This window comes from Enterobacter sp. C6 (assembly GCF_008122455.1).
Classification (GTDB): Bacteria; Pseudomonadota; Gammaproteobacteria; order Enterobacterales; family Enterobacteriaceae; genus Enterobacter; species Enterobacter pseudoroggenkampii.
Genome location: NZ_QPFW01000236.1, coordinates 1 through 57,033, shown reverse-complemented (window position 1 = coordinate 57,033; position 57,033 = coordinate 1). Strand labels below are relative to the sequence as shown.

Below are 57,033 nucleotides of genomic sequence, written 5' to 3'. Positions count from 1 at the left end.
AATTGCGTCTACGTCATTACTGACATTCGCCAGTAACAAACGTCGAACCATATATTCGTACAAGGAGGCAAGGTTACCGGACAACTCGCTCTCAACCTCCATGTTCAGTCCTGCTTTTAAACCGTTGTCGATGATGTTGATGGCTTTGGATAAGGCTTCGCCTTTTTCGCGAATTTGTCCGGCTTCCATGAACAAACGCGCGCGAACAAGGGCGCTATGCGCCCCGTCGAACAACATGACAATCAGCTGGTGTGGACTGGCATTCATGACTGCGCTTTCGACTCCTATCTGCTGATAGGATTGAACACCAGAGGTCTTATACATATCCACTCCTGAAGGCTACGACTACTTTTGTGAGAACTGTTGGGTCAGGTAGTTGGCTGTACTGGTCATTTTGGTGACTAATACGTCCAGACTGGTGAACTGGGTTTTGTAACGTGCCATGGTGGCTTCAATTTGAGCATCCATGGCATCGTAACGTTCGCCCAGCGTTTTCAGCGTTTTGTTGATCCCGTCTTTCGCGTTCTGGATCACCCCGGCGCTGCCGGTACTGGTGCTGAGCATGGTGGTCAGCGTGTTGTTCATCTGGGTCGCCATGCCGGTTTTCTTTCCGTCACCGACAAAATACTGCTGTACGGCGTTCGGGTTGTCGGTCAGCGCTTTTTTCAGCTTATCGGTGTCGACTTTCAGGTTACCGACGGTACCGTCCGCGCCTTTCACCGGATCCTGGGTAATCCCCAACTGGGCCATGATCTGAATGGAGCCGGTCTGCACTTCGGTCAGCAGGCCGCGCAGCTGAGACTGAACCCCACGCACGTTCGCATCACCGACCAGCGCGCCGTTGCTGGTAGACTGGCTGCCGGAGCCTGCATCGACCGGAACATACTTCGTCAGGCTGTTAATGGTAGACTGCAGCGAGTTATACGCTGTGACCCAGTCCGTGATCGCCTTCTGGTTCGCATCCGTTGCGCGTGAAACCTCAAGGGTTTCGTCTGCCGTGCTTTGCGCTTTCACGCTGAAGGTGACCCCAGGCAGCGCATCGGTAATGGTATTTGACTGGCGCTCGATCGAGATGTTGTTCACCACCACAATCGCGTTCTGTGCGGCGGTATTCACCGTCAGCGCGCCCGTTTTGGTGGTTGAATCGTAGCCAATGGCGCTTTGCAGCTTGGCGTCGCCGGTAACGCTTACCGTCATCGCACCATCGGTACCGGTGGTTTTTGACGACAGCATCAGGCGGTAATCACCGTCTTTCGCTTTAATGACGCTGGCGGTGACGTTGCCGTTCGCTTTATTAATGGCGCTCGCGATCCCGGCCAGAGACGTATCGCCATCTGCCAGGGTGACCTCTAAAGGCGTTGTGGTACCCGGCTGGGTGATGGTGATTTTACGCGTTGTACCTGTCGTATCGCCCAGCAGATCCGTGTTGTTAGCATAGGAGCCGGTAGTGAGTGCCTGTGCTTTCGCAACCTGGTTGACGTTGACAACAAAGGAACCCACGGACGCGTCAGCCGTTGTGGTGGCAGTAAAGGCCGTGTTGGTGCTGCTAACGGACGTTGAGTTCCAGGTGGTTGCTTTACCCAGTGCAGCGGTCGCAGTCTGCAGCGATGTCATGGCGCTCTGCAGCTTGCCGTAAGCACTTAGCTGTGCGTTATACGTTGATTGCTGGGAAGTAATCGTCGTCAGCTTGGTTTTCTCTGCCGCTTCCAACTGATTATATAAATCCCCGAGTCCTGCAGAACCTATCCCGAGGTTACTGATAGTAGCCATGCATATTTTCCTTAAAATACGAAAGTAGTTCAGGACTCTTATCGGCCTCTCAAGGTAAAAGTTTACGATGGCGAGAAAAAAATAATCCAAAGAATAGACGCGTCCTGGCGGGGTAAATGAAAGGATTGCACTTTAGGGTCATTATCACTGCATTGAAAACACGAATAAGTGTGTGCCTTTTTTGTCATCTCTTTGTGCATTTAAAAAGCGTAAATAATAAGCCTCTGGCGGACCTTAATTGATTTTTTAAAAATAAAATCATTAATAATCATTGAGTTGTAATTTTTTCAAAATTGATTCTAAAGTCTTTTGGGGACCCGTCGATAACCTTGTTGACGGTGAGAGACGCTGTGAGTGTTAGGCACCGGACCTAAAACCCAATTTTTGAAGGAAACAAAATTATGGCAGTTATCAATACTAACCTGTTGTCCCTGACCACTCAGAACAACCTGAACAAATCTCAGTCTTCTCTGGGCACTGCTATCGAGCGTCTGTCTTCCGGTCTGCGTATTAACAGCGCGAAAGACGATGCTGCTGGCCAGGCGATTGCAAACCGCATGACCGCTCAGATCAAAGGGATGACCCAGGCTGCACGTAACGCCAACGACGGTATCTCCATGGCGCAGACTGCTGAAGGTTCTCTGAACGAAATCAACAACAACTTGCAGCGTGTTCGTGAACTGGCTGTTCAGGCAAGCAACGGCACCAACAGCGCATCTGACCTGGCTTCTCTGCAGGATGAAGTTACCGCTCGTCTGGCTGAAATCGACCGTGTTGCGGGCAAAACTGACTTCAACGGCATCAAACTGCTGGACGGCACTGCAGGTACTGCTGGTGTGGTTAAAATTCAGGTTGGCGTTAACGACGGCGACACCATCAACCTGGATCTGAGCGGCGCTAAAGCTGACTCTACTACTCTGGGCGTGAACGCTATCGACCTGAAAGCAATGACCGCTACTGACCTGAACACCATCGACAAAGCTATCGCTACCGTTGATAAAGCACGTTCTGGTCTGGGTGCTGTGCAGAACCGCTTCACTTCTGCAATCAACAACCTGAACAACACCTCTAACAACCTGTCTGCTGCTCAGTCCCGTATCCAGGACGCTGACTACGCAACTGAAGTTTCCAACATGTCCCGCGCGCAGATCCTGCAGCAGGCTGGTACTTCTGTTCTGTCTCAGGCAAACCAGGTTCCACAGACCGTTCTGTCTCTGCTGCGTTAATATTACGCGTGAAACCCCGCTTCGGCGGGGTTTTTTTATCTCTGCTATTTGAGAATCCGCCTGTGAAACAAATCAGTGTCACTCAACCAAAGCTGGTCGCAGATTTTTCATGTGTCGGTGGGGAATGCCGTGAACATTGTTGTCAGGGCTGGACCATCGCGTTTGATAAATCCTCCGTTAACCGTTACCTGAACAGCAAAAATGCCGCCATTCGTCATACGGCGAAAACGGCGATAAAAGTTACCAAAAAACAGTATGGCAACTGGGGCGAAGTGATTTTCCATACGGAAAGTAAAAACTGCCCGTTTATGGATACTGAAAAACTCTGTTCTATTCATAGCGCCATGGGCGCGCAGGCGTTAAGCCCAACCTGTTCGTCGTTTCCACGAACAAACCGGGTCTATAAAAATGAAATCGAAAAATCGCTGAACCTCTCGTGTCCGGAAGTGACCCGACTTCTGTTGAACGATCGGGAGTCTATGTCGATGATGGAATCTGTCATTGTCCAGCAGGACGTCAATACTGCGCCAATGATTGATTTAAAAGCAAAGGTCATCAATCTCTTCTGCCAGAACCTTTTCAGCGTTGAAGCGGTCTGCGTTGAAGAGCAGGTTTACGCCGTGGTGAAATTCCTCATGGTGGCTGAAAAGCTCGAGAATCTCGAAGAGAATATCGGCACGCTTGAAACGGTTTATTTCTCGCTGGTTAACGAACTGGTGAGCGGTAAAATCAAAACGGAACTGGGCGGGTTTAATCAGAACTACAGCCTGAAATTCGCGTTAATTTCGCTTATTCAGAGCTACTTTACGAAGAAAGCGACCGCTCGCGGCGGCGCGGTATTAAACCGCTATTTTACTCAGCTTTATCAACAGTTCGAATCTGTCGGTGATGCCGTACCGGCAGAGAAGGTCATGGAGAACATCGAGTCCGTCTGGCGCGATGTGGCGGGCAGTTACCTGGCGACCAATGACCATTTATTTAAGAACTTTTTTAAATACAAACTCTGGGAGCAGGGCTTCCCACAGAACAATGGCCGCAGCATGTTGAATAATCTTTATTTAATCGTTGCGGAGTTCTATTTCCTGAAAACGTTACTTGCCGGTCAGGCTCTCGTGGCGGGAAAAATTGAACAAGATAATATTATTGATGTTATTTACAGCTTCCACTCCCTTAGCCAGCATAATCAGGAAGCGGGAAAGCTCTTTCATCAACATATAGATAGCGTCAAACTGGGCGACGATCTTTCATTGTTACAACTGTTAATTTAGGCAGAAAAGTTGCCCCTGTTGTGGGCAACCTCAGAATAACCTCATTTTATCCCCCTTTTTCATCCAATTGAACGCCCTGCAGAATCGGATAATCATGCCGATAACTCAACTAACGCAGGGCTGTTTATCGTGAATTCACTCTATACCGCTGAAGGTGTAATGGATAAACACTCGCTGTGGCAGCGTTATGTCCCGCTGGTGCGTCACGAAGCATTGCGCCTCCAGGTGCGCTTGCCGGCGAGCGTGGAACTCGACGATCTGCTACAGGCGGGCGGTATCGGGTTATTGAATGCAGTTGACCGATACGACGCTCTGCAAGGAACGGCATTTACGACTTACGCAGTTCAGCGTATTCGTGGTGCGATGCTGGACGAGCTGCGCAGCCGCGACTGGGTGCCGCGCAGTGTTCGCCGCAACGCGCGCGAAGTGGCGCATGCGATGGGGCAGCTGGAACAGGAACTGGGACGTAACGCAACGGAAACCGAAGTGGCGGAACGTCTTGGCATTGCTGTTGAAGAGTATCGTCAGATGTTGCTCGATACCAATAATAGCCAACTCTTCTCTTATGACGAGTGGCGCGAAGAGCATGGCGATAGCATCGAGCTGGTGACGGATGAGCACCAGCAAGAAAACCCGTTACACCATTTAATGGAAGGGAATTTACGCCAGCGCGTCATGGAGGCTATTGAAGCTCTGCCTGAACGCGAACAGCTGGTATTGACCCTTTATTACCAGGAAGAGCTTAACCTCAAAGAGATTGGCGCTGTTCTGGAGGTGGGAGAGTCGCGGGTGAGCCAGCTGCACAGCCAGGCCATTAAACGCTTACGAACCAAGCTGGGTAAGTTATAGGTGATTGATTCACCTGAAAAATGCCGCACAACGTATTGACAACCAGGAGTTATCATGACGGTGCAGCAATCTAAAAGACGGCCTTTAAGCCGCTACCTGAAAGACTTTAAACACAGCCAGACGCATTGCGCCCACTGTAACAAGTTACTCGATCGTATCACGCTGGTTCGCCGGGGCGAAATCGTCAATAAGATTGCGATTTCGCGTCTCGACACGTTGATGGACGAAGCAGCATGGCTCGAAGAGCAAAAAGAGTGGGTGGCGCTTTGCCGTTTCTGTGGGGATCTCCACTGCAAAGAGCAAAGCGACTTCTTCGACATCATCGGCTTCAAGCAATTCCTGTTTGAACAAACGGAGATGAGCCACGGCACCGTTCGCGAATATGTGGTTCGCCTGCGTCGCCTTGGGCAACATCTGACCGTAAACAATATTTCTCGCGATCTGCTGAAAACCGGTTATCTGGATGAAAATCTGGAGCCGTGGCTGCCTGCGACCAGCACCAATAACTACCGAATTGCGCTGCGCAAGTATGCGCAATACAAGGTACAAATGCCGGGTGCCATAAAGCAGAAAGCCCACGCCGGAACAACTTCTGATATATATTAAAAAAGAATAAGATGTAGCGCAGTCGCCTTTGACGTTACAGGCGATTTCTCTACACTACGTAAAAATTCCACTATATCGGGGTATTTATGAAATTTGCACTTCTGGGTCGTCAGGCGCTGATGGGTGTTATGGCCGTTGCGCTGGTTGCAGGCATGAGCGTGAAAACGTTCGCCGCAGAAAACCTGCTGAATAAAGTAAAAGAGCGCGGTACGCTGCTGGTCGGGCTGGAAGGAACCTATCCTCCGTTCAGCTTCCAGGGCGATGACGGTAAGCTGACCGGTTTCGAAGTGGAGTTTGCTGAAGAGCTGGCGAAGCACCTCGGCGTAAAAGCGTCACTGAAACCGACCAAATGGGACGGTATGCTGGCGTCGCTGGATTCCAAACGTATTGATGTGGTGATTAATCAGGTGACCATTTCTGACGAGCGTAAGAAGAAGTATGACTTCTCTACGCCGTACACCATTTCCGGTATTCAGGCGCTGGTGAAGAAAGGCAACGAAGGCGGGATTAAAACTGCCGCAGACCTGAAAGGGAAGAAAGTCGGTGTTGGTCTGGGGACTAACTACGAAGAGTGGCTGCGCCAGAACGTGCAGGGCGTGGATATCCGCACCTATGATGATGACCCGACGAAATACCAGGATCTGCGCGTGGGCCGTATCGACGCTATTTTGGTTGACCGCCTGGCAGCGCTGGATCTGGTGAAGAAAACCAACAACACCCTGGCGGTAGCGGGTGATGCGTTCTCTCGTCAGGAATCAGGTGTGGCCGTGCGTAAAGGTAACGAAGACCTGGTCAAAGCGATTGATTCCGCGATTGCTGACATGCAAAAAGACGGAAGCCTGAAAGCGCTCTCCGAGAAGTGGTTCGGTGCAGACGTCACGAAATAAGTTTCTGACGTAAAAAAAGGCGCTTTTAAAAGCGCCTTTTTTATTTCTTTCGCGTCTGCGTGCATAATGAAAAATATCACATTTTGTCAGAGTTACCGGAGAACCCATGTCACTACAGAATTTAACGCGCTTTCCTCGCCTGGAGTTTATCGGCGCGCCGACGCCGCTGGAGTACCTGCCGCGATTTTCTGATTATTTAGGGCGCGATATTTTTATTAAGCGTGATGACGTGACGCCCATGGCGATGGGGGGCAATAAGCTGCGTAAGCTGGAGTTTCTGGCGGCGGACGCCCTGCGCGAGGGCGCGGATACGCTCATCACTGCCGGGGCTATCCAGTCCAACCACGTTCGTCAGACGGCAGCAGTGGCGGCAAAGCTCGGACTCCATTGCGTGGCATTGCTGGAAAACCCGATTGGCACGCGGGCAGAAAACTATCTCACCAACGGTAACCGTCTGCTGCTGGACCTGTTTAATGTACAGGTCGAAATGGTGGAGGCGTTGACCGACCCGACCGCCCAGCTTGATGAGCTGGCGACGCGTCTGGAAGCGCAGGGTTTCCGCCCCTACGTTATCCCTGTTGGCGGTTCGAATGCGCTTGGCGCGCTGGGGTATGTGGAAAGTGCGCTGGAAATTGCCCAACAGTGCGAGGGTGCGGTGGGCCTCTCCTCCGTGGTTGTCGCGTCCGGCAGTGCAGGCACGCATGCCGGGCTGGCGGTAGGGCTAGAGCAACTGCTGCCGGACGTCGAGCTGATTGGCGTGACGGTGTCCCGCAGCGTCGCGGATCAGAAGCCGAAAGTGGTGACTTTACAGCAGGCGGTCGCCGCGCAGCTGGAGCTGAAGGCAAAGGCCGATATTCTGCTCTGGGATGACTATTTTGCGCCGGGTTACGGCACGCCGAACGAAGAGGGCATGGAAGCGGTGAAACTGCTGGCCCGCCTCGAGGGGATACTGCTCGATCCGGTGTATACCGGCAAAGCGATGGCCGGACTGATTGATGGCATTGCGCAGAAACGCTTTAAGGATGAAGGGCCGATTTTATTTGTCCATACAGGCGGGGCGCCTGCGCTGTTTGCCTACCATCCTCATGTCTAAAAGTCAGGTCGAAAAATAATAATGCAAGAAAGTATTCAACTGGTTATTGATTCTCTGCCGTATCTGCTGAAAGGTGCGGTATTTACGTTACAGCTCAGTATCGGCGGGATGTTCTTCGGGCTGGTACTGGGATTTGTGCTGGCCTTAATGCGCATGTCACCCATCCTGCCGGTGCGCTGGCTGGCGCGTTTTTATATCTCCGTCTTTCGCGGTACGCCACTTATCGCCCAGCTCTTTATGATCTACTACGGCTTACCGCAGTTTGGTATCGAGCTAGATCCGATTCCCGCAGCGATGATTGGTCTGTCGCTCAATACTGCGGCGTATACTTCTGAAACCCTGCGTGCGGCCATCTCCTCCATTGACAAAGGGCAGTGGGAAGCGGCGGCCAGTATCGGGATGACGCCATGGCAGACGCTTCGCCGGGCCATTCTGCCGCAGGCGGCGCGCGTGGCGCTTCCACCGCTGAGCAACAGCTTCATCAGCCTGGTGAAAGATACTTCCCTGGCGGCAACGATTCAGGTACCGGAGCTGTTCCGTCAGGCACAGCTCATCACCTCCCGTACGCTTGAAGTTTTTACCATGTATCTGGCTGCCTCGCTGATTTACTGGGTGATGGCGACGGTGCTGTCTGCCCTACAAAACTATTTCGAAAACCAGCTTAACCGCCAGGAGCGTGATCCAAAATGAGTGCTATCGACGTCAAAAACCTGGTGAAAAAATTCCACGGTCAAACGGTGCTCCACGGGATCGATCTGGAAGTCGAGCAGGGCGAAGTGGTGGCAATCATTGGGCCGAGCGGCTCAGGGAAAACCACGCTGCTGCGCAGCATTAACCTGCTTGAACAGCCGGAAGGCGGTACCATTCGGGTCGGGGAGATAACGATTGATACCGGGAAATCTATCAGCCAGCAGAAAGGGTTGATTCGCCGTCTGCGCCAGCATGTCGGCTTCGTTTTCCAGAACTTCAACCTCTTCCCGCACCGTACGGTGCTGGAGAACATTATTGAAGGGCCGGTTATCGTTAAAGGTGAGCCTAAAGAGGAAGCGACGGCGCGCGCTCGCGAGCTGCTGGCCAAAGTCGGGCTGGCGGGGAAAGAGACCAGCTATCCGCGGCGTCTGTCGGGAGGGCAACAGCAGCGCGTGGCGATAGCGCGCGCGCTGGCGATGCGCCCGGACGTGATCCTGTTTGATGAACCGACTTCAGCGCTCGATCCGGAACTGGTGGGTGAGGTGCTGAACACCATTCGCCAGCTGGCGCAGGAAAAACGGACGATGGTGATCGTGACGCATGAGATGAGCTTCGCCCGCGATGTTGCTGACAGAGCCATCTTCATGGATCAGGGGCGGATTGTGGAGCAGGGGCCGGCGAAAAGCTTATTCGCCAACCCTCAACAGCCGCGAACCCGTCAGTTCCTTGAAAAATTCCTTATGCAGTAGCATTTTTGCACGCATTTGCTCCAGAAAATTACCCTGGAGCAAATTATTCTCCCTCTTTCTGAAGGCCTCTGTTTTTTTATTCCATCCAGCTCGGGTAAACCTTATCGATAGTAAAGTTAATTGTGCTATTGCCGATATTTTGTGGTTAGAAAAAAGTTTTCTGTGTTAGCTTATATTCACCATAATAATGATTATCTGTTCAGAGGCTTCATTTAGTAAGTATGAAGGATTTAGACTTTTTCACCTGGCGACGGGATTGCTCCCTCCGGTTTCAGGAGTTGACCTGTGCCGCCGAGGTATATCAGGAGCTGGAGCGACAAACTCAGGCGCTGGAATTCGATTATTACGCGCTCTGTGTGCGCCATCCCGTGCCATTTACCCGCCCTAAGATCTCCCTGCAAACCACTTACCCCAAGCTGTGGATGGCGCAATATCAATCCGCGAACTATTTCGCGATCGATCCGGTTTTAAAAGCGGAGAATTTCATTCAGGGGCATCTCCCCTGGACAGACGCATTATTCGCTGAGGCGCAGGAATTATGGCATAGCGCCCAGGACCACGGTTTACGCGCGGGAATAACGCAGTGCCTGATGCTGCCGAATCATGCGCTCGGCTTCCTCTCTGTTTCTCGTACACGTGTACAGGAAGGGCCATTATCCCATGAGGAAATAGAACTGCGGTTGCAAATGCTGGTGCAAATGGCCTTAACCTCTCTGATGCGTTTTGACCATGAGATGGTCATGCCACCCGAAATGAAATTCAGCAAGCGCGAACGTGAAATTCTGAAATGGACTGCGGAAGGGAAGACGTCAGCGGAAATAGCGATCATTCTCTCGATCTCAGAGAATACCGTTAACTTCCATCAGAAGAATATGCAGAAGAAATTTAACGCGCCCAATAAGACCCAGATAGCATGCTATGCGGCGGCAACGGGACTGATCTGACTCCGTAAAACGTTCTGCGTGACAGACGAGCGAACGGCTGAATGCACTGCATCCAGCCGTTTTTTGTTACTGGCGGTACGCTTGCTTGATTTGCTTAACGGTGTTAGCAAATACCGCTGATTCAGCCTGGTCTTCCATCTCCGCGATTTGTTTTTCCATTTTAATGATCACACGACCGGCATCAGCCTGGCCCATCGCCTGCAGCATCAGCGTCAGCAGTGCTTTCAGGCAGTTTACTTCCTGTGCCAGTTCCTGGTTATTCTCCGCAGTGGCAAATTCAGGTGTGCTCATTTATTTTCCTCATTATTAAACGGCGCTAAAGCGCGACGACGAAAGTCAAGGCGGCGGAGTATACCACAAGCTGAAGCAAAAAATGCAGCGGTTGTTTTTCGTACTTTTACGTGGATGTTTAATTGCGTAAACAGAACGTACCGGTAAACTGAAGCGCTGTTACAGGCTATTAATTGCTTATGCCCGGTTCGCTTGCCGTTAATTATTGTTACAAAAATTTGAGAACTGTTTTTTTTGCAGGGAAAGCCTGCAAGTTTTTTGTAACTTTTTGAATACAGATGATTAAAAAAAGCCGCAAGAGCCCTAAAAACACGGCCTCTCTTTCCACCGCCTGTACAGGCTAATTTCCAAAAACGAGAGCAAAATCGAATAGCCGGTTTTTTAACGTTTTAATCTTGTCAGGAAAACCGTTAATATAAACCAAATTATCACTCAGTAGCGTTATCCCTATTCTGGAGACATTTCCTTTGATCAACGTCCTTCTTGTTGATGACCACGAACTGGTGCGCGCAGGGATACGACGCATTCTTGAAGATATTAAAGGTATTAAAGTTGCCGGTGAGGCATGCTGTGGTGAAGATGCGGTAAAATGGTGCCGTACTAACTCCGCCGATGTGGTGCTGATGGATATGAACATGCCCGGTATCGGTGGTCTTGAGGCAACACGCAAAATCGCGCGTACCTTTGTAGACACCAAAGTCATCATGCTGACCGTGCATACCGAAAATCCACTGCCCGCGAAAGTGATGCAGGCGGGGGCCGCGGGTTACCTGAGTAAAGGTGCTGCACCGCAGGAAGTCGTCAATGCTATCCGTTCCGTGTTTGCCGGACAGCGTTATATTGCGTCCGACATCGCTCAGCAGATGGCGCTGAGTCAGATTGAGCCCGAGAAAACCGAATCACCGTTTGCCAGTTTGTCCGAGCGTGAATTGCAGATTATGCTGATGATCACCAAAGGTCAGAAGGTGAATGAGATCTCGGAACAGCTGAATCTCAGCCCGAAAACGGTAAACAGCTATCGTTATCGGATGTTCAGTAAACTGAACATTCATGGTGACGTCGAACTGACGCATCTGGCCATCCGACATGGTTTGTGTAATGCGGAGACGTTGTTAAGTCAGTGAGTGATGTGTTCGATTCAAAAGCATTTCTGAAAACCGTAACCAGCCAGCCTGGCGTCTATCGCATGTATGACGCTGGCGGTACGGTTATCTATGTGGGGAAGGCTAAAGATCTTAAAAAACGTCTCTCCAGCTATTTTCGCAGCAATCTGGCCTCCCGTAAGACCGAAGCGCTGGTCTCACTCATTCAGAATATTGATGTTACCGTCACGCATACAGAGACAGAAGCGCTGCTGCTTGAGCACAACTATATTAAGCTCTACCAGCCGCGCTATAACGTCCTGTTGCGGGATGATAAATCCTACCCGTTTATCTTTCTGAGCGGCGACACCCATCCGCGCCTCGCCATGCATCGCGGGGCAAAACATGCGAAGGGTGAATATTTCGGGCCGTTCCCTAACGGTTATGCCGTACGTGAAACGCTGGCGCTGCTGCAAAAAATCTTCCCGATCCGCCAGTGTGAAAACAGCGTTTACCGTAACCGCTCGCGCCCGTGCCTGCAGTACCAGATTGGCCGCTGCCTGGGACCGTGCGTGGCCGGACTGGTGAGTGAAGAAGAGTATGCGCAGCAGGTGGATTATGTGCGCCTGTTCTTAGCCGGAAAAGACGATCAGGTCTTAACGCAGCTGATCGCGCGGATGGAAAAAGCCAGCGCTGCTCTGGAGTTCGAAGAGGCAGCGCGTATCCGCGACCAGATTCAGGCGGTGCGCAGAGTCACAGAGAAACAGTTTGTCTCGAATACCGGTGACGATCTTGATGTCATCGGCGTCGCCTTTGACGCCGGGATGGCCTGCGTGCACGTTCTTTTCATTCGACAGGGCAAAGTGCTCGGCAGCCGCAGCTATTTTCCGAAGGTCCCTGGCGGTACCGAGCTGGGTGAAGTGGTGGAAACCTTTGTCGGCCAGTTCTATCTGCAGGGGAGCCAGATGCGCACGTTGCCTTCTGAGATCCTGCTCGATTTTAATCTTGATGATAAAACCCTGCTGGCCGATTCGCTCTCTGAACTGGCGGGCCGCCGGGTGAATGTTCAAACCAAACCGCGCGGCGATCGTGCGCGTTATCTCAAGCTGGCGCGAACCAACGCGGCGACGGCACTCACCACTAAGCTGTCGCAGCAGTCGACGGTGCACCAGCGTTTAACGGCCCTGGCGGCGCTGCTGAAGCTTCCGGAAGTGAAGCGGATGGAGTGTTTCGACATCAGTCATACGATGGGGGAACAGACGGTAGCGTCCTGCGTGGTGTTTGATGCGAATGGCCCACTGCGCGCCGAGTATCGCCGCTATAATATCACCGGGATCACGCCGGGTGATGACTATGCGGCGATGAATCGGGTGCTGCGCCGTCGCTATGGTAAAGCCATAGAGGAGAGCAAAATCCCGGATGTGATCCTGATTGACGGCGGGAAAGGGCAGCTCGGCCAGGCGAAAGCAGTATTTGAGTCGCTTGATGTCAGCTGGGATAAAAACCATCCGCTACTGCTGGGTGTCGCAAAAGGGGCCGATCGTAAGGCCGGGCTGGAGACATTGTTCTTCGAGCCGGAAGGTGAGGGCTTCAGTCTGCCACCGGACTCCCCGGCGCTGCACGTCATCCAGCATATTCGCGATGAATCGCACGATCACGCCATCAGCGGTCACCGCAAAAAACGGGCGAAGGTGAAAAACACCAGTTCACTGGAGACGATCGAAGGCGTGGGGCCAAAACGTCGTCAGATGCTGCTGAAATATATGGGCGGATTGCAAGGATTACTCAACGCCAGCATGGAGGAAATTGCAAAAGTGCCGGGTATTTCGCAAGGGCTGGCAGAAAAGATCTACTACTCGTTGAAACATTGAGGGCTCTGTAGCAACATAGAGCTAAATTTTACTGACAACAAATAGTTACCGTCACTATGCAATATAATATCCCTACGTTGCTCACTCTTTTTCGTGTTGTACTCATCCCGTTCTTTGTGCTGGCGTTTTACCTGCCGGTTGTCTGGGCACCTTTTGCCTGCGCATTGCTCTTCCTGATCGCAGCGGTAACAGACTGGTTTGATGGCTATCTGGCGCGCCGCTGGAATCAAAGCACCCGTTTCGGTGCCTTCCTCGATCCGGTGGCGGACAAAGTGATGGTCGCTATCGCCATGGTGCTGGTGGCCGAGCACTATCATACCTGGTGGGTAACGCTGCCTGCGGCAACCATGATCGGCCGTGAGATCATCATCTCTGCACTGCGCGAGTGGATGGCGGAGCTGGGGAAACGCAGCAGCGTAGCGGTCTCGTGGATAGGTAAAGTCAAAACGACGGCGCAGATGGCCGCGCTGGTCTGGATGCTCTGGCGTCCGAACGCCTGGGTTGAGTGGGCGGGGATTGGCCTCTTGTGGGTCGCGGCAGTGCTGACGCTGTGGTCCATGCTGCAATATTTGAACGCTGCGCGCGGGGATTTGCTTGATCAGTGATCGTTTCGCCGTAAATTTCAGCAAACGATTCGGGGATGTAAAAAATAACGTTGACTCATAACGTCATATCAGTAGAATGCAACGCATCGAACGGCGGCACAGCCAGTCGGACGATAATGAAATCAAGTGGTTAGACAGTTACTTGATGACATGCGGGAATAGCTCAGTTGGTAGAGCACGACCTTGCCAAGGTCGGGGTCGCGAGTTCGAGTCTCGTTTCCCGCTCCAAATTAAAGACATGCGCAGTAGCGGGTGTCAGCTTTAAAGATTTAACGGCGCGTTAGCAAAGCGGTTATGTAGCGGATTGCAAATCCGTCTAGTCCGGTTCGACTCCGGAACGCGCCTCCACTTTCTTCCCTGGCCGGATGGTGGAATCGGTAGACACAAGGGATTTAAAATCCCTCGGCGTTCGCGCTGTGTGGGTTCAAGTCCCACTCCGGCTACCATGGGAAAAGTAGAATAAAATCAATGATAAGCAGTGTCGTATAAACCACCGAAAGGTGGTTTTTTATTGTCTATTTTTCACCATTCATCTTCGACACAAGAAGAGGGCATTACTGCCCCGCGATCATCAACCAAACGCGCACCACGCGATAAGTTACCAGCTGATTTCATCCCATCCGATGCTTTTCCGTCATCTCATTATGGTAGGAAGCAGTTAAGCCTGACCCTCTAACGCCAGGCCCACCAATCGGTGGGCTTTTTGATGGAGTATGAGCAATTGAGGTCTTCAACGTTCGTCAAAAACCTTGAGTATCGCAATTCGGTATATAAAGTAACCAAGGACAATGAGAGCACCAGACGCTGCACCCCAGATAAAACGGGATTCGTCTTTTGAAAATGAAAAGAAATAAATACAGGACAATAGGCCCGCAGAAGCAATTCCCATTCCCAACCCGCGCAAAATTCGGGATGCTATTAACTTGATAATGTCCTGAGCGTTCATAACCCACCAAAAAAGTATTTACATACTTCGTTAAATTCATGCTTGTCTACATCTGCTACGCTGCATGCGTCAAGAAAAGGTTTCAATTTTTCTTCAACAAGAAAATACAGAAGATCCAAATCCCCCATACTCTTAAGTCGGTAGTAGAGTACAGGGTTCTGGTTTTCAAGCTTTCTAGCCGTATAGATAGCTCTCGATGTTTCTGCGCCAATCGTGAGAGCGCTTCCGATGACCACGCCAGGGGCGAACGAGGTCATAATGCGTGACGATACGGCAGCATCTAGTTTTACTCCGGTTAGCTCCGCGAATATGAATTTACCAACCATTACGCCGGTAAAATTTTGTGCAATCCCCTGAATATTATCCATGTTAACTTTTGACATGAACTCTCTGATAACAGCGTTAACTATTTTTTGAGTTTCCTGAGTAACCGATATTCCTCGTTTGAACATGTTCGCCATCCTCACACGATCATCAAAATTAGCATGGCGATGAGCCGTGTCTATGAAGTCATAACCGAGGTAATACATGCTAACCGGAAAAGAGAGCATTCCCTGCGTTACAGAAACCTGGAAGCCGGAATCGCCAGCATCCAGACTCTTCAGCCAGGATTTCGCGTTGTCCATTTCTAACCTTCCTTATAGTTTTAAAATCCCTCGGCGTTCGCGCTGTGTGGGTTCAAGTCCCACTCCGGCTACCATGGGAAACAAAGAATAATCAAAGCAATAAGCAGTGTCGTGAAACCACCGAAAGGTGGTTTTTTTGTGCCTCCAGTTTAGCGCGAAGTGAGCGTATCTCATCGTCATCACGATCGTGCTGTGCCCGGGAATTTGCTGCCATACCAGAACGTTAAGCCTAACTCTCTAATATCAAGCCCGGAAAGAAGGGCGATTTTCAGATAACCTGCAACCAATCTTAAACAAACATTTCACTCCCCAGACACAGGTTGCCTCCGCTGATAAACTGGTTGGTATCCACCCTGGAGAGCGGAAGGTTATTGTCATGCAATATGAAGAACAGCAGCTTATCAACGGCCTTTTCGAGCGTCTGAAACAGGCCGGACAACAAAACAGCCAACGGGACGCAGATGCAGAGCGTCAGATCGCTGAATTCGTCAGGCAGCAGCCTGCGGCCCCCTACTATATGGCGCAATCGATTTTGATTCAGGAAGCGGCCCTGAAACGCCTGCAGGCCCGCGTTCAGGAGCTTGAAAGCGAATTAGCCGCGCAAAAAAGCAAACCCTCGACGGGCGGCAGTTTCCTCGGCGGCCTGTTTGGTGGTGGAAAAAATAACCCGCAGCCTGACAACAGCTGGAATGCCCAGCCGCAGCAGCCACCGGCGCAGGATTACTCACGGGCGCCAGCGCCGGCTACTCGCGGCGGCGGTTTTATGGCTGGCGCACTCCAGACAGCCGCTGGCGTGGCCGGTGGCATCGCGCTGGCCGAGATGCTTACCAGCATGTTCCATCAGTCACGGCCGGAAGAGATAGTGAACATTATCGAAGAACCGACAATGCCCGTCGGTGGTGAACCGTTTGTCGGTAATCAATACGGCGACGTTAATAACGTCTCTGACACCCGTTTCCTCAACCAGAACGATCCGTTCGGCAATAATAACGACACCTGGCAGAACGACGATGTAGATGACGACTACAGCAATGACGACGACAGTTTTATTTAACAACGTTATCGTGAAACCACAGAAATGAAGTGAACCCCGAAAGTTGGACATCCAACTTTCGGGGTTTTGCGTTTCCGAGTCAAAAAAGCCTTCGAGGCTAAGCCTGAAGACTCATAATTCACATTCTTTTTGCTGCTTTTCTTACTAACAAACCTGTCAGAATTGCCGGAAGCAATCCAAACAAAGAGGCGATATCGACTAACGTATCCTCCAGTGCTTCTATCCCGTATGTGCCGAAATGATCCATCACGGCATAAGCCCATTCGGCAGGTGTCAAATCACACCCCGCCCAAATACGCCTTCCTCACCTCCTGATTCCCCAGCAGCTCCTCACCGCTGCCGCTCAACCGGATCTGTCCGTTAACCATTACATACCCGCGGTCAGACAGCTTCAATGCGTGGTGCGCATTCTGCTCCACCAGAAAGATGGTCATACCGCTGCGGGCCAGCTCGCGCAGCGTCTGGAAGATCTGCTTCACCACAATCGGGGCTAAGCCCAGGCTCGGTTCATCCAGCAGCAGCAGCTTCGGACGGCTCATCAGCGCCCGGGCGATCGCCAGCATCTGCTGTTCCCCGCCGGACATGGTCATCGCGCGCTGTTTACGCCGCTCTTTAAGACGAGGGAAAAGGTCAAACATGGTTTGCATATCTTCAGCGGCAAACTGGCTGCCTATGGGAATGGTCCCCATCAGCAGGTTCTCTTCAACGGTCATATCCGGGAAGATTCGTCTGCCTTCCGGCGCCTGAGCAATGCCGCCGGACGCAACGTAGTGGGTGGATTTATGGCTGATATCTTCACCGCCGAAAAGGATCTGTCCGTTGCGGATACGAGGCTGACCAAAGATGGACATCAGCAATGTCGATTTACCCGCGCCGTTTGCGCCAATCAGCGCCACGGTTTCACCCTTATTCACCTCGAGGGAGACCTGCTTCAGCGCCTGAATGACGCCGTAAAACACATCCACCTCGCGAAAAGCCAGCAGCGGTTCGCTCATAGGGTGACCTCGCTTTCGTCCGTGCCCAGATAGGCGGCAATGACCTTTTCGTCATGCTGGATCTGCTCGGGTTTTCCTCTGGCAATCACATCGCCGTGGTCGAGCACGATAATGTCGTCCGAAATCTCCATCACCATCCCCATATCATGCTCAATCAGTAATACCGTGATGTCATGGTGATCCCGCAGAAAGCGAATAATGCTGCTCAGCTTATGCGTTTCAACCGGGTTCAGCCCTGCGGCGGGTTCATCCAGACAGATCATTTCTGGCCCGGTGCACATTGCCCGCGCAATTTCCAGACGCCGCTGCTGGCCGTACGACATCTCTCCCGCCAGGCGATTGGCGCACTCCACCAGATCCACCACTTCCAGCCAGTAGAAGGCTCTGTCCAGGGCGTCGCTTTCCGCCCGCCGGTAGGACGGCGTATTCAGGATCCCGGCGAGCAGATTGCGGTTCACCCGCATATGCTGCGCGACCAGCAGGTTTTCCACGACCGACATCTCGCGAAAAAGACGGATATTTTGAAACGTGCGCGCCAGCCCTGCGCGGTTGACCAGATGCGTTCCGCCAAACATTTTGTAGAACAGCCGTTGCCCGAACTGCGCGGGGTTAATCCAGTCACCCGGCTGGAATTTTTGTCCAAGGACCTGAATCACGTTGGTCGTTTTATTGCGGGTGTTAAACAAAATGTTGCCGCCGGAGGCCCTGTAGAAGCCCGTCAGGCAGTTAAACACGGTTGTTTTTCCCGCCCCGTTTGGCCCAATCAGGGCGGTAATGGAGCCGCGCTGCACGTCCAGGTTGACGTCGTTTAGCGCCTTAATCCCACCAAAGTGCATCATCAAATGTTCAACGCGTAATATCGTTTCGTTCATGGCGCGACGCCCTTACGCACGGCAAACCCGCTGCGGTTAATGCGGATCAAACCGCGTGGACGCCAGATCATCATCACCACCATCAGCATGCCAAACAGCAGGACGCGATACTCGGCAAAACTGCGCAGCAGTTCCGGCGTGACCGTGAGCACAAAGGCGGCCAGCACCACGCCCAGCGTCGAGCCCATACCGCCCAGTACCACAATGGCGAGGATCAGTGCCGATTCAAAGAAGGTAAAGGAGGTTGGATTCACGAACCCCTGATAGGTGGCGAAGAACACCCCGGCAATGCCCGCGGTCGACGCGCCCAGCGTAAAGGCGGACAGCTTCACCAGAACATGGTTCAACCCCATTGAGCGGCAGGCAATTTCGTCTTCACGCAGGGCTTCCCACGCCCGACCAATCGGCATCCGCGTCAGGCGGTGCTTAATGTAGAGCACCAGCATCACCACCAGGAACAGTACCGCGTAGATAAAGATAAACTTCATGTTCGGGTTGTAGGTCAGGTGGAAAAACTCGTGGAAGGGCACGCCGCCTTCTTTCGCGCGTCGTCCAAATTCCAGACCGAAAAAAGTCGGGGGAGGGGCAGACACGCCGTTGGGGCCGCCGGTGAAGGTCAGCCAGTTGTTCAGTATCAGGCGAATGATCTCCCCGAACCCGAGGGTGACGATGGCCAGATAGTCACCGTGCATGCGCAGCACCGGGAAGCCGAGCAGGGCGCCTGCGGCGGCGGCCATGATTGCCGCCAGCGGCAGCATACTCCAGAAACCTAAGCCGAGATACTGGTACCCCAGCGCCAGACCGTACGCCCCAATCGCGTAGAACGCGACATATCCCAGATCCAGCAGACCGGCCAGGCCCACGACGATGTTCAGCCCCAGACCGAGAAGCACGTAGATCAGCCCGAGAATGGCGACGGTCAGCACATATTTAGTGGCGACAAACGGAAAGCAAATCGCAAGGGTAATCACCAGAGGAATAATCCAGCGCATGCGGCTTTTGTATTCCGGTGGCAGGACATATACGCCCGCGCTATCGGCCTCGAAGCGCGCCTGGAAACGGGCCCCCGGGGCGGTACCTAAAAAGGCGCTCAACAGAAAGCGTCCGAGCATGACGATGCCAACCATCCAGGTCAGTCGCTGTCCGGCGAAGTTAAAGCTATACCCGTCGAGCACCACGCCCGCGATGGGGCCGAAGATAATCAGCGCAATCAGCCCGGAAAAAATCGCGTCCAGAATGCAGCGTTTAAGTGAAAAACCGTGTGATGTCATCATTCTCTCCCTCACACTTTGGCCACAATCGGGCGTCCAAGCAGGCCCTGAGGACGGAAAATAAGGATCATGACCAGCAGGCCGAACGAGAAGACGTCTTTATAGTCCGAGTTCACCATGCCCGAGAACTGCGCTTCCGCCACGCCCAGGATAAGGCCACCGAGCATCGCGCCGGGAAGGGAGCCGATGCCGCCGAGTACTGCTGCAGTAAAGGCTTTAATGCCGATCACGAACCCGACGTAGAAATCAAAGGTGCCGTAATTCATGGTGATCAACACCCCCGCCAGACCGGCCATCGCCGCGCCGATGACAAAGACCAGCGAAATAATCCGGTCGGTGTTAATGCCCAGAATGGAGGCCATCTTACGATCCTGCTGCACCGCGCGACACATCCGGCCCAGCCTGGTACGGTTGATTATCCAGGTGAGCACCAGCATGCCGGCAAACGAGGCAACCAGAATAAACACTTTGGTGTAGGTTATCTGCACGAACCCTTCGCCCAGATGCAGGCGAATGACGCCGTCCAGCATAGTTGGCACCCCCTGCTGGCGCGGGCCCTGGCTCAGCTGTGCGTAGTTTTGCAGGATAAGCGACATCCCGATGGCGGAGATCAGCGGCGCCAGGCGCGTGGAGTTGCGCAGCGGCTTGTAGGCGATACGCTCGATAGTCCAGCCGTACACCCCGGTGACCACAATGGTGAACACCAGCGTGCCGAGGATCAGCAGCGGGAAGGACTGCAGGCCGAAGAACGAGAGCAGCGCCAGGCCAATGGCGCAAAGATAGGCGGAAATCATATACACTTCGCCGTGGGCGAAATTGATCATCCCGATAATGCCGTACACCATGGTGTAGCCGATGGCGATCAGGCCGTAGACGGAACCCAGCGTTAAGCCATTGATTAACTGTTGCAGGAAGAATGTACTCATCTTAGCGCGCTCGTTTTATAGGCTGCGCGATCCGCGCAGCCTGATGTTTATTACGCGCCGACGGGCAGGCCCGCCGACGTTGAGCGTGACTCCGTCCCGTTACTGCACTTCCTTATATTTCCCTTTGTCGTCCCACTGGTAAACCACGTAGTCAGACACTTTCAGATCGCCTTTGCTGTCCCAGGCTTTTTTGCCCATCACCGTGTCGACGGAATTGGCCTTTAGCCACTCGCTGGCTTTGGCCGAGTCCTTGCCGCCGGTGGCCTTGAAGGCCGCGGCAATGGCCTGTACGGAGGCATAGGAGTAGAGGGTGTAACCTTCCGGCTCGAATTTACCGGCGCGGAATTTCTCGATAACCGCTTTGCCGTCCGGGATCAGGCGCGGGTCTTTACCAAAGGTCATGTAAATGCCATTGGTATACTGCGGGCCGCCCGCGGCGGTCACCATCTCCTCGTTGACGATGCAGTCCCCGGAGAAGAATTTTGCCTGTACGCCCTGCTCACGCATCTGGCGAACCAGCGGACCGGCTTCCGGGTGACAGCCACCGAAGAACACGACGTCCGGTTTTTGCGCGCCGATCTTGGTGACCAGCGCGTTAAAGTCTTTTTCACCGCGGGATAACCCCTCGTACATCACATCCTGAACCCCGCGTTTCGCCAGTGCCGCTTTGGTGGCGTCAGCCAGACCCTGACCATAGGTGTCTTTGTCGTGAATGATCACCACACGTTTGGCTTTCAGCTTGTCGATGATGAAGTCGCTGGCAACCTGACCCTGCTGGTCGTCGCGGCCGCACATGCGGAACATATCGCTCATGCCGCGTTCGGTGATCAGCGGGTTAGTTGAGCCGGGGGTAATCGCAATAATGCCTGCGTCGCTATACACCTCGGATGCGGGCATGGTGGAAGAGGAGCAGAAATGGCCGACCACGGCGTTGACTTTATCCTGGTCAACTAAACGGTTGGCGACGGCCACGGCCTGCTTGGGCTCGCAGGCATCATCCCCCTGAACCAGTTTAATTTTCTCACCGTTAATGCCGCCTGCGGCATTAATGTCTTCAGCGGCCTGCGTAGCGCCGTGCCAGTACTGATCGCCATAGGTGGCGTTCGGACCCGTGAACGGTCCGGCCACGCCAATCACAATATCTGCCCGGGCGGAAAACGCCGTCACCAGGCAACCGGCCAACACAAGAGAAAGAGGAGTTCTGATAAATTTCAGCGACATTATTATGTTCCTTAGCAAAGAGGTTTTTGCACCACGGCGTAAACCCGAACGCCCGACGGCGCAGCCAATCCGAAACACGAGCAAGAACAAAATGCACTAAACGAACAAGATACAGACGGCATCCTGCATATTACGGCGAGATTTCCCTGCGCAGGGACGCGCGAAGAACGTTAAGCAAAAACGTTGCCAGAATGGTTAACCCATTGACGAGCATGCGACATGTTTGAGTATAGAGCGCCGCGTTATGCCGCCTTGCGGGAGGAGAAGAAATTACAGCGGAGATCACATATCGTTAACAATAAAGCCCATAAGTTGTGCAAAGCTCACGGTTTGCACGTTTTTGCAGCAATAAAGACCTAAACTTCAGCCCGGAGAGGGGTGAGATATGTGTTAGGATCGTTTCCTTTTTTGCAGGAGTATCAGCGATGACTGAAGGCCCATTGAATGAAAGCGAAATGGCGTGGCTTGAAGAGACGTTAATGTCTTACGGTCATGATGACGCGTCCGTAATTGACGTGTCCGAACTGGACGGCATGCTTACCGCAGTGCTTTCCGGTCCTGTTGTCGTTGAGCCAGATGCCTGGCTGGTGGCGGTTTGGGGTGGCGAGAAGTACATTCCGCGCTGGAAAAACGATCGTGAGATGAACCGTTTTATCGATCTCTGCTTTAAGCACATGAACGATATTGCCGAGCGTCTGAGCGAATACCCGGATCAGTTCGAACCGATGTTTGGCTATAACGACGTTGACGGTGAGAGTTATACCGTGGTGGAAGAGTGGTGCTACGGCTACATGCGCGGCGTGGCGCTGACGGACTGGTCTGCCTTGCCGGAAGCCCTGAAGGCCGATCTTGAGGTGATTGCGCTGCACGGCACGGAAGAGAACAGCGACAAGCTGGATGAACTGTCCGAAGAGGAGTACATCGCCAGCATCGAGAGCATCCAGCCTGCGGCACTGCGTTTATATCAATACTGGGTAAACAATCCGCAGCAGCCGGAAGCGAAGAAGCCGATTGTGAACGGCACAAAGGTCGGGCGTAACGATCCGTGTCCTTGCGGCAGCGGGAAGAAGTTTAAGAGCTGCTGTTTGCACTGATAAAAAAGGGGCTGATGACAGCCCCTTTTTTTATTTAACCCACTTCCGGCAGCATCCCGGCTGCAATCAACACCTGCACCAGTATAATCACCACCCCGCAGCCAAAGACAACGCACAGCAGCGGTTTTCCCCCCGCCACGCGATACCCTTGCTGCGGATGCTGCTGGCGGCTCTTCCACGCCAGCAGGGAAGGGAGCAACAGCGCCAGGATAGAGAGCGCCACTCCCGCGTAGCCCAGCGCCATCACAAATCCGCGCGGATAAAACAGCGCGAACGCCAGCGGCGGCAGGAAGGTAATTGCGCCCGTCTGTAACCGTCCGGCCGCGGTATTGCGGCGCTGGAACAGGTCGGCCAGATAATCAAACAGGCCGAGCGCCACGCCCAGGAACGAAGTTGCCAGCGCCAGGTCGGCAAACAGGTGTACCGCCAGCTCCACGTGTGGGGAGGTGACGACCTCGCGCAGTGCCAGCAGAAAACCGTTCAGGCCAGCGTGTTGCGCCATCAGCCCAATAAAGGTTGAAGAGTCAATGCTGCCCAGCGTCACCAACTGCCAGAAAATATAGGCAATCAGCGGGATCGCGCTGCCGATAACAAAGACGCGGCGCAGTTTTCGGATATCGCCGTTCATATAGCTGACGATGCTTGGCACGCTGCCGTGGAAGCCAAACGAGGTGAAAATGACCGGGATCGCGGAGAGCGCCAGCCCTTTTTCCAGCGGCAGCGTCAGCAGGTTAACCTTGTGCACGTGCGGCGCCAGCAGCACCAGCATGACAATCAGGAAGAGAATTTTAGCGCTGAACAGAAAACGGTTAAACAGATCGACCAGGGATGTGCCCACGCAGACCACGCCGCCGCCGATGAGCGCAAAGAAGATGGCGCCCGTCGCAGGGGTAATGTCAGAGCCAAACCAGTCGTTGACGCTGGAGGCGATGAGCTCTCCGGCGCCGCTGATATAGGCGGCGGTCAGGGCATACATCAGGAACATCATGCTAAAGCCGGTTATCCACTGGCCGTAGCGTCCGAGATAGCGCGCCGCAAGCGAACCCAGACCGGTGTCGGCGGGTACGTGCTGGTAAACCTCAAGCAGCAACAGTGCGGTGTAACACATCAGCGCCCAGAGCGTTCCCAGCAGCAGCAGGGTCATGCCAAATCCCACGCCCGCGGCTGCCAGAGGCATTGCCAGCATTCCTGCGCCAATTGTCGTTCCGGCGACGATAAAAATACTTCCCAGAGTTCTGTTTTTCACGCTTTCCTCTACAACGCTTCTTAACCGCGACAAAATCTGCGGCGCAGAGTAAGGGAAAAGCCGTTACTCGTCAAATCACCGTTACAAGTGGTGTAAAAAATTATTTACGTATTAATGACCCAGGCCTGTGCCTACCTCATAAGGGCAATACTGCTGCGCGACATTCCGGCGTAACGTAAACAATAAATACAAATTATCAAATTAAGTGAGGGTCTTATGGCAGGGGAGAATCCCTTTTCCGCGGCATGGAGCCGGGGAGGTAACCTGTTGTGCCATGGTCACTGGATAATCAGCTGGCAGAATCAGCCCCTGAACCTTCCCGAGTCCCGCCGCGAAAAGGATATGGGCACCTGGGCAATCTATTCGGTTATTGATCCTGAAGATGAAACCTTTGCACAAGGATTACAGGAAGATGAGTGGATCATCGAGAATGTCGACTGGTTAACGGATCTGTTTTTCGAGGTGGGTATTCCGCTGGAGACATCCAGCTACCGCTATTTTTACCAGGCCGTGAATCCCCATGACTGGCGTTGCACCAGCTGTGCGGGGTGTATGTAAATTAACGCGGTGCCGGAAGCCGGCACCGCGCTGAAATTAATTCTGCGTATCAAGAGTGGAGAGTTCTTTATCAATAAAGTAAAGACCTTCGCCGGATTTCCCGACCAGAGATAATTTATCCAGCACGGATTTAAACAGCTTCTCTTCTTCGTGTTGCTCAGCGACGTACCACTGCAGGAAATTAAAGGTTGGATAATCCTGGCTGGTCATCGCGGCATGAACCAGTTCGTTAATTTTCTGCGTGATAAGCTGCTCGTGCTCGTAGGTGGCGCGGAACAGTTCATCAAGAGAATTATACTCAGCAAACGGTGATGCCACGGTTTCAATGCGCGGCAGGCTGCCCGTATCTGTCAGATAGTCAAACAGACGCTGCATGTGGGTCATCTCTTCCTGAGCGTGACGACGCAGAAACGCGGCAGCGCCCTCGAAACTGTGGTAGCTGCACCAGGCGCTCATCTGCTGGTAGAGCAGGGATGAAAAAAGCTCAAGGTTCATTTGTGCGTTGAGCTTGTCGATCATTTCAGTTTTCAGCATGGTGACGCTCCGGATTATTATTTCTGGTTCACAATGAGCGACACTATAATTTGTTATTTAATTATTTGCAAAACGTAAAATTTTTATTTTATTTATTTAAAATACGAATGGGAATAAAACGCATTGGCGATTTTTATAACTTATTAATGAGAATTATTTTTGTTCGTAATGAAATAAACTGCCAGCATGCGCTGGCAGCTTCGATTAATACCACGGATTAGTTGACTTAGGATTAACGGCGTAACCCATACATTTATACTGGATAGTCACGCTCTCGTTCAGGCACAAAGAGCCGCTGGTCAGAGTGCAGGTTTTAATGGGCTGACCATAGGCTGAGGCAGTGGCATACCCCATGCTCTGACACGCTTTTGCCGCCGTGCCGTTGTTCACATACTCATCGGAATACGCATTTTGCAGCGCAGCCTGGCCGTAGTCGAGGCGGACGATGCCGTTCGGCGCGTCGAGGCTGCTGACTTCAGCCTGGCGGTTAATAGTACATCCCGCGAGCAGCAGGATTGTGCCGGCTACAATGACTCTTTTCATGATTCGCTCTGAGTGGATGGAAATACGTTATCGTACCCGCAGATGCCCGCTGCAATGGCTGGAATAGCCGGACAATCTGCCCTCACTCTTCGCAACGGGTCCGCGGTGAGCGCTTTCAGGCCATGCTCTGATATAAATGTGATGTGCATCACAAAAGTGTTGATTTTTGTGATGGTGGTCATATTATAGGCGCGTTGATAATAAAGTTGTATAACAAGTTAATGGAGCATCATCGTGAAACTGCGCAAAATCCTGAAAAGTATGTGGGCCAATTACTGCCGCACCTTCAAAGACGTGCCGCCGGGCGCCATGTTCTGATAAAAAAACCTGCTTCGGCGGGTTTTTTTATACCTGCAGGCGATGAAGGGGAGATGCCAGGGGTGTGTTTTGCTACTATGGCGGCCTTTAAATAAGGAGAAAACCCCATGTCACAAAACCTGAGCGCCGATCAGGAACTGGTCTCTGACGTTGTCGCCTGTCAGCTGGTTATCAAACAAATCCTTGATGTTCTGGACGTGATTGCGCCGGTTGAAGTGCGCGAGAAGATGTCTACGCAGCTGAAAAACATCGATTTCGCCAGCCATCCCGCTGCCGCTGACCCGGTTACGCTTCGTGCGATCCAGAAAGCCATCGCGCTGATTGAACTGCGATTCACGCCGCAGGGTGAATCCCACTAAAACCGGGAAATGGGCGACGGCATGTGTCGCCCCTTGATGCTGTCAAAAGAACGTCTGGACCAGCAGATAGCTCGCCGCGCACGCGCAGCTTACCCCAATCAGCCCAGGCAGAATAAAGCTGTGGTTGATGATAAATTTGCCGATGCGGGTGGTGCCTGAACGGTCAAAGCCGATGCAGGCCAAATCACTTGGGTAGGTCGGCAGGACGAAATAGCCGTATGACGCAGGGAAAAAGGCGATCAGCATTTTCGGGTCGATGCCGAGCATGAGGCCCATAGGCGCAACGGCCGTCAGCGCAGCCGCCTGGCTGTTCACCAGTTTTGACACCAGAAACAGCACAATAGCATACGTCCACGGGTGGCTTTTCACGACGCCTTCCAGCGCCAGCTTTAACTCGTCGAGATGCGCCTGGAAAAAGGTATCGCTCATCCACGCCACGCCGAACACCGAGAAGATCGCGACCATACCGGCCTTAAACACCGCGCCGTTGGAAATCGCCGACGCATTGACCTTACAGGCCATTAGCATCACGGCCCCTGCAATTAACATCATCATCTGAATAACAAGGTTCATCGACAGCGCCGTCATTTTGCCTTTCAGCTCAAAGGCGGGGCGCAGCTCAGGGAACGCACCCAGCAAAACAACCACGGCAATACCGGCAAAGAAAATCCACGTGGACCAGTAGGCCTGTTTAGGGAAACGCTGATTCATTAACGTCTCTGTTCCACCGTAGATAAACTCGCGCTGCTTAGGATCTTTCAGCTTTTCCTGAAACTCCACGTCATCCGCCAAATCTTTTCCGCGGCGTAAACTCCACAGGGCAGCAATAGCTACGCCGAAAAGTGAAGCGGGAACCGACACGGCGAGAATTTCCAGGATCCCCCACGCGTGGCCGATGCCATGCTGGGCCGCCAGGATGGACACCAGCGACACCACGGCAACGGAAACGGGGGAGGCGGTAATCGCCATCTGCGACGCGACCGATGCCACGGCCATAGGGCGCTCGGGGCGGATCCCTTTTTTCAGGGCGATATCCGCAATGATGGGGAACATGGTATAGACCACATGCCCGGTGCCGCACAGAAAGGTCAGCATCCAGGTGGTGAATGGGGCGAGCAGGGTGATGTGCTGTGGGTGTTTGCGCAGCAGACGTTCAGCAAACTGCATCATGACGTTGAGGCCACCCGCAGTCTGCAGCGTAGCGGCACAACCAATCACCGCGAGGATGGTCAGCATAACGTCTACCGGCGGCTTACCCGGTTGCAGACCAAAGACAAAACATAAAATAAAAAGACCAATACCGCTAATTAACCCGAGCCCCATACCGCCGAAACGCGTACCCGTCAGCAGGCAGAGGAGAATGACAACAAACTCAATGGTGATCATGATGCTCCCTCGTCAATGATTATGTAACTAAATAAATCATCACACGTTGTGTGGTTAATCATTGGGAGCCAGATCTGATTTGTTAAATTTCAGCAAAAGCAGAAGGTTGGAGACGTGAAGGGAGCCTGCTCCTCCGAATGGGAGCAGGCCAAAAACTCAGTGGTGCTGCACCGCCACGATGTCGAGCAGATGACGGTCGGTTTGCTCAGGACATAAACCTGCCTGCTGCGCATTATGGATCTCATCCGCCAGCGTCTTCAGCAGCAGGCCATCCTGCTGCTGCTCTTTATCCATATCGCGTAAGAATCTGAGCGTCGTAATGTCCTGCTGCGCTTTGGCTTCATCGGCCAGTTTGTTGAGGGTGCTGCAGCGTTGTTCATACTCTTCAAGCGTCTTCTGAAACAGTTCTTCCAGGCAAGAGTAATTTTCATTGATCCCATCAAGGGCTTTAACGACAGGATTTGCCCCTGCGGCTTTCAGGAAGTTAAAGACACGCATCATATGGGTGACGTTACTTTGCGCCTGAGAGCGAAAGAATGTGGCAGATCCCGTGAGGCTATTCTCGGCACACCACGCACTTAAGTGAAGGTGCAGATTCGAGGCGTAGAACTCAAGGTTCATCTGCGCGTTAAGTTTTTGCATCATCGTTTGGGTAGCCATACTCATATCCTTATTGACTGTGGGACGTGATGTCCGTTGCTTAACCTGAGCGTCAGGCAAATATGAAGAAAAGAGCAGAAATACACATTCTGCCGTGACCGAAGTCGACCGAAATTCACTTCCTGTGTTCGATATAAATAAGCATACCCTTGTCTTTGGTCTAAGAAAACTCTTAATTGAGCTGTATTTACCATACATTACAAAGTTTAATATAGTACAGAAATGCAATCAGCTCGCCATGAATTGAATATGGTTTAATACTCTAATAATTAACAATTTTTATTGCAGTGATACACTGTTACTCTTTCGAAAATATTAAGTTGGAATAATACTCCGTGAAAAAGAGAAATACGGATTAATCGTTTCGAATATATGATGTGCTAATAAAATTGCGCTAAATCAAATTCTGCGGAATAACCGTGTTCAGGTGCCTGGTGCATTTTTGATGAAAAACATCTTAAACCCCTTTAACGCCAGGTGACGTTTAGTCCGCTGAGGGGTATCAGGGATTTCTTAGCTAATCTTATGGATAATTCTGCTTAACCCACTTTCATTTGTCTGACAAATCCTGCCTTTTTTATGTCATTTTTCGCTGAATTTATGTACGCAATTACTGTAATTCTGCGGTGTGATGGGGCTCTCTTATGGATGATTAATTTCCCGCTAAAACTATCACCAGCAATAACGCTTATGACGAGGTAAGCGCTAATGCCTTGTTTTAAGTCCGATTAAATAAGAAGCACGCACATATTCCCTACAGAAAAGAATGCTAAAGCTGGAGTTTACCATGCACAAATTTACTAAAGCGCTGGCGGCCATCGGTCTGGCTGCCGTTATGTCACAATCCGCTATCGCTGAGAATTTAAAACTCGGTTTTTTGGTAAAACAGCCCGAAGAGCCCTGGTTCCAGACTGAGTGGAAATTCGCCGATAAAGCCGGGAAAGATTTAGGTTTTGAAGTGATTAAAATCGCCGTGCCTGACGGTGAGAAAACCCTGAACGCCATCGACAGCCTGGCGGCCAGCGGTGCGAAAGGTTTCGTTATCTGTACTCCGGATCCAAAGCTTGGTTCGGCCATCGCGGCTAAAGCGCGCGGTTACGATATGAAGGTCATCGCGGTTGACGATCAGTTCGTTAACGCCAAAGGCAAGCCGATGGACAGCGTCCCGCTGGTGATGATGGCGGCGACCAAAATCGGCGAACGCCAGGGGCAGGAACTCTATAAAGAGATGCAAAAGCGCGGCTGGGATGTCAAAGAGACTGCGGTGATGGCCATTACCGCAGACGAGCTGGACACCGCACGTCGCCGTACTTCCGGTTCAATGGACGCGCTGAAAGCGGCCGGTTTCCCGGAAAAACAGATCTACAAAGTCCCAACCAAATCTAACGACATCCCGGGCGCTTTCGACGCCGCGAACTCTATGCTGGTTCAGCATCCGGAGGTCAAACACTGGCTGGTGGTCGGCATGAACGACAACACCGTGCTGGGTGGGGTACGCGCGACGGAAGGCCAGGGCTTTAAAGCGCCTGACGTGATCGGGATTGGCATCAACGGCGTTGACGCCGTCAGCGAGCTGTCCAAAGCGCAGGCTACCGGCTTCTACGGTTCTCTGCTGCCAAGCCCGGACGTTCACGGCTATAAATCCAGTGAGATGCTCTATAACTGGGTCACCAAAGGGGCTGAGCCGCCGAAATTTACCGAAGTGACCGACGTGGTGCTGATTACCCGCGACAACTTCAAAGAGGAGCTGGCGAAAAAAGGACTGGGCGGGAAGTAATACGCGGTGATTGTGCCCCTCATCCTTCGTGAGGGGCCAGACGTACACACTACAGGAATCACGGAGACGTTATGCGACAGTCTGATCCGTATCTCTCTTTTCGCGGCATCGGGAAAACTTTCCCCGGTGTTAACGCGCTGACCGATATCAGCTTCGACTGCTATGCCGGCCAGGTTCACGCCCTGATGGGGGAAAACGGTGCGGGAAAATCCACGCTGTTGAAGATCCTCAGCGGTAACTACGCGCCCACTACCGGCTCGCTGGCCATACGCGGTGAAGAGGTGGCGTTTGCCGATACCACGGCGGCGCTCAATGCCGGGGTGGCGATCATCTACCAGGAGCTGCACCTCATTCCTGAGATGACCGTGGCGGAAAACATCTATTTGGGACAGCTCCCGCACAAAGGCGGCGTGGTGAATCGTTCGCTACTTAATTATGAAGCGGGGCTGCAGCTTAAGCATCTGGGCCTGGACGTCGATCCCCAGACGCCGCTGAAATACCTCTCCATCGGCCAGTGGCAGATGGTTGAAATTGCCAAGGCGCTGGCGCGTAACGCCAGAATTATTGCCTTCGACGAACCTACCAGTTCGCTCTCTAAGCGTGAAATCGAAAATCTGTTCCGCGTGATCCGCGAATTGCGTCAGGAAGGCCGCACGATTTTGTATGTCTCGCACCGTATGGAAGAGATTTTTGCCCTGAGCGACGCCATCACCGTCTTTAAAGATGGACGCTATGTGCGCACCTTTACCGACATGGCGCAGGTGAACCATGACCAGCTGGTTCAGGCGATGGTCGGACGCGATCTGGGCGATATTTATCACTGGCAACCGCGCCCGTACGGCCCGGAACGCCTGCGCCTGGATAACGTCAAAGCGCCGGGCGTCAGAACACCGATTTCGTTATCCGTACGCAGCGGTGAAATCGTCGGCCTGTTTGGTCTGGTGGGGGCGGGGCGCAGCGAATTGATGAAAGGTCTGTTCGGCGGTACCCGTATTACCGATGGTCAGGTCTCTATTGACGGTGAACGGGTAGATATCCAGAAACCGGCCCACGCGATCGGGGCGGGGATGATGCTCTGCCCGGAAGACCGGAAAGCCGAGGGGATCATTCCGGTGCACTCGGTGCGCGACAACATCAATATTTCTGCCCGTCGTAAGTTTATTCGCGCCGGTTGCCTGATAAACGATAGCTGGGAGTCGAGTAACGCCGACCACCATATTCGCTCGCTGAATATCAAAACGCCGGGTCCGGAACAGCTGATCATGAATCTGTCAGGCGGAAACCAGCAGAAGGCAATTTTAGGCCGCTGGCTGTCAGAAGATATGAAGGTCATTTTGCTGGACGAGCCGACGCGCGGTATCGATGTGGGGGCAAAACACGAAATCTATAACGTGATCTATGAGCTGGCAAAACGCGGCGTGGCGGTGCTCTTCGCCTCCAGCGATCTGCCGGAGGTGCTTGGCGTGGCCGACCGCATTGTGGTGATGCGTGAAGGTGAAATTGCCGGCGAATTACTTCATGAACAGGCGAATGAACAACAGGCGTTGAACCTCGCCATGCCTAAAGTTAGTCAGGCTGTCGCCTGAGTAAGGAGTTAATGATGTCCTCTGTTACTACATCCGGAGTGCCGAAGTCGAAGTCGGCGCTGAGTATTGGACGTATCTGGGATCAGTACGGCATGCTGGTGGTTTTTGCCGCACTGTTCCTTGCCTGCGCGATCTTTGTCCCTAATTTTGCCACCTTCATTAATATGAAGGGGCTGGGGCTGGCCATTTCCATGTCCGGGATGGTGGCCTGCGGGATGCTGTTCTGCCTGGCCTCCGGCGATTTTGACCTGTCGGTGGCGTCGGTGATTGCCTGTGCGGGCGTCACGACGGCCGTGGTGATCAACATGACGGAGAGCCTGTGGATTGGCGTCTTAGCCGGTCTGTTACTCGGCGTCATCAGCGGTCTGGTGAACGGTTTTGTTATCGCGCGCCTGAAGATTAACGCCCTGATCACCACGCTTGCGACGATGCAAATTGTCCGCGGGCTGGCCTATATCATCTCCGACGGTAAAGCGGTGGGGATTGAAGACGAGCGCTTCTTCACGCTGGGTTATGCCAACTGGCTGGGTCTGCCTGCGCCTATATGGCTGACGGTGGCCTGCCTGATCCTGTTCGGCTTCCTGCTTAACCGGACCACCTTTGGCCGTAATACGCTGGCGATTGGCGGTAATGAAGAGGCCGCCCGTCTGGCTGGGGTGCCGGTCGTACGCACTAAAATTATTATCTTTGTGCTCTCAGGGCTGGTTTCTGCCGCAGCGGGGATTATTCTGGCGTCGCGTATGACCAGCGGCCAGCCGATGACCTCTATCGGTTACGAGCTGATCGTCATTTCGGCCTGCGTGTTAGGGGGCGTTTCCCTCAAGGGCGGCATCGGAAAAATCTCATATGTGGTGGCCGGTATCCTGATTTTAGGGACGGTGGAGAACGCCATGAACCTGCTGAATATTTCACCGTTCTCGCAGTACGTGGTTCGTGGTCTGATCCTGCTGGCAGCGGTGATTTTCGACCGTTACAAGCAAAAAGCGAAGCGTACCGTGTAACCCTTTTTCCTGTCTTTTATTGCTCAACTTATAACCTTAGTTGACCTCTTAACCGCCCCGCCAGTAATACTGGCGGGGCGGTTGTCAAATGGCGAGCCACGTCACACTGTCTATACTTACATGGCTATGAAAGAGGTAAAGGCGTTTACCTCTCGTAAACCGTAAGGAGGAAAAGGGTGGCTGACACGTTAACCGCACCGCCTGTACTGCCCGGACACTATGCTTTCTTTTTTGATCTCGACGGCACGCTCGCCGGGATAAAACCGCACCCCGATCAGGTGTCTATTCCGGAGGCGGTGTTACAGGATTTGCATCAGCTCTCACTCATTAATGAGGGAGCACTGGCATTGATATCAGGGCGCTCAATGGCCGAGCTGGATCTGCTCGCCAGTCCATACCACTTTCCGCTAGCCGGTGTACACGGAGCGGAGCGCCGCGACATCCATGATCAAACGCATATCGTTTCACTCCCCGACGCACTCACGCAAACGCTACATAAGCAGCTTTCTGACGCGCTGGAAGCGCTGCCTGGCACCGAGCTGGAAGCCAAAGGCATGGCCTTTGCCCTGCATTATCGTCAGGCACCGCAGCATGAGGAGGCCGTACTTGCGCTTGCTCAGAGGGTGGCAGATGCGCATCCGCAGCTGGCGTTGCAGCCCGGCAAATGCGTGGTTGAGTTAAAACCGAAAGGGATTAATAAAGGCGCGGCCATCGCCGCGTTTATGGCGTCGCCGCCTTTCAAAGGGCGAACGCCCGTTTTCATTGGGGATGACCTGACCGACGAGGCCGGGTTTCGCGTGGTGAATCAGGCCGGAGGGATCGCCGTCAAGGTGGGGCCTGGTGACACTGTTGCCGAATGGCGACTGGCGGATGTCGCCAGCGTCTGGCAGTGGATATCTGACATCGCTAACCAGCAACAACAACAAATAGCGCAAAGCAAAGGGGGAAACCATTATGGGTCGCTTAGTCGTCGTCTCTAACCGAATCGCACCGCCTGACGATAAAAAAGCCAGTGCGGGTGGCCTGGCGGTAGGGGTATTAGGTGCCTTAAAAGCCGCTGGCGGGCTGTGGTTTGGCTGGAGTGGGGAAATCAGTGAAGAAGAGAAACCGCTCAAAAAGGTGACGCGCGGAAACATTACGTGGGCTTCATTTGCATTGAAAGAGAAAGACTACGACGAGTATTACTCGCAGTTCTCGAATGCCGTCCTGTGGCCCGCGTTTCACTATCGTCTTGACCTGGTCAAATTCCAGCGTGAATCCTTCGAAGGCTACTCGCGCGTGAATGCGCTGCTGGCGGATAAACTGCTGCCATTAATCGAAGAAGACGATATTTTATGGATCCACGATTATCATCTGTTGCCCTTCGCCAGAGAGCTGCGAAAAAGAGGGGTAAATAACCGGATTGGCTTCTTCCTGCACATCCCGTTCCCGACGCCGGAAATTTTTACCGCGCTCCCGCCGCATGAAGAGCTGCTGGAGGCGCTGTGTGATTACGATTTGCTGGGCTTCCAGACCGAAAATGACCGCCTCGCATTCCTTGACTCCGTGTCAGGTAAAGCGCGTCTGGTGACCAAAGGCGGGAAAACCCATACGGCGTGGGGGAAAACGTTCCACACCGAAGTGTATCCAATTGGGATTGAACCTGACGAAATCGCGGAGCAGGCTTCCGGCCCGCTGCCGCCGAAGCTGGCGCAGCTTAAGAATGAACTCAAACACGTGAAAAATATCTTCTCGGTTGAGCGTCTTGATTATTCCAAAGGGCTGCCGGAACGCTTCCTGGCGTATGAAACGCTGCTGGATAAATATCCGCAGCATCACGGTAAAATCCGTTATACCCAGATCGCGCCGACGTCGCGCGGTGAGGTTCAGGCCTATCAGGACATTCGCCATCAGCTGGAGACAGAAGCAGGGCGCATTAATGGCCGCTACGGGCAGCTGGGCTGGACGCCGCTGTTTTACCTGAACCAGCACTTTGACCGTAAGATCCTGATGAAGGTCTTCCGCTACGCGGATGTTGGCCTGGTTACGCCGCTGCGCGACGGGATGAACCTCGTCGCGAAAGAGTATGTGGCGGCCCAGGATCCTGACGACCCGGGTGTTCTGGTGCTCTCCCAGTTTGCCGGCGCCGCAAATGAGCTCACGTCGGCGCTTATCGTTAACCCTTATGACAGGGACGACGTGGCAAACGCGCTGAATCGTGCCCTGACTATGCCGCTCACGGAACGTATTTCCCGTCATGCTGATATGATGGAGACGATCCGTAAGAACGACATTAACCACTGGCAGGCACGTTTTATTCAGGATCTCCGGGATATCACCCCGCAAAGTCATGAAGGCGATCTGCAAAAAAAGATCGCGACCTTCCCTAAACTCGCCTGATTTTCCACTTGGGGGTTAACTCCCCCCAAGTGGCACTAACAGCACATCAACCTGGCTCGATGCGACAATGGATTTCGCCGCACAGGCTGCGCGCGATAAAAAGCTGTGGTTATGATTCCCGCAAATCACTAAATCAATATGTTGTTTACGACACATGTCGAGAATATGGGCGTTAAGTTCACCGGTCGCAATAATTGTCTCATAAACCGGATATTGCGCCTTTTCCACCAGTTCGCGCAGAAATTGCTGCGTTTCTTCCTGAAGGACCTCACGAATATCCTCCAGCATGGGGGCGGCCAGCTGATTGTACATCTCTGGCTCTGCGGCGAGCGTGATGAGGCTGATGCGGGCATTGTGGGGTCTGGCAATGGAAACGGCCCGGGCGACGAGTTGATGACTTTCTGGAGAAACTGCAACGGAAACAAGAAGATGGGAGTAACTCATGGCGCACTCCTTAGGTGTCTGTCAGACAGCGTTTGATCACCTTTACCGCGAATTCCCTGGTTCTGCAAGAGCTGATTACGACATTAGTGTGAAGCTTATCATAATTATTCATTAATTATTCTTATAAGAAGAATAACTGAAAAATGCGCCTAAATGAAAAAAATTAACAACTTAACGTAAATCACACAAATTCACGCTTTAACTGTTAAATCGTTTTGGCGCGTTACAAACTCATTTCGAATGATCACGTCCTGAAACATCTTTTTTGTGCTACCTGCATAACTATATGTTTTTTCACGGTAAGAAAAATGTTTCCCGGAGAGGGGTTTGTTGTAAATGTTTCAGCGTAGCGCTTACGGGGGTAGAAGCACGTTGCATGCCAGTTCGGATCGCCCGTCTGCATGAGTATTCGTCAATTAAGAATACAAAACAGTACTGATTGGTTAAAAAACAAACAAATTACAAGTCATACTGATGGATTTATGGGTCATATTCACTTAAATTGTGTGACGTGGATCACATTTTTTTTAAATTTGAGGGTGGCTGGATTGTATGTGACAAAACTGACGAGTAGAGTTTGCGTCGAATTAGGAAAAATCTTAGTTATTTGTAAGAAATGATAAAACATGTAAGAGACGCATTCGCGGTTTCTCTCTTACGCGTTTCAGTGAATACAAACCTAAATTCAACTATGCATTTAGCCTTTTCTTTTTTATACCGGGTGATTTCCCGGCGACATCACGGGGTGCGGTCTTTCCGCATAAAAATAATAGTTGGTTATTCGGGATGGGAACAATGCATACATCCGAGTTGCTAAAACATATCTATGACATTAATTTGTCGTATTTACTGCTCGCGCAGCGTTTGATTAGTCAGGACAAGGCGTCCGCGATGTTTCGTCTGGGTATTAACGAAGAGATGGCAACCATGCTGGGCGGTTTAACCCTCCCGCAGATGGTTAAACTGGCTGAAACGAATCAACTGGTTTGCCAGTTCCGTTTCGATGATTCGCAGACAATAACGCGTCTGACGCAGGATTCCCGTGTGGACGATCTTCAACAGATCCATACCGGTATTCTTCTCTCCACTCGCTTGCTTAACGAAATCAGCCAGCCTGATGACGCAGCCCGTAAGAAAAGGGCCTAGCAATGAGCGAGAAAAGCATTGTTCAGGAAGCGCGTGACATACAGTTGGCCATGGAGCTGATTACACTGGGTGCTCGTTTACAAATGCTGGAAAGCGAGACTCAGTTGAGCCGTGGCCGTCTCATCAAACTGTACAAAGAGTTACGTGGTAGTCCCCCGCCGAAAGGCATGCTGCCGTTTTCTACCGACTGGTTTATGACGTGGGAGCAGAATATTCACGCTTCCATGTTCTGTAATGCCTGGCAGTATCTTCTCAAAACCGGTTTGTGTAGCGGCGTTGACGCCGTGATCAAAGCGTACAAACTTTACCTTGAACAATGCCCACAGCAGGAAGAAGGCCCTCTGCTGGCGCTGACCCGCGCATGGACGCTGGTGCGTTTTGTTGAGAGCGGAATGCTTGAGCTGTCGCGCTGCAACTGCTGCAACGGCAATTTTATTACCCACGCTCATCAGCCTGCAGGCAGCTTCGCCTGTAGTTTATGTCAGCCTCCATCCCGTGCAGTAAAAAGACGTAAACTTTCCCGGGATGCTGCCGATATTATTCCACAACTGCTGGATGAACAGATCGAACAAGCTGTTTAACCCGAACGTGTGGGAAAGATTCCAGCAGCGGTAAGCAATTACCGCTGCTTTTTTTTACCCCGCAAACGGTCAACGCTGCGAGCTGGACGTCCTTGCCATAGTCACTAGCGGAAGGATGATGTCGTGCTTATCTTATTAGGTTACCTGGTAGTTCTCGGTACAGTTTTCGGCGGTTACATGATGACCGGCGGGCACCTTGGAGCACTCTATCAACCGGCTGAACTTATTATCATCGGCGGTGCAGGGGTAGGGGCTTTTATCGTTGGCAACAACGGTAAATCGATCAAGGGCACGCTGAAAGCGATTCCGTTGCTGTTCCGTCGCTCGAAATACACCAAAAGCATGTATATGGATCTGCTGGCACTGCTCTATCGCCTGATGGCGAAGTCGCGTCAGCAGGGGATGTTCTCGCTTGAACGGGATATTGAAAACCCGAAAGAGAGCGAAATTTTTGCCAGCTATCCGCGCATTCTTGCTGACGCCATGATGCTGGACTTCATCGTCGACTATCTGCGACTCATCATCAGCGGCAACATGAATACCTTCGAAATCGAAGCGCTGATGGACGAAGAGATCGAAACTCACGAAAGCGAATCTGAAGTGCCGGCCAACAGCCTGGCACTGGTCGGCGACTCGCTTCCGGCATTCGGTATCGTTGCTGCGGTAATGGGGGTAGTTCACGCTCTGGCCTCGGCAGACCGTCCGGCAGCCGAGCTCGGTGCGCTGATTGCCCATGCGATGGTGGGGACTTTCCTCGGTATTTTGCTGGCGTACGGCTTCATCTCTCCGCTGGCAAGCGTTCTGCGCCAGAAGAGCGCGGAAACCACCAAAATGATGCAGTGCGTGAAGATCACGCTGCTCTCTAACCTCAACGGTTACGCGCCACCGATCGCGGTTGAGTTTGGCCGTAAAACGCTTTACTCCAGCGAGCGTCCGTCGTTTATCGAGCTTGAAGAACACGTGCGTGCGGTGAAAAACCCAAACCAACAGACGACAACTGAGGACGCATGAAAAACCAGTCCCATCCGATCGTCATCGTAAAAAAACGCAAGCACAAGGGCGGCGGGCATGGTGCACACGGCTCGTGGAAAATTGCATACGCCGACTTTATGACAGCAATGATGGCGTTCTTTCTGGTGATGTGGCTGATCTCCATCTCCAGTCCAAAAGAACTGATCCAGATTGCCGAATATTTCCGCACACCGCTGGCAACGGCAGTGGCCGGTGGGCCGCGTATTTCTAACAGCGAAAGCCCAATCCCGGGCGGCGGCGATGATTACACCCAGCAGAAGGGTGAGGTGAAAAAAGAGCCGAACATCGACGAGCTGAAAAGAAAGATGGAGCAGGCGCGTCTGAAGAAACTGCGTGGCGATCTCGATCAGTTGATTGAGGCGGATCCGAAGCTGCGCGCGCTGCGCCCACATCTGAAGATCGACCTGGTGCAGGAAGGGCTGCGTATTCAGATTATCGACAGCCAGAACCGCCCAATGTTTAAAACCGGCAGTGCGGAAGTCGAACCGTACATGCGCGACATTCTGCGCGGAATTGCACCGGTGCTGAACGGCATTCCTAACCGAATCAGCCTGTCAGGACACACGGATGATTTCCCGTACGCCAATGGGGAGAAGGGATACAGCAACTGGGAGCTTTCTGCCGATCGTGCCAACGCCTCGCGTCGCGAGCTGGTGGCAGGTGGGCTTGATGATGGCAAGGTACTGCGCGTAGTCGGCATGGCCGCAACCATGCGCGTTTCCGACCGCGGGCCGGATGATGCCATCAACCGTCGTATCAGTCTTTTAGTGCTGAACCAGCAGGCGGAGCAGGCCATCCTGCATGAAAACGCCGAAAGTCAGAATGAGTCACTGGACGATTTAAAACAGCCTGGGGCCGTTCCTTCGGCTGCCGTTCCAACATCGCCACCAGCCAATCCGAGGTGATAGCGTGAGCATGGATATTAGCGATTTTTACCAGACATTCTTTGATGAAGCCGACGAATTGTTGGCCGATATGGAACAACACTTGCTCGACCTGGTGCCCGAAGCACCGGACTCCGAGCAGCTCAATGCCATCTTCCGTGCGGCGCACTCTATTAAAGGCGGAGCCGGAACGTTTGGATTTACCATCCTGCAGGAAACGACCCATTTAATGGAAAACCTGCTTGATGAAGCACGACGCGGTGAGATGCAGCTCAATACCGACATTATCAACCTGTTTTTGGAAACCAAAGATATTATGCAGGAACAGCTCGACGCCTATAAAAGTTCGGCAGAGCCTGATGCCGCCAGCTTTGAATACATCTGCAATGCGTTGCGCCAGCTCGCGCTGGAAGCAAAAGGTGAGGTTGCCGCAGCCGCTGTTCCGGCCGCGAAACTGAGCGTTGTCGATGCGGTTGCTGCCGACGAGGCCGCGCCAGCCGCTGCGCAGGCGGGCAAACTGCGCGTTGTGCTGTCGCGCCTGAAAGAGAATGAAGTTAACCTGCTGGAAGAAGAGCTGGGTAACCTGGCGAAATTAAGCAACGTGGTAAAAGGCAAAGACAGCCTGGCCGCGACGCTTGATGACGGGATTGGCCAGGACGATATCGTGGCGGTGCTGTGCTTTGTGATTGAAGCTGACCAGATCGCTTTCGAAACCGAAACGGCTGCGGTTGACGCCCCTGCGGCTGCGGAAGAGGTGGCTGTTGTCGCTCAGGCCGCGGCACCGGCTGTGACGCCTGCGGCCCCGGCGCTGAAGGCAGTGCCAAAAGAGGCCGCTGCGCCTGGCCGTGGTGAAAAACCTGCCGCGCGCTCCAGCGAGTCAACCAGTATCCGCGTTGCCGTTGAGAAGGTTGACCAGTTGATTAACCTCGTGGGCGAACTGGTGATCACCCAGTCGATGCTGGCGCAACGTTCAAACGAACTCGACCCGGTCACCCATGGCGATCTGATCACCAGCATGGGCCAGCTGCAGCGTAACGCCCGTGACCTGCAGGAATCGGTCATGTCCATCCGTATGATGCCGATGGAATATGTCTTCAGCCGCTTCCCGCGTCTGGTGCGTGACCTTGCCAGCAAGCTGAATAAACAGATTGAACTGACCCTGATGGGCAGCTCAACCGAACTGGATAAGAGCCTGATCGAGCGCATCATCGATCCGTTAACGCACCTGGTGCGTAACAGTCTCGACCACGGTATCGAACTGCCGGAAAACCGCATTGCCGCCGGAAAATCCCCGGTCGGCAACCTGATCCTCTCTGCGGAACATCAGGGCGGGAACATCTGCATCGAAGTGACCGATGACGGCGCCGGTCTGAATCGCGAGCGCATCCTGGCAAAAGCAATTTCGCAGGGGATGGCGGTCAATGAAAACATGACCGACGAAGAAGTGGGCATGCTGATCTTCGCACCGGGCTTCTCTACCGCAGAGCAGGTGACCGACGTCTCCGGGCGCGGCGTAGGCATGGACGTGGTGAAACGTAACATCCAGGAGATGGGCGGCCACGTTGAGATCCAGTCTAAACAGGGTTCCGGCACTACCATTCGCATTCTTCTGCCGCTGACGCTGGCGATCCTCGACGGCATGTCCGTCAAAGTGGCGGACGAAGTCTTTATCCTGCCGCTGAACGCCGTGATGGAATCCCTCCAGCCGCGTGAAGAAGATCTGCATCCGCTGGCGGGCGGCGAGCGCGTTCTTGAAGTGCGCGGTGAGTACCTGCCGCTGGTGGAACTGTGGAAAGTGTTCGAAGTAGACGGGGCGAAGACAGAGGCCACGCAGGGTATCGTTGTGATCCTGCAGAGCGCGGGCCGCCGCTACGCGCTGCTGGTTGATCAGCTGATTGGCCAGCACCAGGTGGTGGTGAAGAACCTCGAAAGTAACTACCGCAAAGTGCCGGGTATTTCTGCCGCCACCATTCTGGGTGATGGTAGCGTGGCGCTGATCGTCGATGTGTCGGCGCTTCAGGGATTAAATCGTGAACAACGTGTGGCGTACACAGCCGCCTGATTAAGTAGAAGGTAATAACATGACCGGTATGAGTAATGTAACGAAACTGGCGGGCGAGCCATCAGGGCAGGAATTCCTGGTCTTCACTTTAGGCGATGAGGAGTACGGCATCGATATCCTGAAAGTGCAGGAAATCCGTGGTTACGACCAGGTTACCCGCATCGCTAACACGCCTGCTTTTATTAAAGGTGTCACCAACCTGCGTGGCGTTATTGTGCCAATTGTGGACCTGCGCGTGAAGTTCAGCCAGGGCGACGTTGACTACGACGACAACACCGTGGTGATCGTTCTGAACCTGGGGCAGCGCGTGGTCGGTATCGTGGTCGATGGCGTATCTGATGTGCTTTCCCTGACCTCAGACCAAATTCGCCCTGCGCCGGAGTTTGCGGTCACGCTGTCGACCGAATACCTGACCGGTCTGGGCGCGCTCGGCGAGCGTATGCTGATTCTGGTGAACATCGAGAAGCTGCTGAACAGCGATGAGATGGCGCTGCTGGATATCGCCGCGAGTCACGTAGCGTAGGTAAATGCAAAACGGCAACCCAGGTTGCCGTTTTTTGTGTTTGCTCCCTCTCCCTGTGGGAGAGGGTTGGGGTGAGGGCATCAGGCCTCACCCTTTTTTCATACCCTTACGCTTCCTGCTTTACCAGCTCAGCTTCCGCTTCAGCTTCCCGCGCACCTTCATTCTGCGACAGCATCGCGGTCGCAATACCATTCCCCAGAACGTTAATTGCGGAACGGCCCATATCCAGGAAGTGGTCGATCCCCATCAGCAGCAGAATACCCGCCACCGGAATGTTAAAGCTTGGGATCGTCGCGGCCAGCACCACCAGGGATGAACGCGGTACGCCCGCAATCCCTTTGGAGGCCAGCATCAGCGTCAGCATCAGAACCGTCACTTCCGAGAAGCTCAGGTGGATGTTGTACGCCTGAGCGATAAACATCGAAGCGAAAGAGCAGTACACCATCGAACCCACCAGGTTGAAGGAGTAGCCAATCGGCAGAACGAAAGAGGCGATGTTGCGCGAGCAGCCAAAACGCTCCAGCTGCTCCAGCGTTTTAGGGTAGGCGGCTTCAGAGCTGCTGGTGGTAAACGCCACCAGGACCGGATCTTTCAGCATGCTGACCAGGCGGAACACCTCTTTTTTCAGCACCATGTAACCCACGGCCAGCAGCACCATGCAGGTGAGAAGAATGGCAACATAGTAGCCGCCAATAAAGGAGGCGTAGTTCAGCAGAATGCCCAGACCCTGCGTGGCAATCACGGAGGAGATCGCCGCAAAAATGGCCAGCGGAGCAACGTACATCACGTAACCCGTGACCTTCAGCATGATATGGGAAACCACATCCAGCGCGGCCACCAGCGGCGCGTTGAATTTGTGCCCCAGCGACGCGCCGCCGATGCCGAAGAACATCGAGAACACCACAATCTGCAGGATCTCATTGTTCGACATTGCCCCTGCGATACTGGTTGGAATGGTGTGCGACAGGAACGCTTTCAGCGTCATGCCGCCAACGGCCAGACCGGTATCTACCGCTTCGGTTGGGATCGTCAGGTTCAGACCGCTTCCCGGATGCTCCAGCGTGACGATAAACAGGCCAACCAGAATGGAGAGCACGGATGAGCTGATAAACCACACCATCGCTTTACCGCCAACGCGGCCAATGGTGGAGGTTTCGCCCAGCTTCATAATGCCGACGGTGAGCGTGCTGAAGACCAATGGTGCAATGACCATTTTGATCAGACGGAGGAAAATATCGGTCAGAAGGGTAATGTTATCCGACCAGGCTGTGATGGCATCCGCAGATGCATATTCATGAATTGCTGCCCCTGAAAGAATACCCGCCAGCATGAATATCACGATGAAGAGTGTGAGTTTGTTTGCACTTGCCACGAAAAAAGACCCTCTATGCGCTTCAGATGTAGCCCGCATCGATACATATAAATTTTTTATTACGATGCAGGAAATTATTCGGCACATAAATTGACGCAAAGTGTAGGGGGATACAACACCTTTTTAAGTTTTATTAATTTTGTTGTTATTGCCCTGACGATATATTGTGATCTGCATCACACTTTAATGGATATATTCTCTCCGGAAAAAATAAAATCGCGGATTAAATAAATTTAACTCTCTGTTATTAATAAGGAAATTAAGTCAATAAGACATATGACTTATGCGTTGAGGGGCGGGTGGTCGAAGCGATATCCGTAAACTAAATTCTCAATAACCCCCTCAAAGGAACCTTAAGCGGGGCTAACATCTTGAACGACAAAAATAAAATGTGGCAAGGGAACGGAGACGTCTTCTGGAGGGTGGTAAATGAAAAGAAAACTCCTTTTGATCTGCGCAGGCACCTTACTGACTGCGACAACGGCCCATCAGGCGCTGGCCGTCACCAGCAGTGGCACCATCGGCGCGACGCTGACGCTGACAAACGGCTGTCTGATAAATGGATCGCCCGCGCAAAGCGGCATTAACTTCGGTACGCTCGATTTCGGTACCCATCCGGCAACCTTTTCCACTCTTACGACGCAGCTGAGCGGCGCCAGCGGCGGAAACACCTTCACCATTCAATGTACGACCGCCAGCTACACGGTGGCGATCACCGGTAATACCCATTCTACGGCACCCGGAACCGTTGTCGGTTCGCCGGGTACGCCTGAACGCTATCTGGTTAATACGGCCAACGCGGCCCAGGGCGTGGCTTACAGCCTGTACAGCGACAGCGGGTTTAACACCGTGATTGCCAACAACGCCGCGTTGCCGATCGCCTCAACGGCCGGAGGGGTGGACAGCTACACCCTCTACGGACGTATTACCGGAGGTGGTAACAGCGTGACGGTTGTCCCGGGAACCTACACCGACACGATTAACGTCAGCGTAACCTATTAGTCCCGAATAGCCATGAAGGCAACTCTCACAGGTCTGCGTACATGCGCAGAGGGACACGTGCAGCCTTTTTTCGCGCTGCTCGTCGGATTGCTCATGATGCCCGCGGCGAATGCGGTGACATCACAGTCGTTTAAGGTCAGCGCGACGATTGTACCGGGATGCGCGGTAGCAACCGGTAGCGGAGGGCTTCTCGGTACGCTGGATTTTGGCACCCATAACGGCGTCGAGAGTGCGCCGGTCAGCACCAGCTTTGTGCCAAACGGGGCGTTGTCTATCGCCTGTACGCCGGGCGTGGCGCTGAGCATGAGCATTAACGGCGGGCAGAATTACGCCTCCGTCCGCCGGATGAAGCGGTCAGGCGGAACAGAACTGGTGCCGTACCGGCTTTACAGCAGCAGCTCGCTGGCCGCGAACAGCGAAATTGGCGTCAACCAGGCGATAGCGGTGACCTATACCAATAGCAATAACATCGCGCTGCCGCTTTTTGGCGTGGCGCTACTGACCGGTTTTAGCCCGGCGGGAACCTATTCCGATCAGCTCACCGTGACCTTGTCATGGTAATAAAGGGAGAGTGTTGATGAAGCCATTTTTCAGACCCGTTTGTCTGGCGGGCGCGTTGGGCATGGCTGCGGCAATCGGCCAGGTACAGGCGGCGGCCACTATCCTGCTCTGGCCGATCGATCCGTGGCTTGCTGCGGACGCCAATGCCACGGAACTGTGGATCCAGAACCAGGGAAACAGCGCCACGACGATGCAGGTCCGCATCGTGCGCTGGAAGCAGGAGGACGGACACGAGCGTTATACCGCGCAGCAGGACGTGGTCGCCAGCCCGCCGATCGTCACGATTGGCACGGGCAGCAAGCAGCTTATTCGCCTTATCAAACAGACTTCAGTCCCCGCAGGCGTCGAACAGGCCTACCGCATTATTGTCGATGAAATCCCCCAGCCTGATGCCAAGGCCGAACCCTCCATTGGCCTCAAATTGCAGATGCGATACTCCATTCCTCTGTTTGTGTATGGACAGGGGATACCGACGATAAAAGAGGGCGCGCACCACGCGCTGGTGGAGACCCGAAACCTGAGCTGGCGGGTGACGCAGGCGGGTGGACAGCCTGCGCTGGAGGTCCGAAATCGCGGGGATGTCCATGTCAGGCTAAGTCAGGTGGCGCTGGAGCAGGGAGGGCAGAAACGCACGGTTGCGGAGGGATTACTGGGTTACGTCCTTCCGGGCAGCACCCGCAGCTGGCCGGTACCCGCTGGCGTTCGTCAGCCAGAGCGGATGAGCGCGCAGATTAATGCCAGGGACGCACAATGGCAGTCGACGCCCGTCAACTGAAGCCGGCGATGATGATATTGCTCTGCGTCAGTTCCGCAACCTGGGCTGAGCCCGGTGACGACAGTTTACCGCCGCCGCCCCAGGCACAGGCGATACATGATGAAGCGGTTTTCCAGCTTGCTCTCGTGGTCAACCACTACGATACCGGTCTGGTCGTGCCCGTGACGCAGCGTAAAGGCGCTTTCTTTATCTCCAGCGCCGATTTGCTGCGCGCGGGGCTGCCCCCGGCGCATGTTCCCACCGGAGAGGTGAATCTCTCCTCGCTTGCCCTGGTTCGGGTGGAGTACGACAGCGCCGCGCAGCGCCTGCTGCTGACCGTTCCCCGCGACTGGGTGACGGCCCGGGTCACGCCGTTCAGCGCGCAAGCGACGCAGGTCAAACCGCACTACGGGCGCGGGGCGCTGCTCAATTACGATCTCTACACCAACCGCACGGAGCATATCGGCGGTCAGGCGTCGCTCTGGCATGAGTTCCGCTATTTCAACGAGAACGGCTCCTTTTCCTCCACCGGCTACGCGCGCGAAAATTTCAGCGGTAACGACGGCCAGCAGGAAGGGTATGTTCGCTATGACACGACCCTGCTGTTCACTAACGAAGATGACGCGATGAGCTGGAGCGTCGGGGATGTGATTAGCGATGCCCTGAGCTGGAGCTCCAGCGTGCGGATGGGGGGGATAAGCGTCGGGCGGGATTTCTCCCTGCGCCCCGATCTGGTGACGTGGCCGCTGCCCGAGTTCGCAGGGGAAGCCGCGGTACCCACCTCGGTTGATCTCTTTATCAATGGCTATCGTTCCGGCTCAACCCAGCTTCAGCCGGGTCCCTTCACCCTGACCAATCTGCCCTATATCAACGGCGCCGGGGATGCGGTGCTGGTCACGACGGATGCGCTGGGGCGCCAGGTGAGCACTACGCTACCGTTTTACGTCACCAGCGACCTGCTTAAACAAGGGCTCAGCGATGGTGCCGTGACCCTGGGCAGCCTGCGGCGTAACTACGGCATCAAGAATTTTGACTACGGTTCCGCGGCGGGCAGCGGCTCGTATCGCTACGGTCTAACAGACTGGCTAACGCTGGAAGGCCACGCGGAAGGGGCGCAGGAGCTGGCGCTGGGTGGGGCGGGGACCGTGATAAAACTCGGCCAGTTTGGCGTGGTGAATACCTCATACTCGCAGAGCCGCATGCGCGGTGATACGGGCGGGCAAATCAACTGGGGTTACCAGTACAGCACCAGCGCGTTTAGCGTCGCCACCCAGCACACGCGTCGCGGTCGCGGTTTTGGCAATCTGGCCCTTTACGACCAGCCGACGGTATATGATGAAAACGATAAACCCATCGCCAGCTTCAGCCGTAATACGGACCAGTATTCTCTGACCTTCAACCTGGGACAGTACGGCAACATCGGTGCGGCCTGGATCGGCGTGGAGAGTTTCGACAGCCAAAAAACCGAGCTGCTCAATCTCTCCTGGAGCCGCAATCTGTGGGGGGCGAGCAGTATTTACCTGGCCGGCAGCCGGGATCAGCAGCGGGGAGACTGGACGGTCGCGCTGTCGCTGCAGGTGCCACTGGGTGCACGCGACAGCGCTGCCGTCACCGTTGAAAATACCCCGGATGCAGGCAGTACCCAACGCATCAACTATAACCATTCCATGCCTTCTGACGGTGGGTTTAGCTGGAACATGGCCTGGGCCAACCAGTCAAGATCCAGTGATTATCAACAGGGGACGCTGGGCTGGCGCAATAACAATATAGAGCTGCAGGGCGGCGGTTATGGCGAAAGGGATACCATGACCTGGTGGGGCGAGGCGATGGGCGCAATTGTCCTGATGGACGGCGAACTGTTTGCAGCGAATAAAATCAACGATGCGTTTGTGGTCATCAGTACCGACGGTCATCCGGATGTGCCCGTCAGCTACGAGAACCAGCCCGTCGGTAAAACCAATAACAACGGCTACCTGCTGGTGAGCGGGGTGTCGGCGTATTACCCCGCAAGCTACCGGATCGATACCCTGAATCTGCCGGCGGATACCCGTCTGAAAGAGACCGAGCGACGGATCGCGATCCGCCGTCACAGCGGCTATCTGGTTGATTTCCCAATGGAGCAGGAGCGGGTGGCAAGCGTTATTCTGCATGATGCGCACGGGCAGGCGCTGCCGGTGGGAAGCCAGGTCCGACGGGTCTCGCGCAGCAATGCGGTGGTGGGGTATGACGGCATCGCCTGGCTGGAAAATCTTAGTGATGTGAACCCGCTGGAGGTGATAGCGCCTGACGGAAAACGCTGCACGGCTACCCTGACCGTGGGGGCCAATCCGGAACACAAGCTGAAAACCTACGGGCCGCTGATTTGTCGGGAGGCGCCATGACGCGCCTGCTGCTGTTGATTCTGCTGCTGTTCTCCGGCGGCGGCTGGGCGGCGTGTACCGTCAGTACGGTCAATGCCTCATTTGGCAGCGTTACCTCCTTCGCGCTCAGCGGAACAGGCGAGGTGGAAACCACCGGCACGCTGGTGGTGTCCTGTGATGCCATACTGAATCTGCTGACCAACGACTCGGTGACGCTGACCTACACCGCGGCATCGGTTTCGGGCAGCAGCCGGGCCACCATGAAACGGACAGATGATGCGACTATCACGGACGTGATCCCCACCCGGCTGTGCGGACTCTCGGGCTGCGCGAGCAGCAGCGAGGTACAGATAAGTAAATCGTATACCTGGAGTGGAAATACCTTGCTGGGGCTGCTGGGGTCAAAGCAGTACAACATTCCGCTCTATTTTCGCACCGTCGCCGGACAAAACGTCACTGCCGGGCCATATCAGGTGCAGTTAACCTTCAGCGTTAACTACAGCGTGTGCTCCGTGGGCGCGCTCGGCATTTGCACAATCAATCAGGCGGGCACTGCGACGACCACCATTCTACTGAACATGACTGTTACCAACGATTGCAGCGCCATGACCACGCCGGACGTGAACTTCAACAGCGCACCGCTGGTACAAAGTTTCCCTACCGTTTCGCAGGCGATTGCCGTCACCTGTACCAAAGGCAGTACGTATACCATCGGCATTAACAACGGGGCTAACGCGCTGAACAACGTGCGGCGCATGGTGAGCGGCAGCAACGCCATGAGCTATGACATCTATAAAGAAGCCACCAGTAACCGCTGGGGCGGCAGCGGCAGCGAGCGCTGGTCCAGCGCGGTATCGTCACAGGTCAGCACCGACGGCTTGCTGCGCACCTACAATTACACCGCGAAAGTCCTGACCAATCAGACCACGCCACCCGCCGGAACCTACACCGATACGCTGATTGTTGACGTGGCGTTTTAGCCCCGCGCTTTTCCCTTTCTCAAATGTAAAGTTCCTGTGGGTAGTGCCGATAACACCGTTAATAAATCTATGAGAAGGTGTTGTATGTTGAACCGTATCCGCGTTGTCACAATGCTTATGATGGTGCTGGTCATTTTCGCACTTCTTCAGCTTATCTCCGGCGGGCTTTTTTTCTCGTCATTAAAACAGAACCAGGACAGCTTCGCGGCCTCGAACGATCTCCGTCTGCAGCAAAGTGAACTCACGTCAACGTGGGATCTGATGCTGCAAACGCGTATCAACCTGAGCCGCTCGTCCGCGCGCATGATGATGGATCCCAACAATCAGCAGAGCAGCGCGAAAACCGATCTGTTGAAAAATGCCCGTGCCACCCTTGCTGACGCCGCTAAACACTACGACGCCTTCAAAAAGATCACCCCGCAGCCTGCGATGGAGCAGGTGAGCCAGAATATCGATGAAAAATACAGCGCCTACCATGCCGGTCTGACGGAACTGATTCAGTTCCTGGAGAGCGGCAATATGGACGCCTATTTCGCACAGCCTACGCAGGGGATGCAAAACGCCCTCGGCGCGGCGCTGGGGGAGTACGCGAAGGTCAGTGGCGATCTCTATCACACAGCCTTTACCGCAAGCCAGAATGACTATCGTTTTGCGAAATGGCAGATGGCCGTGATGGCGCTGGCGCTGGTCATTGTGCTGGTCGCAGTATGGTACGGTATTCGCCATATCCTGCTGAACCCTCTTGGCCGCGTCATTGCCCACATTCGTGAAATTGCCGGCGGCGATCTGACCAAAACGCTCACCGTTTCCGGGCGTAATGAGATCACCGAGCTGGCAAACAGCGTTGACCACATGCAGCGTTCGTTAATCGACACCGTCGCCAACGTGCGCAACGGGTCAGAAGCTATTTATACCGGCACCAGCGAAATTGCGATGGGGAACAACGATCTCTCATCTCGTACCGAGCAGCAGGCTTCCGCCCTGGAAGAGACGGCCGCCAGCATGGAGCAGCTTACCGCGACCGTGAAGCAGAACGCCGATAACGCCCGTCAGGCGTCTCAGCTGGCAGAAAGCGCCTCCGAGACGGCGCAGCGAGGCGGTCGCGTGGTGGATGGCGTGGTGAAAACTATGCACGAAATCGCCGACAGCTCGAAGAAAATCGCCGACATCATCAGCGTCATTGACGGTATTGCCTTCCAGACCAACATTCTGGCGCTTAACGCCGCCGTGGAAGCTGCGCGTGCGGGCGAACAGGGACGCGGGTTTGCCGTGGTGGCCGGGGAAGTGCGCAATCTGGCCAGCCGCAGCGCCAATGCGGCAAAAGAGATCAAGTCGCTGATCGAAGATTCCGTCTCCCGCGTGGATACCGGCTCCGTGCTGGTGGAAAGCGCCGGGGAGACCATGAATGACATCGTGAATGCCGTCACCCGCGTGACGGACATCATGGGTGAAATCGCCTCTGCGTCTGATGAGCAGAGTCGTGGTATCGACCAGGTTGCCCTGGCGGTATCGGAAATGGATCGCGTGACACAACAAAACGCCGCGCTGGTGCAGGAGTCCGCTGCGGCGGCCGCTGCGCTGGAAGACCAGGCGAGCCGTCTGAAGATGGCCGTCTCGGCGTTTCGTCTCGCTTCACTCGCTGGAAACACGGTCACCCCGCAGGCGACGTATCGCGCGCCAGTCGCTGAATCGGCTGCAAGCCGTACGCGCACCGCGACGACCGGACAAGATGAAAACTGGGAAACATTTTGACTGACAATTAAACCGCGGCTGCTTGCCGCTTGATGGGAGCGTGGATGTTAAATCGTATTCGTATCTCGACCACACTGTTTTTGATTCTGATCCTTTGCGGTGTGTTGCAGGTTGGCAGTAACGGGTTGTCTTTTTGGGCGTTTCGCGATGGCTATCAGAATTTGCAGGAAGTTGAGACGAGTAATCAGCAGCGCTCCGCACTGGCACAAACGCGAGCCGTGCTGTTGCAGGCAAGCACTGCGCTGAACAAGGCAGGAACCTTAACCGCGCTGAGTTATCCGCCGGATGACATTAAAGCGCTGATGGCGACCGCGCGCGACAGCCTGAAACAGGCTGACGCACAGTTTAAAGCTTTTACGGCGCAGGCCGCCGAAAGCGAGAAAGAGAAAGCGCTGAAGGCCGCCATGAAGACGAACTTTGAACAGTGGTACAGCGATCTGGACCATCAGGCGACGTGGCTTGAGAACAACCAGCTGTCGGACTTTATGACCGCGCCGGTTCAGGCCTCGCAGGCGGCGTTTGATGGCAGCTTTAACGCGTGGCAGCAGGATATTAACCAGTCTGTTCAGCGTGCCGGTGAACAGAGCCGTCAAAGCTATCACATGTCGGGCGTCATCTTTGCCGTGGTGGTGATTCTGGCAGGGCTGCTGACCGGCGCCGCACTGCTCTGGTCGCGCAGAATGATTGTCCAGCCGCTGGCGATTATCAGCAGCCACTTCGACAGTATTGCGAAAGGCGATCTGGCGCGTCCGGTAGCGGTGTTCGGCAGGAACGAAATTTCGGCGATCTTTGCCAGCCTGAAGGCGATGCAGGGATCGCTGCGGGAAACGGTGAGCGACGTGCGGCAGGGCAGTTATGCCATGCACACCGGGATCTCAGAGATTGCGGCGGGCAATAACGATCTCTCGTCCCGCACCGAGCAGCAGGCGGCTTCGCTGGCGCAGACGGCGGCCAGCATGGAGCAACTGACCGCGACGGTAAGCCAGAACGCCGATAACGCGCGTCAGGCGTCTGACCTGTCAAAACAGGCGGCGATGACGGCGAAGAAAGGCGGAGACCAGGCGTCCCATGTCGCCAGCACCATGCAGGAGATTGCCACCAGTTCGCAGAAAATTGGTGACATCATCAGCGTGATTGACGGTATCGCGTTCCAGACCAACATTCTGGCGCTGAATGCCGCCGTGGAAGCGGCGCGCGCCGGGGAGCAGGGGCGAGGATTTGCGGTGGTGGCAGGGGAAGTGCGTAACCTGGCGAGCCGCAGCGCCAACGCGGCGAAAGAGATTAAGGTGCTGATCGAAGAGTCGGTCTCGCGCGTTCAGCAGGGCTCAACGCTGGTGGATACGGCGGCGAAAACCATGCACGAGATTGTCACCTCCGTGACGCGGGTGAACGACATCATGGGCGAAATTGCCTCGGCGTCGGACGAACAGCGTCGCGGCATTGAGCAGGTTGCACAGGCCGTCAGCCAGATGGATCAGGTGACGCAACAGAACGCCTCGTTAGTTGAGGAAGCGGCAGCGGCAACCGATCAACTGGCCACCCAGGCAGATCGTCTGACCGGACTGGTCGCGGTGTTTAATGTGAAAGAGCACGTTGAAGCAGTAACAGAAGTCGGGCGGTCGCAGGCCGTGCCAGTTGTATCCTGAATGTAATTAAGAAGGCGCTATGACATCACCAATGCCCCCTGGGCAAACGTCATTATTGTTGCAGATGACACAGCGCCTCGCGCTGTCCGACGCGCATTTTCGTCGGATATGTCAGTTAATCTACCAGCGTGCGGGGATCGTGCTTGCGGATCATAAGCGCGACATGGTCTACAACCGTCTGGTGCGGCGCTTGCGCACGCTGGGGCTGGATGATTTTGGCCGCTATCTGAGCATGCTCGAGGCGAACCAGAACAGCGCAGAGTGGCAGGCTTTTATTAACTCGTTAACCACCAACCTGACGGCGTTTTTCCGTGAAGCCCACCACTTCCCGGTCCTGGCCGAGCACGCACGCCGTCGCACCGGGGAGTATCGCGTATGGAGTGCGGCCGCCTCGACGGGCGAAGAGCCGTATTCGCTGGCGATCACCCTGGCTGACACCCTGGGCATGACGCCCGGACGCTGGAAAGTCTACGCCAGCGATATCGATACCGAGGTACTGGAGAAGGCGCGTAACGGCGTTTATCGCCAGGATGAACTGAAAACGCTGTCACCGCAGCAGCTGCAGCGTTATTTCATGCGCGGTACGGGCCCGCATGAAGGCCTGGTACGCGTACGCCAGGAGCTGGCGAACTGCGTTGAATTCGCGCCCGTAAACCTGCTGGATAAGCAGTACAACGTGCCGGGGCCGTTCGACGCTATCTTTTGCCGTAACGTCATGATCTATTTTGATAAAACGACGCAACAGGACATTCTGCGTCGGTTTGTTCCGTTGCTCAAGCCTGACGGTTTACTGTTTGCAGGGCACTCGGAAAACTTCAGCAACCTCGCGCGTGAGTTTAGCCTGCGTGGGCAAACGGTATATGCGCTGAGTAAGGAAAAAGCATGAGTAAAATCAGGGTGTTGTCTGTCGATGATTCAGCGCTGATGCGTCAGATCATGACTGAAATTATCAATAGCCACAGCGACATGGAGATGGTGGCAACCGCGCCCGATCCGCTGGTTGCGCGGGATTTAATTAAAAAATATAACCCCGACGTGCTAACGCTGGATGTCGAGATGCCGCGCATGGATGGCATAGATTTCCTCGAAAAATTAATGCGGCTTCGGCCCATGCCGGTGGTGATGGTCTCTTCCCTGACCGGAAAAGGCTCGGAAATCACCCTGCGTGCCCTAGAACTGGGGGCGGTGGATTTTGTCACCAAACCGCAGCTCGGCATTCGCGAAGGGATGCTGGCCTACAGCGAAATGATCGCCGAGAAGATCCGCACCGCGTCTAGGGCCAAGCTTGCCGCCCACACGCCGATGGCCGCGCCTGCGACCCTGAAGGCCGGTCCCTTACTCAGCTCGGAAAAACTGCTGGTGATTGGCGCGTCAACCGGAGGAACAGAGGCAATTCGTCATGTACTCCAGCCATTGCCGCTTTCAAGTCCGGGTATTCTGATCACTCAGCATATGCCGCCAGGCTTTACCCGTTCGTTCGCCGAGCGCCTGAACAAGCTGTGTCAGATCAGTGTGAAAGAGGCGGAAGACGGCGAGCGCGTGCTCCCGGGACATGCCTATATCGCCCCGGGCGACAAGCATATGGAGCTGGCGCGCAGCGGCGCTAACTATCAAATCAAAATTCATGACGGACCGCCGGTCAACCGGCACCGTCCGTCGGTGGATGTGCTGTTTCATTCGGTGGCGAAACATGCGGGGCGCAACGCCGTTGGGGTGATCCTGACGGGGATGGGCAACGATGGTGCCGCCGGAATGCTTGCAATGCACCAGGCTGGCGCCTGGACGATTGCGCAGAATGAAGCAAGTTGTGTGGTGTTCGGCATGCCGCGCGAGGCCATCAATATGGGTGGCGTGAGCGAAGTGGTCGATCTTAGCCAGGTAAGCCAGCAGATGCTGGCGAAAATCAGTGCCGGACAGGCAATACGTATTTGACTCAGGAGTATTATTTTATGGCGGATAAAGAGCTTAAGTTTTTGGTTGTGGATGACTTTTCCACCATGCGTCGCATCGTGCGCAACCTGCTGAAAGAGCTGGGCTTCAACAACGTTGAAGAAGCAGAAGACGGCGTTGATGCGCTGAACAAGCTACAGGCTGGCGGGTTTGGTTTTGTTATCTCCGACTGGAACATGCCTAACATGGACGGTCTGGAACTGCTGAAAACCATTCGTGCCGATGCGGGAATGGCGTCTATGCCGGTTCTGATGGTCACTGCAGAAGCGAAAAAAGAGAACATCATTGCCGCTGCACAGGCGGGCGCAAGCGGCTATGTGGTGAAGCCATTCACCGCGGCAACCCTGGAAGAGAAGCTCGGTAAGATCTTCGAGAAACTCGGCATGTGAGGTGATGGAAATGTTGCAACCTGCTATGAAACCCGTTGAAGAACACTCGCCGAGCGATATCATCGTCCGCATCGGCAGCCTGACGCGCATGCTGCGTGACAGCCTGCGCGAGCTGGGTCTGGATCAGGCGATTGCCGAAGCGGCGGAAGCCATTCCTGATGCCCGCGATCGTCTGGACTACGTTGTGCAGATGACCGCTCAGGCCGCTGAGCGTGCGCTGAACAGCGTTGAAGCGTCACAGCCGCACCAGGATGCGATGGAAAAGGGGGCGAAAGCGCTGAGCAAACGCTGGGACGAGTGGTTTGAGAACCCTATCGAGCTGGCGGATGCCCGCGAGCTGGTGACGGATACCCGTCAGTACCTGGGGGATGTGCCGGGTCACACCAGCTTCACCAACGCCCAGCTGCTGGACATCATGATGGCGCAGGATTTCCAGGACCTGACCGGTCAGGTGATCAAGCGCATGATGGATGTTATCCAGGAGATTGAACGTCAGCTGCTGATGGTTCTGCTGGAGAACATTCCGGAGCCGGCAGCCCGTCCAAAACGCGAGAATGAAAGCCTGCTCAATGGTCCTCAGCTCGACGCCAGCAAAGCGGGCGTTGTGGCAAGCCAGGATCAGGTCGACGACCTGCTGGACAGCCTCGGCTTCTGATGGTCCGTTCCGCCTCAGGAGGTTAACGCCACCTGAGGCGGTTTGCGACAAAATCATCGAAAAGAGCCCGAATAAACGGGCTTTTCCCGCCATTGGATTTCCGCTGCGCTGGCATGATACCCGTGACGTAATGGGCTGAGCATGCACTGTGGCAGAAGAGAACGACGACAAAACGGAAGCCCCCACACCCCACCGACTAGAAAAGGCGCGTGAGGAAGGGCAGATCCCCCGATCCCGAGAATTGACCTCCCTGCTGATCCTTATCGTAGGGGTGTGCATTATCTGGTGGGGCGGGGAGTCGCTCGCCCGCAAACTGGCGGGAATGTTGTCCACCGGCTTACGTTTTGACCACAGCATGGTCAACGATCCGAATCTGATCCTCAGCCAGATAATTCAGCTTATTAAAGGGGCCATGGTTGCTCTGCTGCCCCTGATTACCGGGGTCGTGCTGGTCGCACTGGTCTCGCCAGTGATGCTCGGCGGTCTGGTTTTTAGCGCCAAATCGCTGCAGCCGAAATTTTCCAAACTGAACCCGCTGCCGGGCATTGCGAAAATGTTCTCTGCGCAGACCGGGGCTGAGCTGCTCAAAGCCGTTCTCAAATCGGTGCTGATGGGCAGTTCCGCAGGGTTTTACCTCTGGTACCACTGGCCGGAAATGATGCGTCTTATCAGCGAATCACCGCTCACCGCGATGAGCAACGCGCTGAATCTGGTCGGGCTCTGCGCGCTGCTGGTGGTGCTCAGCATTATCCCGATGGTGGGTTTTGACGTGATCTTCCAGCTTTATACCCACTTCAAAAAACTGCGCATGTCACGGCAGGATATTCGTGACGAATATAAGCAGATGGAAGGTGACCCGCACGTGAAAGGGCGCATCCGCCAGATGCAGCGTGCCGCCGCCCGTCGCCGCATGATGGAAGATGTGCCGAAGGCCGACGTCATTGTTACTAACCCGACGCACTATTCCGTTGCGCTGCGCTATGACGAAAACAAAATGAGCGCGCCGAAAGTGGTGGCGAAAGGGGCGGGGCTGATTGCTCTGCGTATCCGGGAAATTGGCACTGAACACCGCGTGCCGATCCTGGAAGCTCCTCCGCTGGCGCGTGCCCTGTACCGCCATGCGGATATTGGACAACAGATCCCGGGACAACTCTACGCCGCCGTGGCGGAAGTGCTGGCCTGGGTATGGCAGTTGAAGCGCTGGCGTCTGGCCGGCGGTCAACGGCCTGTGAAACCTGAGAACCTTCCGGTGCCTGCCGCGCTGGATTTTATGAACGAGAAGGACACTGATGGCTAATCTGGTGGCAATGTTGCGCCTGCCCGGCAACCTGAAATCGACCCAATGGCAGATCCTGGCCGGGCCGATTCTGATCCTGCTAATTCTGTCGATGATGGTACTGCCGCTCCCGGCGTTCATCCTCGACTTGCTTTTCACTTTCAATATCGCGCTGTCCATTATGGTGCTGCTGGTGGCGATGTTCACCCAGCGTACCCTGGAGTTCGCCGCGTTCCCGACCATTCTGCTGTTTACCACCCTGCTGCGACTGGCGCTGAACGTGGCGTCCACGCGTATCATCCTGATGGAAGGTCACACCGGGGCGGCAGCGGCGGGTAAAGTGGTGGAAGCGTTCGGCCACTTCCTGGTGGGCGGCAATTT

The 57,033-nt window shown here is 54.2% G+C and carries 58 protein-coding genes, 3 tRNA genes and 1 pseudogene (1 of these 62 only partly in view); 44 read left to right on the top strand and 18 right to left on the bottom strand.

Annotated elements, in window-relative coordinates:
• Together fliS and fliD are read right to left on the bottom strand one after the other, a co-directional pair.
• On the bottom strand, window positions 1-324 hold the 5' portion of the coding sequence (fliS, locus tag DOU50_RS16550; RefSeq protein WP_023312296.1) for a flagellar export chaperone FliS. The gene continues 81 nt to the left of window position 1, outside the view; only the first 324 of its 405 coding nucleotides appear in the window; the start codon lies at window positions 322-324; its stop codon lies beyond the left edge, outside the window.
• A gap of 21 nt (window positions 325-345) precedes the next feature.
• Complete coding sequence (fliD, locus tag DOU50_RS16545; protein WP_024909768.1) at window positions 346-1,770, bottom strand: flagellar filament capping protein FliD; 1,425 nt, start codon at window positions 1,768-1,770, stop codon at window positions 346-348.
• Between the two features lie 401 nt (window positions 1,771-2,171).
• Here fliD and DOU50_RS16540 point away from each other — a divergent pair, with 401 nt between their 5' ends.
• The 9 genes from DOU50_RS16540 to sdiA all read left to right on the top strand — a co-directional run bounded on the left by DOU50_RS16540 (window position 2,172) and on the right by sdiA (window position 10,082).
• Window positions 2,172-2,996, top strand: coding sequence for a flagellin (locus DOU50_RS16540; protein ID WP_023312294.1), 825 nt, complete (start codon window positions 2,172-2,174; stop codon window positions 2,994-2,996).
• A gap of 62 nt (window positions 2,997-3,058) precedes the next feature.
• Window positions 3,059-4,264 carry a flagellin lysine-N-methylase gene (gene fliB / locus DOU50_RS16535; protein ID WP_032646306.1) on the top strand — a complete coding sequence of 402 codons (1,206 nt, stop codon included), beginning with the start codon at window positions 3,059-3,061 and terminating at the stop codon, window positions 4,262-4,264.
• Between the two features lie 129 nt (window positions 4,265-4,393).
• A complete protein-coding gene (locus tag DOU50_RS16530) occupies window positions 4,394-5,113 on the top strand; it encodes an RNA polymerase sigma factor FliA (RefSeq protein ID WP_014170714.1) in 720 nt (239 codons plus the stop codon).
• A 54-nt stretch (window positions 5,114-5,167) separates the two neighbouring features.
• Window positions 5,168-5,719, top strand: coding sequence for a flagella biosynthesis regulatory protein FliZ (gene fliZ, locus DOU50_RS16525; RefSeq protein WP_008500339.1), 552 nt, complete (start codon window positions 5,168-5,170; stop codon window positions 5,717-5,719).
• 86 nt (window positions 5,720-5,805) lie between these two features.
• The gene (gene tcyJ, locus DOU50_RS16520) at window positions 5,806-6,606 is read left to right on the top strand and encodes a cystine ABC transporter substrate-binding protein (protein ID WP_148769761.1); all 801 of its coding nucleotides are present in this window, start codon (window positions 5,806-5,808) and stop codon (window positions 6,604-6,606) included.
• Between the two features lie 106 nt (window positions 6,607-6,712).
• The gene (gene dcyD / locus DOU50_RS16515; RefSeq protein ID WP_024909770.1) at window positions 6,713-7,699 is read left to right on the top strand and encodes a D-cysteine desulfhydrase; all 987 of its coding nucleotides are present in this window, start codon (window positions 6,713-6,715) and stop codon (window positions 7,697-7,699) included.
• Window positions 7,700-7,720: 21 nt separating this feature from the next.
• Window positions 7,721-8,389 carry a cystine ABC transporter permease gene (gene tcyL / locus DOU50_RS16510; protein ID WP_014884380.1) on the top strand — a complete coding sequence of 223 codons (669 nt, stop codon included), beginning with the start codon at window positions 7,721-7,723 and terminating at the stop codon, window positions 8,387-8,389.
• Window positions 8,386-9,138 carry an L-cystine ABC transporter ATP-binding protein TcyN gene (tcyN, locus tag DOU50_RS16505; RefSeq protein ID WP_008500343.1) on the top strand — a complete coding sequence of 251 codons (753 nt, stop codon included), beginning with the start codon at window positions 8,386-8,388 and terminating at the stop codon, window positions 9,136-9,138. The genes tcyL and tcyN overlap by 4 nt, the downstream gene beginning before the upstream one ends.
• A gap of 221 nt (window positions 9,139-9,359) precedes the next feature.
• Window positions 9,360-10,082 (top strand): transcriptional regulator SdiA, encoded by a 723-nt coding sequence (gene sdiA, locus DOU50_RS16500; protein ID WP_024909771.1) that lies wholly within the window; start codon window positions 9,360-9,362, stop codon window positions 10,080-10,082.
• Window positions 10,083-10,148: 66 nt separating this feature from the next.
• On the opposite strand, the gene DOU50_RS16495 is transcribed toward sdiA, so the two are convergent.
• Entirely contained in the window at window positions 10,149-10,373 is a 225-nt protein-coding gene (locus DOU50_RS16495) for a DUF2594 family protein (protein WP_008500345.1), read from the bottom strand.
• Between the two features lie 467 nt (window positions 10,374-10,840).
• On the opposite strand from DOU50_RS16495, the gene uvrY reads away from it, so the two are divergent.
• The 6 genes from uvrY to DOU50_RS16465 all read left to right on the top strand — a co-directional run bounded on the left by uvrY (window position 10,841) and on the right by DOU50_RS16465 (window position 14,377).
• On the top strand, window positions 10,841-11,497 hold the full coding sequence (gene uvrY, locus DOU50_RS16490; RefSeq protein ID WP_013096026.1) for a UvrY/SirA/GacA family response regulator transcription factor: 657 nt from the start codon (window positions 10,841-10,843) through the stop codon (window positions 11,495-11,497).
• Entirely contained in the window at window positions 11,494-13,326 is a 1,833-nt protein-coding gene (gene uvrC, locus DOU50_RS16485; RefSeq protein ID WP_148769760.1) for an excinuclease ABC subunit UvrC, read from the top strand. The genes uvrY and uvrC overlap by 4 nt, the downstream gene beginning before the upstream one ends.
• 56 nt (window positions 13,327-13,382) lie before the next feature.
• Window positions 13,383-13,931: a CDP-diacylglycerol--glycerol-3-phosphate 3-phosphatidyltransferase gene (pgsA, locus tag DOU50_RS16480; protein ID WP_023336158.1), complete on the top strand. Its 549-nt coding sequence runs from the start codon at window positions 13,383-13,385 to the stop codon at window positions 13,929-13,931.
• Between the two features lie 152 nt (window positions 13,932-14,083).
• Window positions 14,084-14,159 (top strand) — tRNA-Gly (locus DOU50_RS16475).
• Between the two features lie 46 nt (window positions 14,160-14,205).
• Window positions 14,206-14,279 (top strand) — tRNA-Cys (locus DOU50_RS16470).
• Between the two features lie 11 nt (window positions 14,280-14,290).
• Window positions 14,291-14,377: transfer RNA gene (locus tag DOU50_RS16465), tRNA-Leu, on the top strand.
• Window positions 14,378-14,873: 496 nt separating this feature from the next.
• On the opposite strand, the gene DOU50_RS16455 is transcribed toward DOU50_RS16465, so the two are convergent.
• Both DOU50_RS16455 and DOU50_RS23890 read right to left on the bottom strand, forming a co-directional pair.
• Window positions 14,874-15,503, bottom strand: a complete 630-nt coding sequence (locus DOU50_RS16455) for a hypothetical protein (RefSeq protein WP_148769758.1) — start codon at window positions 15,501-15,503, stop codon at window positions 14,874-14,876.
• Window positions 15,504-15,515: 12 nt separating this feature from the next.
• Window positions 15,516-15,728: pseudogene (locus DOU50_RS23890) on the bottom strand (hypothetical protein); the annotation flags it as partial.
• 151 nt (window positions 15,729-15,879) lie between these two features.
• Between DOU50_RS23890 and DOU50_RS16445 the strand changes: the two are divergent.
• Window positions 15,880-16,557, top strand: coding sequence for a DUF2076 domain-containing protein (locus DOU50_RS16445; protein WP_148769757.1), 678 nt, complete (start codon window positions 15,880-15,882; stop codon window positions 16,555-16,557).
• A gap of 118 nt (window positions 16,558-16,675) precedes the next feature.
• Here DOU50_RS16445 and DOU50_RS23620 read toward each other — a convergent pair whose 3' ends face one another.
• From DOU50_RS23620 to DOU50_RS16420, 6 genes are all read right to left on the bottom strand, one after another.
• Entirely contained in the window at window positions 16,676-16,834 is a 159-nt protein-coding gene (locus tag DOU50_RS23620; RefSeq protein ID WP_153257553.1) for a hypothetical protein, read from the bottom strand.
• Window position 16,835: 1 nt separating this feature from the next.
• Window positions 16,836-17,552, bottom strand: a complete 717-nt coding sequence (locus tag DOU50_RS16440; protein WP_032646253.1) for an ABC transporter ATP-binding protein — start codon at window positions 17,550-17,552, stop codon at window positions 16,836-16,838.
• Window positions 17,549-18,424: an ABC transporter ATP-binding protein gene (locus DOU50_RS16435; RefSeq protein ID WP_032646252.1), complete on the bottom strand. Its 876-nt coding sequence runs from the start codon at window positions 18,422-18,424 to the stop codon at window positions 17,549-17,551. Before DOU50_RS16435 ends, DOU50_RS16440 begins: the two co-directional genes overlap by 4 nt.
• Window positions 18,421-19,695 (bottom strand): high-affinity branched-chain amino acid ABC transporter permease LivM, encoded by a 1,275-nt coding sequence (gene livM, locus DOU50_RS16430; RefSeq protein ID WP_148769762.1) that lies wholly within the window; start codon window positions 19,693-19,695, stop codon window positions 18,421-18,423. The genes DOU50_RS16435 and livM overlap by 4 nt, the downstream gene beginning before the upstream one ends.
• 11 nt (window positions 19,696-19,706) lie before the next feature.
• Window positions 19,707-20,621, bottom strand: coding sequence for an ABC transporter permease subunit (locus tag DOU50_RS16425; protein WP_032646250.1), 915 nt, complete (start codon window positions 20,619-20,621; stop codon window positions 19,707-19,709).
• Between the two features lie 99 nt (window positions 20,622-20,720).
• On the bottom strand, window positions 20,721-21,842 hold the full coding sequence (locus DOU50_RS16420; RefSeq protein ID WP_023312277.1) for a branched-chain amino acid ABC transporter substrate-binding protein: 1,122 nt from the start codon (window positions 21,840-21,842) through the stop codon (window positions 20,721-20,723).
• A 425-nt stretch (window positions 21,843-22,267) separates the two neighbouring features.
• Here DOU50_RS16420 and DOU50_RS16415 point away from each other — a divergent pair, with 425 nt between their 5' ends.
• The gene (locus DOU50_RS16415; RefSeq protein ID WP_024909782.1) at window positions 22,268-22,936 is read left to right on the top strand and encodes a YecA family protein; all 669 of its coding nucleotides are present in this window, start codon (window positions 22,268-22,270) and stop codon (window positions 22,934-22,936) included.
• Window positions 22,937-22,970: 34 nt separating this feature from the next.
• Here DOU50_RS16415 and tyrP read toward each other — a convergent pair whose 3' ends face one another.
• The gene (tyrP, locus tag DOU50_RS16410) at window positions 22,971-24,182 is read right to left on the bottom strand and encodes a tyrosine transporter TyrP (protein WP_024909783.1); all 1,212 of its coding nucleotides are present in this window, start codon (window positions 24,180-24,182) and stop codon (window positions 22,971-22,973) included.
• A 216-nt stretch (window positions 24,183-24,398) separates the two neighbouring features.
• Here tyrP and DOU50_RS16405 point away from each other — a divergent pair, with 216 nt between their 5' ends.
• Entirely contained in the window at window positions 24,399-24,740 is a 342-nt protein-coding gene (locus DOU50_RS16405) for a hypothetical protein (RefSeq protein WP_024909784.1), read from the top strand.
• 36 nt (window positions 24,741-24,776) lie between these two features.
• Here DOU50_RS16405 and ftnA read toward each other — a convergent pair whose 3' ends face one another.
• Window positions 24,777-25,274, bottom strand: coding sequence for a non-heme ferritin (ftnA, locus tag DOU50_RS16400; RefSeq protein ID WP_014884366.1), 498 nt, complete (start codon window positions 25,272-25,274; stop codon window positions 24,777-24,779).
• Between the two features lie 204 nt (window positions 25,275-25,478).
• Window positions 25,479-25,817, bottom strand: a complete 339-nt coding sequence (gene yecR / locus DOU50_RS16395; RefSeq protein ID WP_024909785.1) for a YecR family lipoprotein — start codon at window positions 25,815-25,817, stop codon at window positions 25,479-25,481.
• Window positions 25,818-26,051: 234 nt separating this feature from the next.
• Here yecR and azuC point away from each other — a divergent pair, with 234 nt between their 5' ends.
• Together azuC and DOU50_RS16385 are read left to right on the top strand one after the other, a co-directional pair.
• On the top strand, window positions 26,052-26,135 hold the full coding sequence (azuC, locus tag DOU50_RS16390) for a stress response protein AzuC (protein WP_014884364.1): 84 nt from the start codon (window positions 26,052-26,054) through the stop codon (window positions 26,133-26,135).
• Between the two features lie 107 nt (window positions 26,136-26,242).
• On the top strand, window positions 26,243-26,494 hold the full coding sequence (locus DOU50_RS16385) for a DUF2766 family protein (RefSeq protein WP_008500405.1): 252 nt from the start codon (window positions 26,243-26,245) through the stop codon (window positions 26,492-26,494).
• Window positions 26,495-26,536: 42 nt separating this feature from the next.
• Here DOU50_RS16385 and DOU50_RS16380 read toward each other — a convergent pair whose 3' ends face one another.
• Together DOU50_RS16380 and DOU50_RS16375 are read right to left on the bottom strand one after the other, a co-directional pair.
• On the bottom strand, window positions 26,537-27,880 hold the full coding sequence (locus DOU50_RS16380) for an anaerobic C4-dicarboxylate transporter (RefSeq protein ID WP_023336144.1): 1,344 nt from the start codon (window positions 27,878-27,880) through the stop codon (window positions 26,537-26,539).
• A gap of 156 nt (window positions 27,881-28,036) precedes the next feature.
• On the bottom strand, window positions 28,037-28,540 hold the full coding sequence (locus DOU50_RS16375) for a non-heme ferritin-like protein (RefSeq protein ID WP_024909786.1): 504 nt from the start codon (window positions 28,538-28,540) through the stop codon (window positions 28,037-28,039).
• Between the two features lie 787 nt (window positions 28,541-29,327).
• Here DOU50_RS16375 and araF point away from each other — a divergent pair.
• From araF to otsA, 5 genes are all read left to right on the top strand, one after another.
• Window positions 29,328-30,317: an arabinose ABC transporter substrate-binding protein AraF gene (gene araF / locus DOU50_RS16370; RefSeq protein ID WP_024909787.1), complete on the top strand. Its 990-nt coding sequence runs from the start codon at window positions 29,328-29,330 to the stop codon at window positions 30,315-30,317.
• Between the two features lie 71 nt (window positions 30,318-30,388).
• On the top strand, window positions 30,389-31,903 hold the full coding sequence (gene araG / locus DOU50_RS16365) for an L-arabinose ABC transporter ATP-binding protein AraG (RefSeq protein ID WP_048992264.1): 1,515 nt from the start codon (window positions 30,389-30,391) through the stop codon (window positions 31,901-31,903).
• Window positions 31,904-31,914: 11 nt separating this feature from the next.
• Window positions 31,915-32,904 (top strand): L-arabinose ABC transporter permease AraH, encoded by a 990-nt coding sequence (gene araH, locus DOU50_RS16360; protein ID WP_193745657.1) that lies wholly within the window; start codon window positions 31,915-31,917, stop codon window positions 32,902-32,904.
• Window positions 32,905-33,080: 176 nt separating this feature from the next.
• A complete protein-coding gene (otsB, locus tag DOU50_RS16355) occupies window positions 33,081-33,884 on the top strand; it encodes a trehalose-phosphatase (RefSeq protein ID WP_148769756.1) in 804 nt (267 codons plus the stop codon).
• Entirely contained in the window at window positions 33,859-35,283 is a 1,425-nt protein-coding gene (gene otsA, locus DOU50_RS16350; protein ID WP_048992259.1) for an alpha,alpha-trehalose-phosphate synthase, read from the top strand. Before otsB ends, otsA begins: the two co-directional genes overlap by 26 nt.
• A 15-nt stretch (window positions 35,284-35,298) precedes the next feature.
• Here otsA and uspC read toward each other — a convergent pair whose 3' ends face one another.
• The gene (gene uspC / locus DOU50_RS16345) at window positions 35,299-35,727 is read right to left on the bottom strand and encodes a universal stress protein UspC (protein WP_024909668.1); all 429 of its coding nucleotides are present in this window, start codon (window positions 35,725-35,727) and stop codon (window positions 35,299-35,301) included.
• Window positions 35,728-36,522: 795 nt separating this feature from the next.
• On the opposite strand from uspC, the gene flhD reads away from it, so the two are divergent.
• The 6 genes from flhD (at window position 36,523) to cheW (ending at window position 41,955) form a co-directional block, all read left to right on the top strand.
• Window positions 36,523-36,873, top strand: coding sequence for a flagellar transcriptional regulator FlhD (flhD, locus tag DOU50_RS16340; RefSeq protein WP_023336137.1), 351 nt, complete (start codon window positions 36,523-36,525; stop codon window positions 36,871-36,873).
• A gap of 2 nt (window positions 36,874-36,875) precedes the next feature.
• Window positions 36,876-37,454: a flagellar transcriptional regulator FlhC gene (gene flhC, locus DOU50_RS16335; protein WP_008500416.1), complete on the top strand. Its 579-nt coding sequence runs from the start codon at window positions 36,876-36,878 to the stop codon at window positions 37,452-37,454.
• Window positions 37,455-37,577: 123 nt separating this feature from the next.
• Window positions 37,578-38,465, top strand: coding sequence for a flagellar motor stator protein MotA (motA, locus tag DOU50_RS16330; protein ID WP_008500417.1), 888 nt, complete (start codon window positions 37,578-37,580; stop codon window positions 38,463-38,465).
• Window positions 38,462-39,391, top strand: coding sequence for a flagellar motor protein MotB (gene motB, locus DOU50_RS16325; RefSeq protein WP_024909669.1), 930 nt, complete (start codon window positions 38,462-38,464; stop codon window positions 39,389-39,391). Before motA ends, motB begins: the two co-directional genes overlap by 4 nt.
• A 4-nt stretch (window positions 39,392-39,395) precedes the next feature.
• A complete protein-coding gene (gene cheA, locus DOU50_RS16320) occupies window positions 39,396-41,432 on the top strand; it encodes a chemotaxis protein CheA (RefSeq protein ID WP_148769755.1) in 2,037 nt (678 codons plus the stop codon).
• A gap of 19 nt (window positions 41,433-41,451) precedes the next feature.
• On the top strand, window positions 41,452-41,955 hold the full coding sequence (gene cheW, locus DOU50_RS16315) for a chemotaxis protein CheW (RefSeq protein ID WP_023312262.1): 504 nt from the start codon (window positions 41,452-41,454) through the stop codon (window positions 41,953-41,955).
• Between the two features lie 106 nt (window positions 41,956-42,061).
• Here the strand turns inward: cheW and DOU50_RS16310 are convergent, their stop codons facing one another.
• Window positions 42,062-43,327, bottom strand: coding sequence for a dicarboxylate/amino acid:cation symporter (locus DOU50_RS16310; protein ID WP_148769754.1), 1,266 nt, complete (start codon window positions 43,325-43,327; stop codon window positions 42,062-42,064).
• A 429-nt stretch (window positions 43,328-43,756) separates the two neighbouring features.
• Here DOU50_RS16310 and DOU50_RS16305 point away from each other — a divergent pair, with 429 nt between their 5' ends.
• From DOU50_RS16305 to DOU50_RS16245, 13 genes are all read left to right on the top strand, one after another.
• Entirely contained in the window at window positions 43,757-44,329 is a 573-nt protein-coding gene (locus DOU50_RS16305; RefSeq protein ID WP_032647817.1) for a spore coat U domain-containing protein, read from the top strand.
• 12 nt (window positions 44,330-44,341) lie between these two features.
• Entirely contained in the window at window positions 44,342-44,890 is a 549-nt protein-coding gene (locus DOU50_RS16300) for a spore coat U domain-containing protein (RefSeq protein WP_148769753.1), read from the top strand.
• Window positions 44,891-44,906: 16 nt separating this feature from the next.
• Window positions 44,907-45,665: a molecular chaperone gene (locus DOU50_RS16295; RefSeq protein WP_024909674.1), complete on the top strand. Its 759-nt coding sequence runs from the start codon at window positions 44,907-44,909 to the stop codon at window positions 45,663-45,665.
• On the top strand, window positions 45,641-48,025 hold the full coding sequence (locus DOU50_RS16290) for a fimbria/pilus outer membrane usher protein (RefSeq protein ID WP_148769752.1): 2,385 nt from the start codon (window positions 45,641-45,643) through the stop codon (window positions 48,023-48,025). The genes DOU50_RS16295 and DOU50_RS16290 overlap by 25 nt, the downstream gene beginning before the upstream one ends.
• Window positions 48,022-48,984, top strand: coding sequence for a spore coat U domain-containing protein (locus tag DOU50_RS16285; protein WP_032647810.1), 963 nt, complete (start codon window positions 48,022-48,024; stop codon window positions 48,982-48,984). Before DOU50_RS16290 ends, DOU50_RS16285 begins: the two co-directional genes overlap by 4 nt.
• Before the next feature lie 84 nt (window positions 48,985-49,068).
• Window positions 49,069-50,736: a methyl-accepting chemotaxis protein II gene (tar, locus tag DOU50_RS16280; protein ID WP_061714863.1), complete on the top strand. Its 1,668-nt coding sequence runs from the start codon at window positions 49,069-49,071 to the stop codon at window positions 50,734-50,736.
• Window positions 50,737-50,780: 44 nt separating this feature from the next.
• The gene (gene tap / locus DOU50_RS16275; RefSeq protein ID WP_148769751.1) at window positions 50,781-52,382 is read left to right on the top strand and encodes a methyl-accepting chemotaxis protein IV; all 1,602 of its coding nucleotides are present in this window, start codon (window positions 50,781-50,783) and stop codon (window positions 52,380-52,382) included.
• Window positions 52,383-52,401: 19 nt separating this feature from the next.
• The gene (gene cheR / locus DOU50_RS16270; RefSeq protein WP_023312253.1) at window positions 52,402-53,268 is read left to right on the top strand and encodes a protein-glutamate O-methyltransferase CheR; all 867 of its coding nucleotides are present in this window, start codon (window positions 52,402-52,404) and stop codon (window positions 53,266-53,268) included.
• Window positions 53,265-54,314, top strand: a complete 1,050-nt coding sequence (locus DOU50_RS16265) for a protein-glutamate methylesterase/protein-glutamine glutaminase (RefSeq protein WP_008500430.1) — start codon at window positions 53,265-53,267, stop codon at window positions 54,312-54,314. Before cheR ends, DOU50_RS16265 begins: the two co-directional genes overlap by 4 nt.
• Window positions 54,315-54,331: 17 nt before the next feature.
• Window positions 54,332-54,721 carry a chemotaxis response regulator CheY gene (cheY, locus tag DOU50_RS16260; RefSeq protein ID WP_008500431.1) on the top strand — a complete coding sequence of 130 codons (390 nt, stop codon included), beginning with the start codon at window positions 54,332-54,334 and terminating at the stop codon, window positions 54,719-54,721.
• A 10-nt stretch (window positions 54,722-54,731) separates the two neighbouring features.
• Complete coding sequence (cheZ, locus tag DOU50_RS16255; protein ID WP_023312251.1) at window positions 54,732-55,376, top strand: protein phosphatase CheZ; 645 nt, start codon at window positions 54,732-54,734, stop codon at window positions 55,374-55,376.
• Window positions 55,377-55,524: 148 nt separating this feature from the next.
• Window positions 55,525-56,673: a flagellar biosynthesis protein FlhB gene (flhB, locus tag DOU50_RS16250; protein ID WP_024909679.1), complete on the top strand. Its 1,149-nt coding sequence runs from the start codon at window positions 55,525-55,527 to the stop codon at window positions 56,671-56,673.
• The coding region (locus tag DOU50_RS16245; protein ID WP_194266153.1) for an FHIPEP family type III secretion protein at window positions 56,666-57,033 on the top strand (368 nt) is incomplete at its 3' end. The genes flhB and DOU50_RS16245, both read left to right, overlap by 8 nt.

Bases quoted from the DNA above. Each gene is read 5' to 3' on its own strand.
- DOU50_RS16290 (WP_148769752.1), top strand. From the start codon at position 45,641: ATGGCAGTCGACGCCCGTCAACTGAAGCCGGCGATGATGATATTGCTC.
- tcyJ (WP_148769761.1), top strand. From the start codon at position 5,806: ATGAAATTTGCACTTCTGGGTCGTCAGGCGCTGATGGGTGTTATGGCC.
- DOU50_RS16305 (WP_032647817.1), top strand. From the start codon at position 43,757: ATGAAAAGAAAACTCCTTTTGATCTGCGCAGGCACCTTACTGACTGCG.
- araG (WP_048992264.1), top strand. From the start codon at position 30,389: ATGCGACAGTCTGATCCGTATCTCTCTTTTCGCGGCATCGGGAAAACT.
- cheZ (WP_023312251.1), top strand. From the start codon at position 54,732: ATGTTGCAACCTGCTATGAAACCCGTTGAAGAACACTCGCCGAGCGAT.
- tcyN (WP_008500343.1), top strand. From the start codon at position 8,386: ATGAGTGCTATCGACGTCAAAAACCTGGTGAAAAAATTCCACGGTCAA.
- DOU50_RS16300 (WP_148769753.1), top strand. From the start codon at position 44,342: ATGAAGGCAACTCTCACAGGTCTGCGTACATGCGCAGAGGGACACGTG.
- DOU50_RS16265 (WP_008500430.1), top strand. From the start codon at position 53,265: ATGAGTAAAATCAGGGTGTTGTCTGTCGATGATTCAGCGCTGATGCGT.
- DOU50_RS16385 (WP_008500405.1), top strand. From the start codon at position 26,243: ATGTCACAAAACCTGAGCGCCGATCAGGAACTGGTCTCTGACGTTGTC.
- flhC (WP_008500416.1), top strand. From the start codon at position 36,876: ATGAGCGAGAAAAGCATTGTTCAGGAAGCGCGTGACATACAGTTGGCC.
- fliZ (WP_008500339.1), top strand. From the start codon at position 5,168: ATGACGGTGCAGCAATCTAAAAGACGGCCTTTAAGCCGCTACCTGAAA.
- DOU50_RS16440 (WP_032646253.1), bottom strand. From the start codon at position 17,552: ATGAGCGAACCGCTGCTGGCTTTTCGCGAGGTGGATGTGTTTTACGGC.
- DOU50_RS16285 (WP_032647810.1), top strand. From the start codon at position 48,022: ATGACGCGCCTGCTGCTGTTGATTCTGCTGCTGTTCTCCGGCGGCGGC.
- DOU50_RS16435 (WP_032646252.1), bottom strand. From the start codon at position 18,424: ATGAACGAAACGATATTACGCGTTGAACATTTGATGATGCACTTTGGT.
- fliD (WP_024909768.1), bottom strand. From the start codon at position 1,770: ATGGCTACTATCAGTAACCTCGGGATAGGTTCTGCAGGACTCGGGGAT.
- araH (WP_193745657.1), top strand. From the start codon at position 31,915: ATGATGTCCTCTGTTACTACATCCGGAGTGCCGAAGTCGAAGTCGGCG.
- motB (WP_024909669.1), top strand. From the start codon at position 38,462: ATGAAAAACCAGTCCCATCCGATCGTCATCGTAAAAAAACGCAAGCAC.
- flhD (WP_023336137.1), top strand. From the start codon at position 36,523: ATGCATACATCCGAGTTGCTAAAACATATCTATGACATTAATTTGTCG.
- tar (WP_061714863.1), top strand. From the start codon at position 49,069: ATGTTGAACCGTATCCGCGTTGTCACAATGCTTATGATGGTGCTGGTC.
- tap (WP_148769751.1), top strand. From the start codon at position 50,781: ATGTTAAATCGTATTCGTATCTCGACCACACTGTTTTTGATTCTGATC.
- cheY (WP_008500431.1), top strand. From the start codon at position 54,332: ATGGCGGATAAAGAGCTTAAGTTTTTGGTTGTGGATGACTTTTCCACC.
- DOU50_RS16380 (WP_023336144.1), bottom strand. From the start codon at position 27,880: ATGATCACCATTGAGTTTGTTGTCATTCTCCTCTGCCTGCTGACGGGT.
- tcyL (WP_014884380.1), top strand. From the start codon at position 7,721: ATGCAAGAAAGTATTCAACTGGTTATTGATTCTCTGCCGTATCTGCTG.
- DOU50_RS16445 (WP_148769757.1), top strand. From the start codon at position 15,880: ATGCAATATGAAGAACAGCAGCTTATCAACGGCCTTTTCGAGCGTCTG.
- ftnA (WP_014884366.1), bottom strand. From the start codon at position 25,274: ATGCTGAAAACTGAAATGATCGACAAGCTCAACGCACAAATGAACCTT.
- livM (WP_148769762.1), bottom strand. From the start codon at position 19,695: ATGACATCACACGGTTTTTCACTTAAACGCTGCATTCTGGACGCGATT.
- cheR (WP_023312253.1), top strand. From the start codon at position 52,402: ATGACATCACCAATGCCCCCTGGGCAAACGTCATTATTGTTGCAGATG.
- DOU50_RS16415 (WP_024909782.1), top strand. From the start codon at position 22,268: ATGACTGAAGGCCCATTGAATGAAAGCGAAATGGCGTGGCTTGAAGAG.
- DOU50_RS16495 (WP_008500345.1), bottom strand. From the start codon at position 10,373: ATGAGCACACCTGAATTTGCCACTGCGGAGAATAACCAGGAACTGGCA.
- yecR (WP_024909785.1), bottom strand. From the start codon at position 25,817: ATGAAAAGAGTCATTGTAGCCGGCACAATCCTGCTGCTCGCGGGATGT.
- DOU50_RS16295 (WP_024909674.1), top strand. From the start codon at position 44,907: ATGAAGCCATTTTTCAGACCCGTTTGTCTGGCGGGCGCGTTGGGCATG.
- DOU50_RS16455 (WP_148769758.1), bottom strand. From the start codon at position 15,503: ATGGACAACGCGAAATCCTGGCTGAAGAGTCTGGATGCTGGCGATTCC.
- cheW (WP_023312262.1), top strand. From the start codon at position 41,452: ATGACCGGTATGAGTAATGTAACGAAACTGGCGGGCGAGCCATCAGGG.
- DOU50_RS16425 (WP_032646250.1), bottom strand. From the start codon at position 20,621: ATGAGTACATTCTTCCTGCAACAGTTAATCAATGGCTTAACGCTGGGT.
- DOU50_RS16375 (WP_024909786.1), bottom strand. From the start codon at position 28,540: ATGGCTACCCAAACGATGATGCAAAAACTTAACGCGCAGATGAACCTT.
- DOU50_RS16540 (WP_023312294.1), top strand. From the start codon at position 2,172: ATGGCAGTTATCAATACTAACCTGTTGTCCCTGACCACTCAGAACAAC.
- pgsA (WP_023336158.1), top strand. From the start codon at position 13,383: ATGCAATATAATATCCCTACGTTGCTCACTCTTTTTCGTGTTGTACTC.
- uspC (WP_024909668.1), bottom strand. From the start codon at position 35,727: ATGAGTTACTCCCATCTTCTTGTTTCCGTTGCAGTTTCTCCAGAAAGT.
- sdiA (WP_024909771.1), top strand. From the start codon at position 9,360: ATGAAGGATTTAGACTTTTTCACCTGGCGACGGGATTGCTCCCTCCGG.
- otsA (WP_048992259.1), top strand. From the start codon at position 33,859: ATGGGTCGCTTAGTCGTCGTCTCTAACCGAATCGCACCGCCTGACGAT.
- DOU50_RS16405 (WP_024909784.1), top strand. From the start codon at position 24,399: ATGGCAGGGGAGAATCCCTTTTCCGCGGCATGGAGCCGGGGAGGTAAC.
- araF (WP_024909787.1), top strand. From the start codon at position 29,328: ATGCACAAATTTACTAAAGCGCTGGCGGCCATCGGTCTGGCTGCCGTT.
- dcyD (WP_024909770.1), top strand. From the start codon at position 6,713: ATGTCACTACAGAATTTAACGCGCTTTCCTCGCCTGGAGTTTATCGGC.
- DOU50_RS16420 (WP_023312277.1), bottom strand. From the start codon at position 21,842: ATGTCGCTGAAATTTATCAGAACTCCTCTTTCTCTTGTGTTGGCCGGT.